The following is a 57,671-nucleotide window of genomic DNA, read 5'->3' on the forward strand; positions in this document are numbered from 1 at the left end:
CGGCCCATGTCACCAATCATGCCATGTGATGCTGTTTTAGTAATCATATCCTGAATTTCTTTCGGATAATTAAAGCTGATTATATTGAAGCCATTAATCTCAAAACCGTCCTTGTTTACCTGCATATCCAAATCTTCTTTGATTCCCTCACCAATTTCAAAGGAATTTGCCTGAAGATTAAACATATCCTTACCTTCTTTGGTAATCCACTTCATCAGTAATTGATCCAGAATCGCTGTGATTCTTAGACGGATATCCTCGACAAGGTAGCTGTCCTTAACTCCTGCAATATTATCAATCAGTTTCACATAATCTTTTACCGTAAATTGAAAGGTTCCGTTGGCTCGGATCGGCATCCCGCCAGGCAGCTGCGGTGAAGGAATATTTATGGCATTTTTTGTACCCCATTTTACAGTAAACTGTTTCGTGTTTACAAACAGCACTTCCACACGCATTCCACTGTTAAATCCAAATTTAAATCCTTTCAATGTAGATAGAAAAGGAATGATATCTGACTCTATTTCGTATTCTCCCTCATCTTTAAAAACACCTTCAATTTTTCCCTGGTTAAAAAAGATAGCATCCTGACCGGGGTGAATAATTAATTTACTCCCTTTTTTAATTTCCCTGTTATTCCATTTCCAGAAAATCATATCATCTCGAAACTCTTCCCATTCTACAACATTTGCTAACTGACCTCTAAAAAAACCCATTATTTAGATCATCCTTTCTATATAGCCTTCTATAAGTTAAAATTTACCGCGTGCTCCAGAATGTGAATGACCTCCTCTTGTCATTCCACCTCCGCCACCTCCGCGGCCACCTCCAGTGTTTTTCTGAATTTTTGTTTTCGTAACGGTTTGACGCAAGTATCTATCTGACTTGTTTTTCACGCGTGAATTATTTGCATCAAGATACGTGCTTGCATTAGTTGTTACACGTCCACCCATATTAAAAATCATTGAGCCGACCACAGCTGCCCCAATTATAACAGCAACCAATAAATGAAACCATGTCTGAAGTAAAAAACCATCTGGATTTACCAATGGGCTAACTCCCATATATTTATCTACTTTTTCAAAATATAATAAGCTCGCATCATAATAATCATTTGCTGATAAATCTGGAATGATCTGATCTACGATTTGCTGTCCACGATCACTATCTATATATTTTTCCCCTTCATAAAAACCCGCTACATATATGTCGCGATTTCCCGGCCCCTTAGAAAAATCGAGGCCTAAAATAACAGTATCTCCATGATTCCCATCATATCCGGGTCCTTGCGCATCATAGAAATCCTCGATATACGGTTCAATATCTATTCCATCCTGCTCGCCCTTCGTCAAAATAAGAATATCAATCTCATTCTCTTCACTATACTCAGCTGCTCTCTGCTCCAGGTCGGTCCTCTCATTATCGGTAAATATATTTGCATCATCGTAAATATACTGCTTCTCTGCAAAAACTCCAGGAATAATAAATAAAGATATTAGTAAAAGAAAACTGGCTGTGATTATATACTTTCTCATAAAATATCACCGCCCAGCATAATAGCTATTGTTTTGAATAAAACAAATGATCCGCCGGCAATGCCAGAAAACCAGAGTGCAGCCTTTGAATAGCTCAGCGGCGGCTTACCGACAATTTTCCCTGTCTGTCCGTTCATCGCAAATGTATGCTCCTGTTTATCAAAATCATAATAAACCATCCAAACCGGTAAGAGCACATAATAGCTGTTTGCTTTCTTTGTACGGATATTCTTCTGTTCATAATTTACAGAGGTGTAGCCCCGTACAGTTGAACCTATATAAGTATCCAAAAATCCTCTGATTTTTGCTTTTACCCGATCAAACAGCTCATCATCGGTATAATTATATTTTTCTGCTAAATAACCAGCTAAATAAGGTGTTTTAAAGCCTTCCAGCTTGTTGTAGTCATAAGGCTCTAATTTATCCATCAGCTCATCATCCATTTTTTCTGATGCATCCACAGGAACCTTTAAATAACTGATATCAATATCCCGGTGTACCCGATAATACTTTGTCTCTGTATAACGGTAATCTCCGCGCCGGTATGTACGCACCTTGGTTCCTGTTGCCTTCACCTCTACATCATTATCCAGGTCATACATCCAAAACGGGACGTACATTCCGGTAATATTTTTGACGCGGTCAGCTGTCATAAAGCCCTTTGGTGTCAGCCTGCCATTTTTACACCATTTTTTAAATGCCTGCATCGCTTCCTCTTTGCTGATGGTAAATGGTATAACTTTAGCAGGGGCCAGCTCACCGGATAATCGATCAGCAAGAACCACTCCTGCACCGCAAAAGCTGCATGATGTCGCTGTTGTATCTGCATCTGTCAAGACAACAGCTCCACAGTTTTCACAATGATATTCTTTCGCCTCATCTTCTTCAAAAGACTGCGTAATATTTACATCATCAAATGTATCAATATGCTCCTCATGACCACAGCTATCGCAAGCCAAGTGACCAGATGCACTGTCAAATCCCATATCCGCCCCACAATTAGGACATTTATAATGTACTAACATCCGTCTTCACCTCATTTTTCTGATCGCAATTCAAGCAGTGCCTCTGCCTCAGCAAGCTCAAACTGAATTTTTTCTTCTTCTTTTGCAGTATATTTTATTATATCCGCTTCATTTTCTTTAGCCGTAGTTTCTCTCTGCATTGCGTCGAGCCGGTCAAAGGTTTCATTAAACGTCTGGCTCATCCGCTCATAGCTTTGCTTGAAAGGAACCATCTGAGCTTCTAAATCATAGTTTTGCTTTTGCAATTTTTCAATCTCTTGGAGTGCCGCTTCTCTTTGTATTTGAAAACGGCTTTTTTCATTAGGTTGTTCTGTTCTTTCTTCATACTTTGCAAATTTATCTGCAAGGCTCTGTTTTTCTATAATTTCTTCATTTATTCTTGTTATATTTACTTGAATTGTATCTATTTTGGCACGCATTTCCCGCATTATCCTATCCATTTCTTTTTTACTTTTCTGTAAGTTTTGCCTGCTTTTCTTTGCTTCTCGTTCAGATGAATAAAAGCCTCTAAAAAAACCCATTCTGAATCATCCCTTTCTTCCGAGCTTATGTATTTGTACGTTTGAATATAATAAAAGGTTTCATCGGTATTTTCATTTTGCAGACCAGTTACCAGCAAATAACTCTTGTAATCTGGCTAATTACCTTAAAGGATACCGTATTTTCTTCAGGATTTCTAATTATCTTTGAAAAAAGAGAGATTTATTTTACAGGATTGTAATAAAAATAGCTTTTCGACATGAAAATGAAATGAAAAAACAGTGAATTTCTCTGAAAATATTGATGTAGACAATATCGAAACGTGTCTAATCCTGTAATATATTTTAATAATTTGTTATCGTTCCTTAAAAATATGGACACCTTCTTGTGATGTCTCTATGTTAACTTGTACATAGTGAAAAAAATAAACGCTCACCTAACAGCTTAATGAGCGGTCAAGATGTTCATGTCCATTACTCTAGTTATCAATCAATTCGTATTTCTCTCTGACTAGTAGCAGGAGTTTTACGGACAAGCACATCATGATGGAATGAAATCTTCTACATAGGTTTCTATTTTTCAACAAAATTATAGTAAAAATTTTAAGGAGGAATTCTTTTGGCACCATCGAATCTTAACGCAAAAAAGTATGTAATTTCTACTGCATTTGCAGCAACTCTAGCTCTTACTCCAGTGGTAGGATCCAGCGTATTAGCTAATGCAGGAGAAGGATCTTCTGAGGGAGATATCACCTACGAAGAAAGTAACCTCCCAAATATTAATGCAGAACAATCTTCTGAGACAGAAACTCCGTCTGCAACAGTTAATTCTTCTCTTATTCAACAAGGTGATTCAGGTTCAGGAGTAGAAGAATTACAAAGTTCATTACAAAATCTTGGTTACTCTTCCAGCAATGTAGATGGTATCTTTGGTGAACTTACTGCACAAGACGTAAGAAATTTCCAATCTGATCAAGGATTGCAGGTAGATGGTATTGTAGGACCAGCTACTTCTGAAGCATTAGGAAATCCTGTTGAGGCAGCTCCAGAAGCGCCAAGCTCTGAAGAAGCTTCTGAACCGGAAGCAGATGAAGGTGAGCTTGTAATTGAGGAAGTAGATAATTCTGACGACTCTAGTGAAACAGAAGCACCTGCTACAGCCAGCGGGGCAAATATTGTAGCTGCAGCAGAAAGTGCACTAGGAATTCCTTATCAATTCGGAGCATACACACCAGGAGACCCAAATCCTTCTGCATTAGACAGCAGTGGATTAATCAACTATACATTTGAACAAGTGGGTATCAGTGTTTCCCGTACACACGCTGGAATGTGGGCAAATGACGGAGTGCATGTAGATTCTCCAAGCCCTGGCGATGTTGTTTTCTTCGAAGGAACTTACGATACAGCCGGTGCATCTCATAGCGGAATCTACATTGGTAATAATCAAATGATTCACGCAAGCAGCGGAAGCGGTCAAATGGTTGTTGCAGATATGAGCATTGATTACTGGCAAGACCATTATCTTGGAGCTAAATCTTTTCAATAATAATTTTTAAAACAGGCGTAAGCAGTTACGCTTGTTTTTTTATGTCCACATTTCTAACCATTTTTTGTTATAATCAATGTAATTCAATCTAAAGGAGCTGATTTAAAATGAAACAGGTTATACAGGTGATTGGAAAGTAAAGATATTTTCCCTTTTCAATCATTTTTCATAGAAAAAATCAAACAAAAATGAAGTGAAAAGGAGATTCATCATTTGATGTATACAGATAATAACCTTACGATTCGCACTATTAAAAAAGAAGATTTACCACGTTTGTGGGAACTGATTTTTAAAAATGAAAAACCGGAATGGAAAAAATGGGACGCCCCTTATTTCCCACATCAGACAAAACCGTTAGAAGCCTTTTTGTCAGAGCAAGAAGTTTGGTTAGCTTCCGAAAATTGCTGGATTGTAGAAGTTGACGGTCAGGTTCGGGGAACAGTTTCTTATTACTGGGAGCACGAGCCTTCATCCTGGCTGGAAATGGGTATTGTATTACATGAAGCAGAATCCTGGGGGAAGAGCATCGGCACACGAGCTTTGAGATTATGGATTAATCATCTCTTTAACCATTTACCCCTCGTACGTGTCGGTTTAACTACCTGGTCCGGCAACCAGCGGATGATTCGAGTAGCGGAAAAACTCGGGATGCAGATGGAAGCACGGATTCGGAAGGTCCGGTATTACAATGGAGAATATTATGATTCTATCCGTATGGGGATGCTGCGTGAGGAATGGGAACAGCAATATTACAGTAATTATTAATCTAAAAAAGACAGGTCTTTTACGAGACTTGTCTTTTTTAGATTAATAATAAACGGTTCTCCAATTCCTTTTTATCATGAAGTTTTATTTTATTTCTATTCCTTTTAATAAGTCCTTCTTGTTCCAGCCATTTTAATTTTCGGGAAACTGTTTCTGGTGTTGTTCCCAAGAAAGAAGCTAATTCTTTCATTTTCATTGGAATTTCTACTTGCGCTGATTCAGTGGTTTTATATAAATCAAGGAGATACGTCATTAAGCGTTCTTCCACTTTTTCCATCATTAAAAATCGGGTTTGCTGTTCTGCCTCCATCATTTTTTGGGCATTGATTTCTAACAGCTTCAAACTTAATTGCGGATACTGCAATAATATTTTTTGAAAATCCTCCTGTGTTAACAAGCAGACTTCTGTTTGTTGCAATGCTTCAGCAAATAGATTTTCATTTCGGGCTCCTAACAGCAAACCTTCCCCTTCATAGCCACTGGGTCCGACAACTCTTAATAATTGCTCGCGGCCAGCTGCTGAAAGTTGATATACCTTCATATTTCCACGTGCAACCACAACTAATTTCGGGTCTCCATCGGGTGTAATAATCTGCTCTCCTTTTTCAAAAATACGATGATTTACCAGCGGATTAATCAACCTTTGATCTTCTAAATTCAAATGATGAAAAAGTGGTACTGCGGCTACACATAAATGCTCTTGGTTCATCGTAAGCCCTCCGTTTCAAAATCCGGCTTTATTTAAGAAATTGAATAAAGCTGAGAATCTATCTTCTTTTCTCAATTATATGCCTGTACTTTTGTATTTTCTACTGTATAACCCAGATTTTCAATAACTCCTGTTAATTTGTCAGCACTTGTTTCCTTATTATCAATTTCCGCTTTTACCTTGCTGGCATTAAATAGTACATTAACCTTTTTAACACCCTGCTGCTTCCGAACAGCACTTTCAATTTTTTGGATACATGATGGACAAGTTAGGCTTTCTAATTGAATTATTACTTTTTCCATGAATAACCCCTTCTTTCTTTTATTTATATTTTTATTGTGCTTCTAATTTTTCATTTAGTACTTGATAGCTATCAAGTTTTTCAAATTTTGTACGATAACGTAATAGACGCATCCCATTGATAACAACTGCTAAGATGCTTAATTCATGTACCAGCATACCGCTGGCCATGTAAATATATCCGAAAACTAATCCGATAAGCAGAAAAATCACTGTACCCACAGCAATAATGATATTTTCTTTCATATTTGCTACTGTTTTCTTTGCTAAACCAAAGGCGTGAATTAATTTTTTAAAATTAGAATGTATTAAAACAATATCAGAGGTGTCCACCGCTACGTCCGTGCCATTTCCCATTGCAATTCCTACATCTGCTAAAGCGATAGAAGGACTATCATTCACACCATCACCGACAAAAGCTACCGTTCTTCCTTTATCTTGAAGCCGTTTCATAAAGCTGGATTTATCTTCTGGAAGGAAGTCACCATGGATCTCCGTTATTCCCAATTCATTTCCCACCATCTCTGCTGTTGTCTGATTATCTCCTGTCAACATTACAAAATACTTTATTCCCATTTGTTTTAATATCCGCAGCGTTCCTTTTGCATCTGGACGAACTTGGTCTTTAACACCAATTAACAATGCCAGCTGATTATTAATTGCTGCAAACACCGTAGAATTTCCTGATTGTTGGAGGCGGAGTAAGTCCTGTTCTGCTTGACTGTTTACTAAAACAGCATGATTCTCCATTAATGTTTGATTACCAATTATTATTTTCTGTGCATCGATTTGTGCAATAATTCCCTGTCCTTTCACAACTTCTGTTTTATTAATTTTTGCATATCTGGTTTCCTTCACATAGTCTAATATTGCTTGTCCCAACGGGTGCTCTGATTCTCTTTCCACACTGGCAGTCAGCCAAAGCGCTTCTTGTATATCATCCGTATATGCTTTCACTTCAGAAACTGCCGGCTTGCCATTGGTTAATGTCCCTGTTTTATCAAATATCATTGTATCTACTTTACTAACTGCGTTCATCAATTCACCGTTCTTTATTAAAATGCCATTCTTTGCTCCATTTCCAATTCCGGCAACGTTAGAAACAGGTACACCAATAACCAATGCTCCTGGACATCCTAAAATCAAAATCGTGATTGCCAAGTGGATATTCTGAAAAAGAAAACCGACGATAAACGCAAGCAGCAATACAATCGGCGTGTAGTACTTTGCAAAACGGTCAATAAATCGTTCCGCTTTAGATTTATTATCCTGTGCTTCTTCAACAAGTTCAATAATTTTTCCAAAAGTCGTGTCTTCCCCTATTTTCTCAGCTTCTATCTTCAACGTACCATTTTCTAAAATTGTACCGGCAAACACTTTCTCTCCGATTGCTTTGCCAGTTACCCTGGATTCTCCTGTCACGCTCGCTTCATTGATATAGCCATCCCCTTCTCGAATAGCACCATCTACAGGGATTTGTGCTCCCGTTTTAACAAGAAGCAAATCTCCTTTATTTACTTCCTCAATAGGAATTTCTTCTATGTCAGCTTTATCGATCCGTAAAGCACTGGCAGGTGCCATTTTTATGAGTTCCTGAATGGCTGAACGTGTTCTCTCTAGTGTCTTTTGTTCCAATAAACCTCCAAATAAAAACAGAAAGATAACAATAGCTGATTCACTGAACTCACCAATGATAAACGCTCCAGATACAGCAATAGATACCAACAATTCAATACTGATTATTTTTACTTTTAGTGCTTGATACGCTTGGATAAATATCGAAGGAATACCAATAACGGAAGCCATTATCATTGCAAGTGAATATCCTAAATCCCAATCAAATGAAAATTTAAAAATAAACCCTAGAACAATCAAAACACCGCCGATAAGTACAAAGGTATACTTATGTTTTATAAATAATTTCTGCAACTTCATTTTCTTTCCCTCCTCTCTGTTCACACTGTTATTTTATAATGAGGGAAAAAGAAAATAATTGATGACTATCAAGATATGAAAAAACACTCTCGAAAATGGTGATTTATTTCAAATAAAAAAAGCACCTCGAAAGGTACTTTTTATTCAATATATTCCAGAATAATTCTTAAACAAAAGCTTGTTCTTCGTTTTTTAATAACAGTTCCTTTTAGCTGATTAATATATACAGAAAAAAGAATTTGTATTAAAACAATACTACATTTTGCGGGAATTTTTGGTGAGATAAATAATCACAAATGTTTCCTGTAAGGCGAGTAATCGCAAAAGTACTTCGATGGGGCAAGTAATCGCAGCTCCAGCCCAACCTACCGAAAGATATCATAAATAGTTCATTAATCATCATATAGCTGCTTTTTGCGCGCCCTCTTATAAAACACCTTTTGTTACTCTTGCTAATACTTTGTTAAGCAAACCTAAACAACAAAATAGTACGGCAACTACAATTACAAAAAATATGGCAGAACGGAGAAAAGTAAATGGGATAAAGCTGACAAGCCAGTTTCCAACATAATAAATAAGTACAAATACAATCGCAACTGTTATCAAATACGAAATAAGCACGCCGAATACTTGAACATAATTAAGTTTTGAATACGTTTCTTTAAGTTCTTTTCTGTTTTTCCAAAAATTAAAAACTAATAAAACAGTACACAAAACAGAAAGTACACCAGCCAAGAATCTCCACCTCTATTTCTATGTTGTAAATCTTCTGCTGCTTATCAAACTATGCTAATAGCATCATTTATTACCGTCTTCTATTTGCCAATATTAGAAACAACAGCAGAATAATTCCAGCATAAATCATAATCCATAAAAATGGAAGATAGGATATACCGGACAAACTTTCTCCCTTCCATTGAATCAGTGGCCGTTGTGTAATTGTTGCTGGGGGTAAAAGCCAGACAATGTATTTAAACGATGCAGGTAAAATATTCTCAATACCGGGTGCAGCAATAGACAAAATAATAGTCAGCACTAAACCTCCATAAGCGTTGATAGCACTTTCCATCATCATCTTACTAAAAAATCCGGCAACACCAATTCCCAGAACAGCTAAGAGAAGATGATTTACAAAGGATATGAAACCAACGGCAGGAGATACAGAATCAGAAAACATATTAAAAATAATGGGATAGAGAAATGCAAATACAGTTAACAGAGCGGCAATCAGTGCAACAGTCAACAATTTTGCCAGATAATACCGATAGCTGCTTCCCAAATGCAAAATCATCAGCTGTCTTTGTACAGGTGAATCCAGGGATAGAACACTCAAACACAGCCAGGCGGAAATCACAAATAAAAATAATGCCGTAATCGCATAACTATCAATAATTGGATTTGGCTTGTATGTATAAAACACCAGGATTAACACAAAAAAAGTGGAAATTGGCGGAAAATATTTATGGGAACGTACATAGTCATGCAAACTATATTGAATTACATCTTTCAAAAAATCTCTCCTTAGTTATTAACATCTGTGCTGTTAACAGATTCGATACTTCCTCCAGATTTAAGAACTCTCATTAAAATTTGATTACTATTTTTAGAGCTTACATATAGTAATAATCTATCTTCTCTTTTTTCACTATATAATACTTCCTTCCATTCCTCTACATCGCTATCTATGAAGCCTTTTGTCTCAATCAGCTTCATACCTTGTTTTTCCGTCAGCATTTCTTCTGCCAGGCGGCCATCTCTTATGTAATAGGTTTGATCCACAATCCCCTCAAATATAGAAGCTTCATGATAGGTCAACAATACCGTTGTCTTCTGCTCCTTCAATTCGCTGATGATAGAAAGTAATTCCTGCTGCGCTGATATATCCAATCCAGATAACGGCTCATCCAGAATTAATAGTTCCGGCTGCTGAAGAATTGCTTGAATAATCCCGACTTTTTGGATATTCCCCTTGGATAACTCATTAATTCTTCGATTACTCCATTTATCTAATTGAAAACGACGCAATAATAATGAAATACGCTGTTCCAGAATAGCTTCTGGGATACCATTTATCTTTCCGATATAGTGCAAATACTCATCCGGTGTAAAACGGAGATATTTGGGAAACCTTTCCGGTACATAACCAGTCCGCATGTTCTTAAAAGCATATAAAATCTTCCCTGAATCCGGCCGTTCTATCCCTGCTGCAATCCGTAAAAAGGTGCTTTTACCGCTTCCATTCTCCCCCAGTATGGCAATAACCTGTTTTTCTTTTATGTGAAGGGAAACATCATATAAAACTTTCTTCTTTCCATATTTCTTGTTAATATTTTTTAGTTCTGCAAGCTGCTTCATGCAATACTCCTTGTTGTGTCATTTCATCATATCTCTGTATAACACTTGGAAAATATATTTTCATATACTAACGGAAGCTGGTTATACTTTTTGCTTCATCAAATAGCTGTTATAATCCTGAAAAGCCACAGCCAGATTTTCAACCTTAAAATCCGGCCAGAATGTTTTATCCGCCCATAAATAGGCATTATGTATCTGCCAAAGCAGGAAATTACTAATTCTGCGTTCTCCGGCAGTACGAATCAAAATATCAATATCAGACTGCTCCTGTGTATGTAAATAATGATTAAAATTTTCTACATTAAGCGACTGAATGATTGTATTATCTTCTTGTGACGCATCGTTAATTCTTTTTATAGCCCGAATAATTTCAGACCTTGCTCCATAATTTAGAGCTATATTACAAACCATACCATCATTATCTTTGGTCAACAAAATAGTTTTGTTTATTTCCTCTATTAATTTTTCCGGTAATCCATTCAAATCACCAATATGAAGGAAACGTATATTATTTTCTATCGCTTCCTGTCTCCACTCAAGCAAAAATTTCACAAATAACTGCATTAAATAATTTATTTCTTTGATTGGGCGCTTCCAATTTTCAGTGGAAAATCCATAGAGAGATAAATATTTTACGCCTGCTTTCTTACATTCAATAGTCATCTCCTTCACAGTATTCACACCTGCAAGATGACCGGCACTGCGCGGCAATCCCCGTTTTTTTGCCCATCGTCCATTTCCATCACAAATCATTGCTACATGCTTTGGTATATAGTCCAAATTCGTCCAATAATCTGTATTCATTGATCCGCATCTCCTTAAGTAAAACATTTATACATCTTTTTAAGCAAAATTATTTTATTTCCATTATAAACGATAGCTGTTAATAATTTCTATCCATTGGGCTGTATTCTCTGTTGACACTTGTTCTGATAACCTCGCTCCGGCAATTATTGGGGTCCACCGCAAAATCTCCTCTTTGGACAATCCGCTCTTCTCACAGTAAATCTGAAGATAGCTGTCAGCCAATTCAGTAAAATGCTGACTATATAAAAGATATGTCCTGCATACATCGGCCCGGATGTCTCCGGCACTGGAGTCAACCCAGTCAATGATATACATCTTTCCGTCTGCTGAAATCAAATTAAACAGATGAAAATCTCCGTGACAAAGTCTGTTTTCAAAAGTCATCGTGTCCAGTCTTCGCAATAGATCGTTTTTATATTTTTCTGTTAAACTGACAGCCGCCTTAATCTGCCGGCAAAGCTTATCATACATTAACTCCGAAGCATCTAAATTGGAAATCACCCGATGTATCTTTTGCTGGATATCCACGGAAACAGCCAGGTAATATTCTGCTTGTTCTTTATTACTTAAATACAAGTCTCCTAGAGTGCTTCCTTTAATATATTCCATCATAATAGCTTGTTTCCCCTGAAACTCACTAACATCGAAGACCTTCGGAACAGGAAGACCTGCTGAATTGGCAAACCTTTGTTTCCCCGCTTCCATCTCAGCTTCTGTATCAGGCAAATAATCATTGAAAACCTTTACAATTTTATTGTTATGAAGATATATTTCAGCAGTATTCCCTTTTGCTATTAGAGCATTTGTACTCATTTCTTTCTTCTCCCTTGCCGATTCTTTTATCGTTCAGTTTCTATGTTTGATGCAGGTCATTTCATCAAGATATCACGTTGTTGTTTTATTAAAATTTAAGTCCATATAATCAAAAAAACCGTAAAGCACGTTGCTAAACGGTTAGGTGACTTATTTATCTTGTTCTCGCCGCCATTTATTAAATTCCAGATATTCTTTAAATTGTTCTTTTGAAACTCCGGATTCCATTGCTTCTTTTACAATTTTCATCCACTCACTATCTAACTCCGTTTCAACTACCGTATTATTATCATTTATTAAATCGTTTACAGAAACATCCAACACTTGACTGATTTTCTCGATAAACTGGATGGAAGGGTTTGATTGAAGGTTTCGCTCAATTGAGCTTAAATAGGATTTCGCTACTCCTGCTTTTTCAGCAAGCTCAGAAAGTGACATCCTCTTTTCTTTTCGCAATTGTTTTATTTTTTCACCAATCAAGTTTTTCACCTCTTTCTCTGCGAATTATATCATAACTTTGGTGAAGAGTTCTATTATTATTTTGAGGATGTATAGAAAGTTAATTCTTAGTGAGGATTTAAGTATAATTATGGTATTTTACGCCTTCATAATTAGAAATAAAAGTATAATAATTAGACTGGAGAGAAATCAATTGTATATTTAAATTGTAATTTTACAAGAAAATGCACCTTGCAAATTGATATTCAATATTGCTTAGGTATCTTTATTTTACCACATTTTGCTAAAGGTGCATTTTTTAAAAGCTCTATAAATAAAATCCAAATCAAACGTTAGATTTTTCTCTTATATGATTCAGAAATTTGCGGACTTCCTCAAGTGACAGGCCTAATTTTTTTGCTTCTTTTATTAATGTAATCCATTCTCGATCAAATACAACATTTTCAATTTTCTTTTTCACAACCCCGCCCCCATCATTAATATAGATAATATGGTTACTACCAGTCATTCATGCTGCTTAAAGATTTTTCTACTTATCAAACAGGGTAAAAATATTAAAAATAATTAAAATGAAATATTCCGAAATTTTATTTTGAGTTATTATCACAAAGGCAACAAAGATATGAATGGTAGTTGCCACCCATATTAATGACTAATTTCAATTATTAATGAAATGATGAAGCATACGTCAAATGAATCTAACATTTCACCTCCCTTCTTCAAGTTGATTAACATACCAGTAGATTTATTTTTAGAACAATGTGTCTGTAAATTTTAATTCTATTTATATCCCCTTATCATGCCATATAACAAGAATTGGACAATTTCCTTAGCAAGTGCTTCCGGTTCTTTTAATCCTGTAAATAATTGCGTTTTTGTCAGATGCTCTATCATACCTACCAGACTTTCCGAAACAAACTTCATATCAAGGTGAAGATGAAAATAGCCGATTTCTTTCTCATAAAGAAGGTTATCTTTTATTTGATTTGCCATTTTTTCTTTGATCTCATCAGCTTCTGTCGACATATAAAAACCAATGATTGTTAAGTACATATTTTCTGCAAAAAATTTTAAAATAGCACTTAATCCTTCTGCAATACGATCTTCTAAAGAATGTTCATCAATTCCAGGACTAAGCCTGCTTTTTGTTGTCAAATCGGTTAGCTTAATTCGAAATGAATCAAGTATTTCCTGGAAAATTGCCTGCTTACTTTGAAAATATAAATAAAAACTTGGCTGTGTTAGACCAGCTTTTTCAACGATTGTGCTTACCTTTGTTTCATGATAACCATTATTGGCAAATTCCTCTTTAGCAATAGTAAGAAATAATTCCCTGCTTTTTGTTCCATCTGCTCCTTTTTTTCTTCCTCTTTGATTCAAGAAAAACACCTGCTTCAGTCAATATTAAATATATTACTCATTAGTAATATTATTCATTAGTATTATAATAGAATGAAATTTATATAGTCAAGGGATAATGATCACAAAAAGCTTTTCATCCCTGTCATTACAAGTCTACAATTTTTTTAACAGATAACATAAAATAATAAGTGATATTGATAACTATATTTCCTCCACTCTTTTTGTTTAAAAGGCGGAATAGAAACTCCCCAAGATTACCTATAAACATAAATACACAAGCCTATTTTACTATATATTTAGCGCGAATCGCTTGACTTGTTTTGTCTTTAGCACACTAGTTTTGTCATATAAGAAAATTCAAATTATGACATGTTTTTCACTTATTCAAACGACTTTTTGTGAAGTAAATGACTATAACCACAGCCCCATTCATCAAATTGGGCTTCATTTTACTATAAATCTGCATTATTCATTGAAACAGAATCTGTGAATAATAAAGAATAAAATCAAAAAGTAAGTCGAATTTCCAGCTGAATTTTTTACAATTAAATCCTTGCTTTATTGCCTATTAGCTGTCCCTTTCAAGATAACAAGATTAATTTCAGGAGTATTAAACAACCGGAATTTCATAAAAGATACCGCACCGCTGCTACCGAGACCTGCACTAACATATTGCTTGGTGTCAGCGTATTCCCATAACCCTTTTATACGATCTTGCGGTGGAAATAAGCTGTTTGGTTCATACCAGGGCTCTGGAATGAAGGGAGCACCAATAAAAGGTAAACGAATCTGTCCCCCATGATAATGTCCTGCCATAATCAAATCATAATCTGTCCATTTTAAATCAGGATTAGCTTGAATATGGTCGATTCGAATATCAGGAATCGGATAATGGTTCAATGCAATAAGAATGTCCGATTCACTTCGGTTATCGAGCACTGTTAACTCTTCCCACAGCTCTTCCTGTTGCAGAAGATAGCTTTCTTCATTAATATAGTCCGGCTTTAAAATTCCTTGTACGCTTCCCATATATTGCGGATCTTTTAAGATAGATAATTCAAAATGAACAAAATGAACATTTTTCCCATTGGTCGAAATCGAGTGGATAGACTCTAATAAATGAACACCTCGTTCTTCCATTCCTTGGGTGAAATCACTCTTTTCTACTTTTCTTCCAACCTGATAATTTGCCGGATCTGTATTCCCTGGTACATATAATGCATTTTCTTTATTATCAATTCCTTCAATTAATGTGTAAAAGCTGTCGTAGTTGGTGCTTTCTACGTCATCAAGCATATCGCCTGTAAAAACAATGACGTCATAGGCTATTGAATTGATTGATTCTATCAGTTTTTTCTGGTTTTCACCAAATTGCTTTTCATGCAGATCACTAACCTGAAGAATACGAAATCCTTCCAGCTGCTTCGGTAGATGGTCAATTATGATTTCCTGTCTTGTGATGATAAACCGATTATTGTCCCAAATAGTATATATAAGAATTACAAGAAATATTAAAAATACGGACAGAAGAATCCTTTTTCTTATTTTTCTCACAGTTTATCGCTCTCCAATATATGGGCTCTCTCTTATCTCATTGCTTCTATCTGATTACTCAAAAGATGACTGAACATACTTTTCTTCTCTTTAGAAAGCTCGATAAAGCCTCCCTGTTGAATAATCTTTCCTTCTTCCAGTACAACGACCTGATCGGCATTTCGAATCGTTGATAGACGATGTGCAATAACGATAATCGTCATCTTACCTTTCAGCCTTTCCAGTGCAGCCTGAATTTTGGACTCATTCGCTGTATCTAAAGCGCTGGTTGCTTCATCTAAAACAAGAATGGATGGTTTTCTTAATATAGCCCGTGCTAATACGAGACGCTGTCGTTCACCGCCAGATAACTTAATTCCTCGATCACCAATAATGGTATCTAGTCCATCAGGAAGTTTCTTTACAAAATCTATAGCCGACGAGAATTCCAAGGCTTCCCATAGTTCTTCCTCTGTCACATTTGTTTTTACTATTTCCAGGTTTTCTCTAATACTTGTATTGAAAAGAAATGGCTCCTGTGGTACATAGCTGATAGATTTTCTCCAGGCTGAGATATTATCGTACGAAAGCGAAACGCCATCAATTAGAATTTTTCCATTCTCCGGCTGGTTCAGTCCCAATAACAAATCAATTAATGTGCTTTTTCCTGCTCCAGAGCGCCCTACAAATGCTGTCATTTTATTGGGCGGGATAACCAGATTAATATTGGTTAAAGCACAATCAGCATTTTCATTATAGCGAAAATAGATTTGATCACATTGAATAGCTTTTTTCATTTTAATTGAGGTATTTTTTAAACTTTCATCCGTATTAAACTCTTTGGCATTTCTACATTCATCCTGTAAAGTAATTACTGCTCTGAAAGAAGGAATTGTTGCTGCGATTTGTTCCATCGATGACTGGATTCCTGCAACTCCCGGCCACAGCCGTGAAAATATAATGATAATCAGCAGAAGCTGTGCAGCCTGTGCATGAAACATCATTATTGCAAAATAGATAAAAACAGCGATTAAAATAGCAGAAGCCATTTTATAATATAATTGTGATGTTGATTTTAATTTTATATACTCCACTTGTTCATTTTCCATTTCTTTTGTGATTAGCCCAAACCAGTCTAATCTTGATTTTTCCAATGTATTACTTTTGATATCTTTTATCCCATTCATATGATCAGTAATCCCGCTGATATATTCCTTAGATAATTCATAATTCCTGTTTCCTAAAGTCAATGACCTTTTTAGAAATTTACGGTTAAAAAGAATAAGAACAGATCCACATAGGAGTACAAATGTTGTAATTACAGGAGAAAGAATAAATGCCAGCCCTATCTGAATAAAAGTGAAGACAATAGATGATATAAATTGTAATACTGAATATACACCTACACTGGAACGTGCAATTTCTGATGTTAAAATATTAATAAAATCGGACTTTCTATTTCTAATGAAAACCTGCCAGTTAGAATACAGTAACAATTTATATGTTTCCACACGCATATATCTTAAAAATCCCTGCTGTAACCTGTTGTTTTTCACATTAAGCTGTCGCTTTACAATATTTTGTCCAACGGCAATCATGATAAAAATGGCTAATATAATCGGCAGACCAGCAGCTGCTGGAATATCTGCCATAAAATCAAATATACTTAATATCGGTATTCTTCCTGCTCCCATATCAACAATGCCGCTCATACTGATCAATGGGACAAGTAATAGAATCGCTGCACTATCTAGTAAACCGATGCCGGCCATTGCAAATAAATTAATATAGACGATCTTCCCCGAATAACGATAGATTTGCTTCAAAAAATATATAATGGATTTCATCTCTATGTCTCCTTATGATAATACATGCTTCTTTCTTTTTCGCCATACCCAGAGAAATGGACGAAGCGGAAAATAGAGAAAATGGAGCGTTTTTGGTAACGGTAAGGTTTTCATATCATCCGGATATGGATACAGCAAACTTAAAGTAAAAAGAATCCTCTGCTCCGTCGACATTAAGCCCGTTAAATACTTTTTATGATACTTCACTACATTTTCAGGTAATGGTAACGTATATATATTAATCATGGATTCCAAATAAAAAATTGATTTTGCTGCTAGTCTTTTCGAACGGCTGTTCACTAAATATTGCTGCATCTCATTAGAAAGCTTTCTATTAAATAATTCAGACACAAGTATCATACCTTGTCCTCCCACCTGAAGATAACCAAAGCGTTTTAGCCGATTATATATCCTGTTCCAGTTTAATTCTTTATCCATTAATTGATGAATATCAAATAACCATCGTAAGCGCGACCATCCATGCTGTGCCCCATGCATATTAAGATATAAATAGAGATCCTCATTGCTTAGCATATAGACCTCATTACCCGGAATTGTGCTCTGCTTTCTTCTTTCCCATAATTCATTAAAATTCGGCTCTTTCGCCGGACCGGTATTCAATCTCCAATGAATTTCTATCGTGATTTTCTTTTGCGGATGATAATAGTTAACATGACGATGTCTCCACTTCCATTCATTTAATTCTTTATTTATTTCATATTCCTTTTCATAGCCTTGAGCTAATAGCAGATGCTCCGCCTCATCAAGTTTTTCTATCGGAATAAGAACATCCAGATCCCTGGACGTACGAAGGGAGATATCACCGTACAACGCTTGAGCAAGTACTGGCCCTTTTAAAAAAAGAAGCCGAATGTGATTGTCTGAAAACAGCTTACTGATCTTTTGCATCTCTGAGCCTAAGAAAAGCATTTTCATTGTATTTCTTCTATAAAGCCAGGAAAACCTTTCTAAAACGAAGGGAGGAACAATACCTTCCTTTACCTTTTTCAATTTCGGATAAAGTACCGGATAAATACGGTGATGAATTGCCAAATCAATGAAAGTTTCCCAATTAATATCTGTGAAAGTTTCCCATTCTTCCAGATGATTATTCCTTAATAATTCGATCATTAGCTGTAATTCTTCAGGTATATTACGAAGGTCCAATTGATTTCTATTTTCCATTTATTTCACCTTTTATCCTTTGTATCTATTTTCTTTGCAAACTTGCTGACAACCGTAAACCGTTCTGCTCCTTCTAATCCCGTTACAAAGAATGGACCACTGCGCAACCATGCATGAGCAATTAATTTTCCATCCTCATCTTTTGCTATTCCTAAGTAAAGTGTACTTTCTATGTCCCGCTTTTCTAACATTTTCAATGCAGCTATGCCCTTGACAAGACACTCACTCTCCCAAAATGTATACTTGCTCATAATATGGATAGCCTGCGATATCCCCATCAATGTCTTTTTATATTCTGGGTTTAAATCTGTTGAGGTTTCTTTCATTTTTTCCCCTAATGAAGGTGCTATTTTCGAAAAGGACATTGCTTTAATAAGACGGGCAAAAGCAAGATAAATATATGCTTCAAATAGAAGGTGCCTCATTTTCTTATTTAAAGATAGAAATAATATCATCCTTCTCATCCCGCTCCCCCTTTTTTAAGCAAACTCTATTTTTACCAAACCTTCTTCTGATAAACGGTCTATAAATCTGAGTACCTGCTCCCTGCATTCATGCTCTCCCACATCATATTCCTTAACTAATGATTGAATCAGGTCTTGTATAGAAATAGGCTTTTTCATACAATCCCAAATCACTCCACCTGTTTCACCAAGATTGTAGTACTTTCCATTTTCAATACTTAACATGACCTTTTCCCCGTCCATATCGCTGACAATAAGTCCCTCTAATTGACTTACAATATCGCTGTTTGAAATCGTTTTATTCATATTACTATCTCTCCCTTTCAATAGATTGTTGCTGCTTTTTCATTATTTACATTCCTATCCTTCGCAATTAAGCTTAAAATGTTATCTACTAATTCATTGACTGTGAATCGGGAGACAGGACGTATGATTCGATAAAAATCAAGGTTGTTCGCCAGATTAGCAGAAAATGCGAAGTGCCAATCCATTAATCCGGAACGATTTATCATAAAATTACGGTAGGTATTATGAAACAGGACAGGGAAACGTGCTAATTTTTGGATGGATACTATTTCAATATCATTTTGATTAGCTTTGCTTAAAACAAAAATTCCGGCTAAAGGTATTGATCTATCAACGAAATGGTCATTAACCGGTATATTAAATTTTGTTTCTCTATTATAGATTGGTTTAAATTGATCTGATTCTATGCCAAATCGATCTAAGCTCTCCTGCCATAACTTTTGCTGTGGATATGAAGGTATAGCGAGCGGAATATTATCTTCAGATAGTGTCACCGCCATGATATCGTCTGTCAGTAAATGAAAGCCGCGGCTTAAAAATGCGGAAGCAAGCGTTGATTTCCCTGCACCAGAATCGCCCACAATAGCATAGGCTTTTCCATTTATGACAATGCAACTTCCATGTATCGGCATTATTTTTCTTTGCATGAGCAGAACGCCTAAACATGTTCCAAGCAAGTAAAGCCTGATTTGATTATTGTTTGAACCCTCAATCGGTGAGACTGAAATAGCTCTTCCATCTTCAATCATATAAATGGCCGCACCTGGAACTTTAATCATACAAAGTTTCTTTTTTATGTAGTAATAAGCATCTGGTTCGGCAAGCTTTGACCATAAGGAAGATAAATTGGTTTCTATTATAGTTAAATCAGCTTCATCAAAATTCTTGCGACTGACAGGTATTAATTCTGGTAATGGGAAATCACTTAAAATATTTAATCCAAATGCTTTATAGGAATGAATTTTTGGGATTTCAAACATCTATTAATCACCCTCTTTTTATAATAAACAGACTATTTCAGACAGGTGGAGTACATGAACTAAGAAAAAATGAGCCCTTATACAAACGGGACGGTATAAGGGCAATAATCTACCGACTTCAACTATTCGAAGAGCACTGCGATTCAGGTTTAAGTATCTATCTTTGGTTGAAGACCATATTGATCTTGTAAAATTCTCTCATTTGGAATGTGCAGCTTAACTTATGTCTTCTCCCGGATTAGGATCCGGTTTGTTATATCTGCCAATAAAAAATCCATCCCAGGAATCGCCTTTAAAGCTTGCCATTGTCTCTTTAATATCCAATAATTCCAATTTGGGCTCTTTCCATTGCTTTTTCATTTGTATCACCTCCTTCAAGGTAAAATGTTTTCAGAAATCGATAAACGATGATACTGCGCATTAGCATCCTCAGCTCAGGCTTAAAAGCAAGATCACCCTTTGGCTTTTCCATAGCAGATGACAGGGCATTTCTAATAGAATCTGTATTCAAATATTGTGCTGTATCCTTGTCTTTTAACAGCTCTTTCACCTCATTAATAAAGTCTGTCCAGCAGGGTATCATGCGGTGAAGCCAATCTGCTGCCTGGACACCGTACTTTGTCTGGTTTAACCGCACTTTATCAGGCAAATATCCTTTTGTTGCATTTCTGATTAATGCCCGATCCATTCCGTTATTAATAAATTGTTCTAACGGCAGGGACATACAATAATTAATCACCCGGATATCATTTGTCGGATCACGCATTAGTGTCCCATATTGCAGGGATAGCTTTGAAAATGCTATTCCATTTGAATTCCATATAAATTCATTATCAATAAGATAGTTTCTTTGATTTAAAATGTTGAGATCAGTAAGTCCATCTGCTCCCATTCCATATCTCTGAAGTTTTTCAAACACATTCATTTTATTAGCAAAATCAGGATTCACAAGCATTGGAAAAGAATTATCATCTTCCCTGTTTAAAAACGGAAATGCCTGTTTACTTATAAGTGATAACAGCTTTTTTCTGCCTATCCCGATGTTTCTGCTATAAGGCTTAAGCTCACGGGCAAAATGAAACCACTTCATTCTCTTTAATAAGTGTCCATAATATTCCATTGCCGGTCCCCAGGATATTGTAAAATTCCCTCTGGCACCGCTTAACAAAACTCCGACATTATCCTTGGCTGCCTGTTCAAAAATCCCCTTCATCCAGAATGAATTCTCAAAGAATTTATAAGGCGATTCGATAATTTCCAGCCATTCATCCATATCATTGTATGGATTCTTACTTTCCAGGCTTAAATAATGATCTTCAATATTCCCTACATAATCAATCGTAGCATGGATGTATGGACGTTCATCCGGGTAATAGTTTCCTGGTGTATAGTCAATAAAATCTGCTGCCGGGATTGAGCTGTAGGTATGTAATTTTTTGTTCTGGCTTTGTAATGTTTTTGCAGCAAAACTGACAACAGAACCTGAATCAAGTCCGCCGCTCAGCTGAGAACCGACAGATTTAAATGTACGTAATCTCGAATCAACCGATTTCTGGAATATATCACGAAAAGCCTCCACATATTCATCATCTTGTTTGAATCTGATTTTGTCATTAAATGACAGCACCTGATATTTAGAAAGCTTCACCTTCCCTTCTATCACAGTAATCATATGTGATGGGGGAACTTGCAGGATATTTCTAACAACCGTTCTTGATACATCAATTGCGTCTATAAAGGTCGAAATCGCTAAATACTCAGCCAGCCATTCCTCATTTAATTGTCTGTTAACATAGGGCAGCTTTAACAGCGGCTCCATAACTGTACAAAATGCAAATCGCTGATCATCAGAAAAATAGTAGAGTGACCTTGAACCGGAAAAATCTCTCGCTCCAAACAGCTTTTGGTTTTTTTCATCCCAAACCATAAAAGCAAAGTCGCCAACCAAATATTTTGGAGACTCCTCGCCCCATTTCGCGTAAGCAATCAATATTAATTGGCTATCCGGCATTCCTTTTCTTTCTTCACGCTGAACTCCTAATTTATCAAATAATTCTTCCCGATTATCGATGATTGCGTCTGATGTAATTGCCAGTTGTCTATCATCATAGAAAGGAAGCTGTTCATTAATTGATTCGGGTGTAACCCACTGTGCATGACAGCCTAAGAACACATTTTTATTGTTCCAGATTTGCACTTGATCAGCCGGAAACTTTCTTAATGCCAGCATCATCTGCCGCCCAAATTGTTGCGGAACAGCACTATTCACGTGATAAATTCCAGCAATTGCACTCATCATATCTTCTCCAATATATAGGATTAGCTTATTGTTCTTATTAAAGAACAATAAAATTTAAAAAAACTAAATCCCACTTTTGAATTAAAGCAGTTTATTTAGTTAGTCATTTAAAAAGGGATAATAAATTTTCGTTCTATATAAAGAACATATACTATTTTACATAATAATTCAATACTTATTTCTAATTTTTTGATAATTAGTTACCTCTAATAGACTTCTTCCTAATAAAGTCCTGTAAAAATGAAGTAGAGGGAATACTCATCTATTGATAAAGTGACTGTATTTTTTTACCTTAACGAGTCCATCACAAACAGAGATAGTATGTGACGGGGGAACTTGTATTATATTTTTATAAATTGTTGACGAAGGATTAATAGAATCACTCCCATCCGGGCTGCCCAGGAAGAAGTCTGCAATCCAAACTTCATTGAAGCTCTTATCTACAAATGGCAATAATAGCAGCGGCTGTATTAATGTGCAAAAGGCAAAATGCTTTTGGTCATGAAAGTAATAAATGGGTCCGGTGCCCGAATAATCTCTCGCGCCAAAAAGTTTTTGTTCTTTACCATCCCAAATCATAAAAGCAAAATCACCAACTAAATATCTCGGTAATTCTTCTCCCCATTTTTGATAGGCAAGCAAGATTAACTCGCTGTCCCGCAGACTTGCTCTCTTGAGACGATTAATTTCTAAGCTGTCAAATAGTTCATTACGATTAGCTACTTCTGTATCTGCAGTAATTGCCAGTAATCTCGCGTTATAACAATTAGGTAAATCTTTTTCAACTGACTCGCAGATCATCCGCGTAGAGTGGCAACCGAGAAAAATATTTTTCTGCTGCCATAGCACAGCATCATCTACAAGGAATTTTTGTAATTCCTTCATCATTATATATATATGATTTCCTTGTACCGATTCATTATTAAACTGATAGATTCCAACGATAGCACCCAGAGAAATCACCTCCCATTCATCAATTTTTTCATTTTATTTTTTGAATGATAAAGCTTGCCGTGAACAGTGGACTCATTAATTTGTAAATGATTTATAAATTTAGAGAACTGGGTAATTAATGGCCGGATGCTTGCTTCCTGGAAATTGGAGTACGCTAATAGTTCTTTTTCTAAATCATCCAAGTCCGCTTTCCGGATGGCTTCTCCCATTAAATAATATTTAGCAACATCCTGAGATTTATGACATGCCAGCATTTGCTTTTTTAGCTTGTACTGAGCACCTGAGAGCTTCATTAGAGTTTCTTCTGTCTCCGTTGATTTACAATTTCTAAAACGAATATCCTCCGTACCAAGAGGCTGCAGCTGATTATATTCCGCCCACTCATAAACATTAGAAAAGTCCAGCTTCTTACAAACTGATTTTACAACATAGCTTGTTATGTCATGATCATTGTGTCCACCCTCCATACAGTGAACATATACTTTTTTAGGCTGATATTTTTCCATTAAAAAAAGAACATCCTTCGCTATTTCATTTAAGTAGCGATGTGTTCCTGCATCGGGAAATCCAAGACAATACACATTTTCTTCTGGGATATTTAATAATGATAACCCCTGTAAACCCTCTCTATATCTTTCCTCCGCTCTATCCTTTGAAAACGCCTCAGGCATCCGCCAGCTTTCACCAATTAACCCGGAACCATTGGTCACATACGTTACGACAGCGTTCTCTCTCTTTTTCTGATGACTATATAAAATTGAAGACAAACCCAAAACCTCATCATCCGGATGCGCAGCAAAAACAAGTATATCTGCTTCCTGTTTTATATTATCCTGGAATTCTCTTCCCAGCATTTTTTTGGGATATCTGTACAGTCCCCGTGTGTATTCGATAAGCTTAATCATTCTTTCTTCGCCAATGGTCCGCTTCATTCCCTGAAAAACCAGGCTCTTCAACCTAACAGCAGCCAAAATAATCTTCATCCTCTCTCTAATCTTTATTGATGTACACCTTATGAATCTGCTCTGATTAAAATCCTTTCAGCGCTTTTCCGTAGATATATATGAAAAAAACGGGATTTATTAATTTGAAACAAGAAAGTGAAAAATCCTGATCTTAAAGTCGTATTTGTGAAGGTGTATTCTACATTATGTTTATTGATCGCCCCCCAATTGTACTTATAGGCTTCTTCCCCTTTTAAAAAATCGAAATACTGACATCCTTCTTTACTTGCATCAAGAATAAGATGATATATTAACAACTGACCTATCGAGTACTTTCCAAATTCCGTATCAAAGCTTGGAATATAAAAATAGAATCTGTTTCCATCGTTCATGCCGAAGTGTACTGCAATAATTTGCTTATTTATTTCTAAATAGGAAAGATGTAATAACTCATTTTGAAAGAGTTTTTTTGCTGTTAACAGTGCATATTCCTTCTCTTTCTGATTATTGTATTTGCTGGGAGTTTTCGTACCATTCCATCTTCTCTTATGCAGCTCAAATAGCGTATTCATCACAGGTTCTACATCTATTTCTCTTAATACTTTCTTATAAAGGTATTCTCCTTTTTGCCTGATTAATTTTCTTTGTTTAAAAAGGATTTTCTTTACGTACTTTTGATTTACCCCGGACTTCGTCTGGTCCATATTACGTTCAAGCATGATGTAAGGGGAATCTACCGTTTTTATTTTTTCTATCATTTTAAAACCATCCGGTAACTGAGTAGAAAAGACTTTATTATAAATAGAATCCCCGGGTAAGTCCGACCATACTATACAATTCCAATTTTTCCTGTCCTCTGTAAGCTTTTTCATCACCAGGTTAGTGATTTCCCTCATATCATATTTGCTAGAAATAATCGGCACTAAATAATCAGCCATTCCTAATCCAATCGGCCGGATTACAGTAAAGCCCCAGGTTGCTTTATAACTGTAAAGAGGGATAATCGCAATAGTATTCATTCCTTCCTTTACTTCTTTAATATAAGGATCTACCATTTGGCAGCTTTTTTTATATCTCCACCAGTTTTTCATCCATGCTCTATCCTGGAAAATATTATATTCATGAATTCCCTCACTAAAATTACTACATGCAGAAAATAATCTTTCAACTGCATCCTCATCTTTATGCAGAATAACATCCACTTTGCTATCCTCCTTCTAAAGGTTCTACGTTACATAATGGATTGGTTCAGCTTATTATTTACTGATACTAATCTGCCATTATTTATCCTGTAGACAATGTCACAATTTTCAATAGTACTTAATCTGTGTGCTATGATAATTAGCGTCTTATTCCCCTTCAGTTTATTAAAAGCACTCATAATTTCTTTCTCCGTTTTGTTGTCTAATGCAGAGGTTGCTTCGTCCATAAACAATATCTCGGGATTATGATATAACGATCTGGCAATGCCAACTCGCTGGCGCTGTCCGCCCGACAGCATGACACCCCTTTCTCCAACCGGTGTATCAAGCTTATTGGGAAGCTCTTCAACAAACTGTTTTAACTGTGCCTGCTCCAAAGCACGCCAAACCTCTTCATCTTTAATCTGATCATCATTTAACCCAAAAGCAACATTCCGGCGGATAGAATCATCGGAAAGAAAAATAGCCTGCGGAATATATCCGATTTTCTTTTGCCATAAAGACCGCTGTTCAAATAAATTTACACCATCAACCAGAATGCTTCCCTTTTCGGGCGGGAACAAGCCTAGTATAATATCAACAATCGTTGTTTTACCGGCTCCTGATTCTCCGACAAAGGCAACTGATTTACCGATGGGAATCGATAAAGTAACATCCTGTACAGCGTATTTATTTTGATTGGGGTACTTGAAAGACACCTCATCCATCTGGATTGAATTGTGAAATATTTTTTCTCCACGTATTATTTCCGTACTGTTCTTACCAGATGCCAAAACGTCTTTATCCATAAATAAATCATCGTAAACGACATGCAAGGCCGGCATACTATACCGCATAATTGTAATCAATGAAACAACACGGTTGATGGAAGGCATCAGCCGAAATGCGGCCATAGCAAATAATGCCATGGTTGAGATAAAATGAGATAGATTCGCTCCCTGGAGAATAATGATTAGTGCTGTGATCAGAACAATCGCGACAAGCATCGTTTCGATAAAATATCTAGGAACCACTTCCAGCATTTTTAAGTACTTCGTATTATTGGCTTGAATTTGACTCTGATTTGTATACTCTCTGATAAAAAAACGCTCTTTCCCGGAAACCTTTACTTCTTTACTGGCACCCAGTCCCTGATTGACCCATTGTATCATTTTCCCGGTTACTTCCTGATGCTCTTCCCCAAGCTGGCTGATTTTTTTCCGGTAGCTTATAAAAAAAAGGCAAACACTCCCGCCTAGTAAAACAGCTGCGGCTAAAGTTGCCAAAGGGGCTGTTACTACTAATAATACTGCAATAAACAGGATGACCAGCACCTCTGTCAGTAATTGAAAGCCAGAAATCATGATTCCATTAAAGATTTTTGCTACTTCTTCATTGACATTTCTCAATAGATCAGCTGTGTTTCTCTGTAAGTGAAAGGTATAGGGCTTTGTTAAATATGCCTGAAATAAATCCCTGGACAACCTTACTTTTTGATTCAATGTCACCTTAATTTGAGTGTAATTAAAAAATAGTAAGTATACATTTTTAATCACAAATACTGCTAATAATATAATTACAGCAAATATGATAAAAGCATTTACCGTCTGGAAGTTAAGCCAGCCGTATACATTTGCAAGGACAGGCTGCTCCTGAATCACATTTGGATTTACTACCATACCGACAAAGGGAACAATTACTCCTATGCTGATTGTTTCAAATACTGCTGCTGCAATCATCATAAAAAGCAGCACAATAAGCTTCTGTTTCTCTTTTCTTGAAAAAAGTCGCAGTAATTTATGGAAGCTATTCACCAATTTACTCACCTTTTATTTTAGAAGTTTTTTTGAGACATATGAAAGAATTTATGGAGCATTCTCCACCATTTTATAGAGCCTTTCCATCTCTTTTGTTGTATCCACTACCTGCTGTGACAGGTTGCTGCTGAATTTTTCTCTTAATCTTTTATCATTTAATAGTCGCAGGATAGTATGATAAATCTCTTCCTTCTCGAAATTTACGATTAACCCTGTTTCTCCTTGGCTTATTTGTTCAGCTGCACCAGTATTTGTTGTAATAATGGGTTTTCGTAATATCCTTGCTTCTGCCACAGTGAGGGCATAGGATTCATGCCGGGATGGTTGTATATAAATATCACAATCCTTTATATACGGATAGGGATTTTTTACCGTACCAAGTAACAGGAGGTTATTTTCTAGTTGGTATTCCTTTATCATTGTCTCGATTTTCTCTCTTAGAATCCCTTCGCCTATTAAGTACCAGCGGACATGATATCCTTTTAACAATAATTTTGATAAAATTTCCGGAATCATATCCTGCCCTTTTTCTACTGACAGCCTGCCCACTGTCAGAAGGCGAATGCCTTTAAACCTATCGCTATAACTTTCTTCCGCTTTTGATAAAGTCTCCAGTTTATCTCTTTCGATAACATTATAAAATGGAAATGTTTTATCTTTCAGATTCGGAAATATATCAATGAATTTCGTCATAGCATATTTAGAAACACAGAAGATACAATCGAACCTACTATAGAACCTCTCTCCCTGTTTTCGCAAAGCTTCTTCAAAATAGGAAACATCACAATGAATCCAGACAGCCTTCTGTTTTGCTTTTATATTATTCATGACATAAACGTCGGGAAATGTTACCGGACTATGGTAAGCTATAGCAATGTCGTACACTGTTTCATCTCTTGGCACCATCCTGGAGTAGTACCTGTTTTGCTTATAATTAGACACTGTGTGCTGTATCAATTTCGTATAAAATCCTGTTTTAACCGCTGTAATAATGTCCCCTTTTTTTGTATATTTCCACATTTTCTCCAATGCTGTTTCCCTTGCTCCAAATATATTTTCTACATGCACAAACTCCGGGATTTCCTCATAAAGCTCACCCTCCTCCGACATCAGCTTTACAGTCACATCGTAATCTTTCAGCTGCATGCTATTCAGCATAGCAATTAAAGCCTTTTCGATTCCACCCATTATCATTCTTTGTGTTACAAATAATACTTTTTTGCGCACTTTTTTTCTCACCTCACTAAAAAGCCTTTTCGAAGGGCTATATGCTAATTTCAATTTTGTTTCTTAATTTTTTGCTCATTACATGAATGATTTCCTGATATATCTCCCATGCATCAGCTTCTACAACAACACCCATTTTCAATCCCTCCATTTGTTCATGAGCACCTGTAAAATTAGTCGTAATAATCGGCTTGTTAAAGACCTTCGCCTCTCCTAAAGTGATACAGAATCCTTCATGTCGGGATGGCTGAACATAAATATCACATTGTTTTAAAAAGGGGTAAGGATTTGGATGTGCTCCTAATAAGATAAATTCTCTTTCAACTTGATACTTTTTAATAAGAAATTCATATGCAGACCTGCTGTTACCTTCTCCAACACAGTACCATCTGACTTTATATCCCTTTTCTCTCAGCTTTGCTAATACTGGAATAACAAGATCCTGTCCTTTTTCTTTACTTAATCGTCCGATAGTTAATATTCTTATGCCATCAAACTCATCATTAAAGCCATCCCCTTCATCCGCCATTTGTAAAATTAACTCAGAAGAGATTTTATTAGGACAGGAATCTATGTTACTTTGTAATTCAGGCAGTATATGAACTAAACGGTCTTTTCCCTCATTTGACACCGTATAGATTCTGTCAAACTCAGGATACAATCTTTTGGCAAATGGCAGATCAAACCCGACCTTCGTCACATCAAAATGAATCCATTGCAGTTTTTTTTCAGCACTTATTTTATGAATAACAAAATAGCTTATGAGATCCATCGGACCTGCATAAGCTATAGCTACATCATATTTATTTTTTATATCCGCAGTATTCCTTAATATATATTTAAAGAAAATACTTTTATTTTTCAGGATTCGGGACAATCCATATGTCAGCGAGAAATTTATTACCCTGATAAGCCGGCCTTTTTTTATAAGATTCCATATAGTCCATCTGGGGGGATTCGTCACCATTCCTTTTATCTCAGGATATTCATGCACGTATTCCACGTTGACATGATCTGGAATTGCATTCAAAAATCCCCCATATTTCTCCAGCATTAGAATCGTAATATCATATTTATGTTCAGGTATTTCTGCTATCCTATTAAGCAGTGCCTTTTCCGTGCCGCCAATATTCATATTGATCAGCATAAATAGCATTTTCTTCTTCATACTGCTACCCTCTTTCTACAGGCGCATATTATGTTATCCAATAAATTGATAGAACTTCTCGATTTCCTCAGTATTCCCCTTCTTTTCCTGCTTCAGATAATGTATGATACTTTGTCTAAGCTCCGGCTCATTGATTAATCTTAATATCCCTTCTGCAACAGCTTCCGGATTCATATCAACAACAAGCCCATTTTTTTCATGAATCATTTGATTATAGACTGCATCAAACCTTGTTGTTACAACAGGCGTATTTAGCATTCTTGCTTCAGCAATAGCAAGACCGAATCCTTCAAATCTGGAGGTCTGCACATACATATCAGCATGCTCAATAAACGGATACGGATTTGCCTCAACCCCTAATAAAATAAAGTGCTGTTCTAGTTGATGTCTTTTTATATCCTCCTTTATTTTTTCTTTTAGAGGTCCTTTTCCTAAAACATACCACTTAAAATGAATTCTTTTTTCTTTCAGTATTTTGCATACCTGAAGAGCAATATCATAACCTTTTTGAGCAGATAATCGACCGATGGTTAAAATCCTGATTCCATGAAAAGAATCCTGATAATTATTTCCTGCCTCCGCCATTTGGAAAATAAGCCGAGGATTATTGATATCGTACATTACCTCTATTTTATCTGCATAATAAGGAAAGCGTTCTAATAAATCTTTTTCAGCTGTTCTTGATACAGCTATCATTTTGTGATAGTGATTATAATATTTCTTTTGGAATGCTATATCTTCCTCATCTATTATGTATGTAGCATTAACCCAGGCAAGCTTTTTCTCTGCTTTCACTTTTTCTGCTACATAATAAGTAGGAACCCCTTGCGCATAGCTGATGGCTACATCGTACTTTTTATTATTGTTTTCGATTACTTTTGATGCGCTTTTCCAGTAAAGAATAGCCCGTTTCGTATTATGATAGTCCTTTTTGTATATTGCGATAGAGTATCTGATTCTTGAAAAAAACATTTGAACTGCTTTTTTTGACAGGACATGTTGCATAGAATGTTTTATAGTTCGATTTGTAAAGGTTGTATAGCTCAATGGTGGAAGTACATTTACTTGTTTTGGCACTATTTTTTCTAAAATATTTCCAAAAGAAAATAGTTGTAAATCTACATTGAAATTTGAATAATCCAGCATGGATAATAGAGATACTAAGCTCTTCTCTGCCCCGGCAATATCTAATGAGTCAATCACAAATAAAATATCCTTTTTCATTATTATTTTCACCCCCTGCTTTGTTTCTGCATGTCACTTCATTTTATCTATTCCCGCTTAACGGCTCTCTCACTTCTCTAGGATGTAAAACATTCTCTAAATACAGTTTAGATTGCGCAATTTTCCCGTTAAGAATGAATTCACTTTCCTTATAGTCTATTGGATTTAATAAATCTTTCATTTTATAATGTGGATGTATTAGCCTTGATTCTAAATTCAAATCCTCCAGAAAATCCCTCATTCTCGTGTTGATAGATTCTTTTCTGTTCACAATGGCAAAATTTTTCTGATACAGTACTGAAAATACTGCCGCATGAAATGAGTTGGAAATAATAAAGGCTGCATCTCTCACAAGTGAAATAAATACCTCCGGGCCCACGTGTCGAAAATATTTATCAGCATAATTTATCTTTCCTGGATTAATGCTGTATATTTTCAAGTTCTTCTCTTTTGAAATCTTTACTGCAATCTCTTTTATCAGCTGATTATTATCAAAATCATAGACCAGTATATACTTATTGTGAAATTGTTTCTTGCCTATTTCATTCCATTCACCCCTGCTTAATAAAAGCACGGGATCAACAACTTTTTTTCCGTTATAAATCCCCATTTTATTCAGGATGTTAACACCGCTTTTTTCCCTGACACTTATTCCGTCCAACCTTTTTATCCATTTTTGGACAACTGGAACCAAATACGGCGCAATCTCTTCTGTAGCAAAGCTGGCAGCAAAAGAAGCTTTTGTCCTTCCTCCTGGTACAAAATCTAAATAAAAGGCTGGGTCTTTTCCATTTTGATAAAGACTATTCCAAATCTGATCACTTCCACATAAATATACATCTCTTTCAGGCAGTTTATTCTTTAATTCCTCATTAGAGCGGTACTGACGTTTTGTTAATGTTAAATAAGTGGTTGTAAATTGATCAAAGGCTCTTTTTCTTTTTAACCCTGGTATTCTTAATGGAACTTTAATTCCTAAATAAACTAGCTTTGTCAGCAAATTCTTCTCCCATTTCGGATTATCGATTCGGAACAATTTATAATGGTTGCTTAAATACGCTGGCTTATAATCAATGATTTCAACATCATGACCACATTGGGTTAAATATCTTAATAATGCAAATGCCTGCAAGGAGGCTCCATGATTGTAGGCATCATGACATGTTATTGTGTAAATTTTCATATTACACCCCGTTTTTTCTATCCGTACGTGTTTCCTTACGCCTCTTTGAATTGTCTTTAACACGACGATATAATTAAATCATACAGCTTACTTAATTCGCGGGTAGAATTATTAAAATTGGACCTGGAACAATGATGAGCTAATTTCTTCCTTAATTTTAAATTATGATACAGTTCCTCTATACCATCCGCTAAACCATCAACAGATAATTCACAAATCATCCCATCATATCCCTCCAGAATTTGACTTTTAGCAGTAGAATAATTTGTTATCAGCACCGGCTTTGCAAGAATTTGCGCTTCACTGACCGTTACTGCCTTACCTTCATAGCGGGAGGGCTGAACATAAAGGTCTGCTTCCTTCATATATGGATATGGATTGATTTTTTTTCCTAACAAATAAAAGTTATCCTGAAGTTTATAATCAGATATAAGACTTCGAATCATTTTCTCGTCTCCACCATAGCCGACAGCATACCAAGCAAGGTTGTTATAGCCTCTTTCTTTTAAAAGTTTCAGTGCCCGGACTGCATTATCAATACCCTTTGCATGAGATAATCTGGCTACGGTAATGATTTTAAAACGATTATCGTAAATCATTGGATTTTCAAGCTTTTCTGCTGCTAATGCTTGGATAAGATCAGGTGAAGTAATATTTTCGATAACAGTAACTTTCTTCTTTAAAATAGGATATTTATTTATAAATGCCCTTTTACATTCTTCGGAAACTGCAATAATGTAATCGAATTTCATCCACATGCTTATATCGACTGTTTCATCGGTTTCCACTACAGAAAAGTCTGTATGTATCCACGCAATTTTCATCTTAGCCTCAACCTTTTCTGCCACAAAATAATGCGGCCATAAATAGCTTATTGCCACATCATATGCTGCATCCAGCTTCGGTAAAAATGGCAATGCATACTTCCACATATATTGCATTTGTTTATAGCCCTTTTCTGAGCCTTGATTCTTTGCAGCTTTATACTTCGCCAGTAAACGGGCAAACCCGATAGTTAAATATCCCGCTTTAAATGTATCCTTGATAGACATCCGAAACGTTTTATAGCTATCTGACTCTTTCAGAAGATTGGGCTGTGCTGGTAATTGATTCATAAAATCGCCAGTATGGCTGTACAGCATAACATCAACGTGATAGTCTGTATAATTAAAATTATTTAACATGCTTATCAGGCTGCGCTCGACTCCTCCTACCTCCAAATCAAAGGAAGCTATCAATATATTTTCCACGTTTATCGACCTCATTATATTGATAAATTTTCTGTAATTGATGAACTGCCTGCTCTATAGAATAACCGTTATTTTCAAATCCATTTCTGATTTCAGTCTGATTCCGTTCTTTTTGCCCTGCTTTTGCAATAATCGTATCTGCCCATACATCCGGTTGATCCGATAGAGGCAATTTGGTAAGCAGACCGATATGAAGATCCGCTTCCGGCTGAATGGCCTCTGAAACAATGCAAGGAACCCCGCTTGCCTGCGCCTCTAGCAGGACCATCCCTAAGCCTTCATAAATAGATGGAAATACAAATACATCCATACTATGCAGCATTGTAGGAATATCTTCTCTTAAGCCGGCAAAGCGGATATTTTTTTCCAGTCCTTCTACTGATACAGTGGCTTCTATCTCACCGCGTAAATCTCCATCTCCTACGAATAATAGTTTCATCTGCTTATCTCTTTGAATGACTTTTTTCATCACCTCTATTAAGAATATGTGATTTTTTGCTTCTATAAATCTGCCGATATGTCCAATGATGATACTCTTCCCCAGCTTCTGTTGGAGCAGAAATTCATTTACTTTGTTTTCTGGCCTTTTCAAATATGGGTAATAGTCGATGGCATTGGGAAAATATGTGTACTTTGAACCTGCACTTCTTTTTTCTCCAAATAAATATTTCCCAGCTGCCTCACTGCATGCCAACAGATCTGTTGAATATTGAGAAATAAAAAAACGCATCGACTTAAGGTAGAGCTTTCTAAGCAGCCCTTCACTGTCATCCAGCGTTGTATGTGCATGGGAAATTCTTACCTTTATACCTGCCAATCGTGCTGCAATCATGGAGAGTCCACAATGAAATAAGGTATGTGCATGAACAGCGTCATAAGGTCCATACTTCTTTATTACATGATAGAGTTCGAGAACGGAATTCGTTTTTTTTAGCCGGATAATCCTCCCTCCCAATTCTCTTATTTCCTGATCATAATGTGCTTCTTCCTGATTGTAGGAGATAAAATCAAATTGGATTTTTTCACTATCTATATTCCGGTATAAATTCATTAACATCGTTTCTGTCCCAGCCCGGTTCATAGCACCAACAATTTGTAATACTTTCATTTTCTCAGGATTTTTCATCTTCATCCCCTGCTTTATCGTTTTTATCCAAATTCTCCTGCTGCCATTTTGCAAATTCAATTACTGTCTTAAACGCTTGTAAGTCATTTGTTTTTACACCTGACTGCTTAAGATCCTTTACAAATTGCAGCCATTTTGTTTCTGGTATTTGTCCTATTCGTGATTCTTCTGAGATGAACGTATTGACCTCCACATTCAATACACCTGCCAGTCTTTCGATAATTTGCAGGGATGGATTTTGGTTTAAATTTCGTTCAATATTACTTAAATAAGATTTTGATATATTTGCACGCTTTGCACATTCTGATAAAGTCAGCCCTCTGGACTTTCGTATTTTTTTGATTTTCTCTCCAATCATGACTTATACCTCATATTCTTGTAATTTCATCTCAACCCTTTTACGAATGGTGCTGTCAAATATATTTCTTATACATCTTATTACCCGGTGCTGTTCCACCTCTGTTAAACTGGAGCCTGATGGAAGGCATATTCCGGTTTCAAACAATTTATCTGAAACAGATCCTCCTTCATCATGCATAAAGTATTTTGCCCTTTTAAAAAGCGGCTGCAAATGGAGCGGCTTCCAAACTGGACGGGCTTCTATATTTTGCTTATTCAGTGCATCTAAAATTTGCTTTGCTGTAATTCCCGCTTTTCTGTCATCAATCGTCAGTGTTGTTAACCAGCGGTTGCTTTGTGTATCTTCCAGCTCTTTCATAAACTTTACTCCCGGCAGATCTGATAAAGCTTGAAAATACATATTAAATACCTTTCTTCTTAACCTCACTCTGTCATCCAAAACCTTCAATTGTGACCTGCCGACACCCGCCAGCAGATTGCTCATACGATAATTAAAGCCAGCTACACTGTGCTGATAGTGTGGAGCAGGATCTTTTGCCTGTGTTGCAAGATACTTTGCTCTTTCCAACGCTTTCATATTATTTGAAATAAGCATTCCGCCGCCGGAGGTTGTAATAATCTTATTGCCATTAAAGGAGTAGATACCATAATCACCAAATGTACCGCTGGCCTTTCCTTTATAAAGTGAACCTAATGATTCCGCTGCATCCTCAATAATGGGAATGCCATATTCATTACATAAGTAGACAATTTCGTTCATTCTTGCACTTTGTCCATATAAATCAACAACAATGACTGCTTTCGGGAGTTTACCTTCAAAAGCCGACACTCTCAATGCCTTTTCTAAAGCATTTGGAGACATATTCCAGGATTCTGGATCAGAATCAATAAAAACTGGATTTGCTCCCTGGTACAAAATAGGATTTGCGCTTGCAACAAAGGTTAATGTAGAGCAGAATACTGTATCGCCTTCTGTTACACCTAATAAAGAAAGAGCCAAATGGATTGCTGCAGTCCCTGAGCTTACTGCAACAGCTCCTTTTGCCCCTGTTTTTTCCGCTATTTCCTTTTCAAATGCGTCTACATTCGGCCCTAATGGCGCAATCCAATTTGATTCGAAGGCGCTTTTTATATATTGAAGTTCGTTTCCGCTCATATGCGGCGGGGACAAATAGATTCTAGATTGGGTCAATAAAAACAGCTCCCTTTAAAAAAAATAAAAAAGTATAGATATAAGATGAAGAATAGCCGCTCCAACGGTTTTGATGGGGTGAGTAATCGCAACCCCAGAAATATACTACGCTTTCCGTGGGCTTGAGCTCAGCCTCCTCGAAAAAAAGAAGTACACTTTGGAGGCATACAGGATGTATGTCAGTTCGGTGCCTGAGACAGGACGTCGCTACGAACTTAACCGAACTTCCTTTTCCGTTTTGCGCACTCCCACAGGAGTCTCCGTATATTTCTTCTGGGACTGCGATTACTCGTCCCATCAAAAACCTTCGCTAGAATCAGCTTCTTTTCTTTGAAAGAAAGCAAATGAAACATATTTCTTCATAGATGGGAGCGAAGGGAAGTCGACTCCTGCGGGAAAAGCAACAGGTGAAGACCCCGCAGGAAGTGGTCTTCTTCCGAGGAGACTGAGGCGTTGCCCGCGGAAAGCGACTTCCTGGGACTGCGATTACTCGTCCCATCGAAAACCGTCGTAGCGGACATCTCCTTGGCAAGAACACCAATGTTTTAAAGATCAAGTGATTTTCTTGGTTTTTCTTACAACCTTTATTAATTCTTTACAAGATTTCTTTCGGAAGTTACAACATTTGCGGTGCTATCTTTGTTCATTAGCTGTTTCAGGATAAAATCGTTAATTAACGTATATTTTTTTCCTTCTACTTCAATAAAGGCACCATTGTATGGCGGGAACCAAAAGGCTCTGATTTTTAAATCTATATCATCCTTGATTAAATCAATTTCTTTCATTTCCTCCATTTCAACTCTGGTAATATATCTTCCCTGTTTAGCATTCTGTTTGACTGAGGCCAGCCGTCCTTGGGATATAACATCTAAAAGTACACTTTTATATAGTTCTACCTGAATTTCCTGTGTCTTCTTTTCTAAGCTTGCTGCTGTCTCCATTCGATAATCAAAATTAAATTTAAAAGTACGTATAATACTGCCAGTATCTATTCCACTATCTACGTAATGTGCAGTAGCACCCCACCTTGGAAGTTTATTTAAGATTGCCATATTATACCCGGCTGTTCCCCGCCATTCAGGTAATAAAGCTGGATGAAAATTAATGCAGCCATATGACGGCCCGCTGATTAACGGTTCCTTTATCTTTTTCCAAAACAGATAAGAAATAATCAAATCAATTTGGTGATCTGGCTCATATAGGATATTTTCTGCCTCTTCCATTGAAATAATAGGAATTCTTAATTCAGAAGCTTTTTGAGCAGTTGGTGAATTAGGAAAATGTGAATCGGTAACAACTGCTGCAATTTCCACCCCTTGGCTTAACGTCCACTCTATGAGCTCTGCTGCATATTTTTTTCTTCCCATAAAAATTATTTTCATTTATACATCCTCCGGATCTCCTGTGAAATATTGAACAGTTGCTTGTTCTTCCTGATGAATACCTTCTTTTATGAGGATTTTATTTATCGTTATCAGAATAATTTTCCAATCCCCTAAAAAGCTGATATTCTCTATATACTCCACATCGAGTTGAAATTTATCCTCCCAGCTGATTGCATTTCTTCCATTGATTTGAGCCAAGCCGGACAATCCCGGCCGTACTTCATGGCGTCGTTTCTGGTGTGGGTTATACAAAGGTAAATACTGCACCAATAAAGGCCTTGGACCGATAATCGACATATCGCCTTTTACGATATTAAAAAGCTCCGGCAGTTCATCAAGAGATGTAGATCTGAGTAATCTGCCAAACCTGGGCAGTCTGTCATGATCAGGAAGCAGATTCCCATTTCCATCCTTCTCCTCCGTCATCGTTCTGAACTTATACATCCAAAAGATTTCTTCATGAAGTCCAGGTCTTTTTTGCTTAAACAAAACTGGACTGCCAAGTTTCGCTTTAACTAGAACAGCTATTATTAATAACAGCGGACTGAGAATAATAATAGCTATTGAAGCTAATATGACATCCATCGGTCTCTTTACATATTTTCTGTACATACCATCCCTGCGAATTTTCATTTTATTCACCATAATCTATCCATAAAAAACACCGATGTCTGCCTCCACCGGTGTTTTATGATTACTTATAAAGCTGTATCCATCAGGATTATTTTTCTGCCATCGCCATGTATCTGCACACATTTTTTCTATTCCCCTCATCGCCACCCAATTTAAATGATTCTGTGCTTTCGCCGGATCCGCATAACAGGTACTGATATCACCCGGTCTGCGATGTACAAATTTATAAGGAATCCGGATTCCAGAAACTTTTTCAAAAGCTTTTATTACCTCAAGAACACTGTGTCCTTTCCCTGTTCCTAAATTATAAGCTTCTGCTCCTATTCCTTTTTGAACTTGTTCTAATGCCCGTAAATGCCCGACTGCCAGATCAACTACGTGAATATAATCTCTGATACCTGTGCCATCTTCTGTAGAATAGTTATTTCCGAATACTTCGAGCTGCTCTCTTTTCCCGACTGCAATTTGTGAAATATACGGCATCAGATTATTGGGCACCCCACCCGGATCCTCACCAATAAGACCGCTGGCATGTGCTCCAATCGGATTAAAGTATCGCAATAAGGCAATACTCCAGAGCGGATCGGAATAAGCCATATCTTTTAATATTTCTTCTATCATTTGTTTTGTTCGGCCGTATGGATTTGTTGCTTCCAGTTTCGTATCCTCCGTTACAGGAACTTTTTCAGGGTTACCATACACTGTTGCCGAGGAGCTGAATACAAGATTTTTCACGGAAAATTGCTGCATCACTTCAAATAATAGGAGACTGCCCAGGACATTATTTTGATAATATTGCAATGGAACAGATATGGATTCCCCTACCGCTTTTAAACCTGCAAGATGAATAACAGCATCTATTTGATTCTCAGAGAATACCTTTCCCACATTCTCTTTATCCAAAAGGTCTATTTGATATATTTTAAGCTCTCTTCCTGTTATTTCTTTTATTCTTTGTAATGCTATTGGGCTGCTATTTGAGAAATTATCCAGAACAATAACGTCATAACCTTCGTTTATCAGCTCTACACATGTATGGCTTCCAATATAACCGGCACCGCCAGTCACAAGAACTTCCATTTGTTTCCCTCCCTCGTCACAAGGTTAAAAAATCGCTTACATAATTTATTTTTAACGTAATGACAGCTTCATAATAGTAGAATGCAAAATAACTGATGATCAGAATCAAATAAATAATTTTCTGATCCTTCTCTCTAAATAGCTTAGGCAGCCAGGAAATAAGAATAAGCTGATAAAGCTGAAAATAGATTGATACCCTGGCAAAAATCCACTCTTGTGTTGAAAAAACCATAAACACCAATCCGACCAGAGACATATTTACAATAAAATCACTATCAGAAAAGATCTTTTGAAGCTTCTTTCTTCCTAAAAACGCAACAAAAAGAGGGCTTGCTTCCACTACAACCCTGATAATATTAGCCCCGCCTTCCGCAAATTCATCGTAGGCGCTATACTGTGAATCCTCCAATGCTGTAAATAATAAAGCCGTAAATTGTTCATATCCAAGTACCACAATTACTGAAAATGAAATAAAGACAATTGCCGTTTTAGACCAAGCTTTAAATCTTACCAGAAAGTACATTGGAAGCAGTATTAACGCACTTTGGTGAAAGAATGAAGCAAAAATAACAATAAGTGCATACCTAAAAAAACTGCCGTCGATTAAAAATTTAATTGCCGTAAATGCAATTGCTGCGGCCAGCAGTTGTCTCATACCATTCATCGAAACTAAAAATAGTCCTCCTGTTATATATACATATAAACTTAATTCCACCAGCCTGGAATATTTGTATAAAACAAGGACAATAAGAAGATTGGTTATCAGCGCTGTAATCAAAATCAGCATCTGTGAATCAGCTGATATATAGTTTTTTATAATCATTTGCAGGATACCAAACCCAATATCTTTTTCAGAGGTAATATACTCCCAGGTAAAATCGTTCTTTTCAAATATATTTCGATAATTAAATGTATCCCCTATTCCGGCACGAAGGCCTGAAACCAGTATAAGTGACAGGAGAGCTCCAAATACGAGCAGTTTATTGGGTTTTATATGAATAGTTAAACCTGAATTTGTTATCGGCACGAGTTTTGCAAAATATCTTGCAGATAAAGCACAGAGAAAAACAATAGCAAGATTGATCCAGAGTAAAGTCATTTGCTATATCCTTTCCGCTAAAATTACACGTTCACTCTCCTGTTTTTTGATAAAACATATAAATATAATAAAAATCCTAAAGGAAAAGCCAAGGCTGTAAGTATTTTTTCCGGCGTTTCTTTGATAAATGCTCCGTTTTTGCTGATTAAATTACTGGATACATAATGGATTGCCTGTCTGAATTTAAATGCTGTATCAGCAAAGGGCAGCTTCATCAGCTCCTTACGGTAGAAGGAAAAGCCTAGCGGGTTATTATGATATTGTTTCAGCATATTTCTCGATGAGCCATCTGCAAGATACTCCACATGACAGATGACTTCATTCATTAATAGCAATTCATAATCTTTATCGAGCATATAGTATTTATATGCCAGTCCTACATATTTCTCACTTTCAAAAATAGGGTACGGATATTTTTTAGTTAATGCTGTGCGGTAAACCAGCTTTTTATCTCCTGTTACTCCATGCTTATAATATAAATCAAATAAGGTAGCCTGCTTGAGATGCTTTGGAAGTGTTGTTCCAAGGATTTGATTATCCTTATCAGCATCTAGTCCGACCAGTCCACTGATTTTTTCATTACCATGAGCCGCCCAAAAGGCGAGGATTTTTTCTACTGCATCGTCTGGCATATAATCATCGGAATCAATACACACATTTAATTCTGTATCTATTTTTTCATATGCTGTATTATGCGCTCCGTGCATTCCCTGATTTTTCTGCCAGCAATAATTTATTTCCACTTTCTCTTCCTCCTGCCATGTCTCAATCAGTTCCTTCGTATTATCTGTTGAGCCGTCATCGATCACTAACCAGATAAAATCTTTACACGTTTGTCTTTTTAAACTCTCATAGCAATGATGCAGACAGTAGGCTCTGTTAAAAGCAGGAGTAAAAATAGTAAGCTTCTTCATATTACCTCCCTCCCACCGATAAATACTTTGCTTGGAGGTCTGCAGCTGTATACTTGATATCATACCCTTTCGTTACCAGGTGTTCCTTTACAATTTCTCTGGAAGGAGGTTCTTTTTTTAATTCCTTGACCTTTCGTATCCACAAATCTTTATCGGATATGGATAATCGATGGATCAGCCCTAAGTTCATATCCACTTCCTCTGTAATAGAATCAGATATAATACATGGCAGTCCGGAGGCTTGAGCCTCAACAAGTGTAACTGGTAATCCTTCAAAAAAAGATGGAAATATAAAGAGATCGAACATCTGCAGCAAGTCGGAAATATCATCTCTTACCCCGAGAAATTTTATTTTTTTATCCAGTTTCAGCTCTTTAACTTTTCTCTCCATTTCCTTTCTGGAAGGGCCGTCCCCAACGAATACAAGATGCAAATTTTCCATTTCTTTATTTAAAATATAAAATAGATTGATGATAAATTTATGATTCTTTTGTTCATGAAATCTGCCAACATGACCAAGAACGAATGCCTCTTCCGTAATATTGAATGCATCCCTTAATAAGCTTCCTTTTATATTTGAATATTTAAATTTATCTATCTCAATACCATTGTTCAAAATAAATGTCTGCTTCGCTTCAGATATAAACATCCATTCTGCTGCTGCTTGTGAACATGCATATAGGTGTGTCGCATTTGGTCTGATAAATGTTCCGGCATACCACTTATACATTTTTATAAATAAATGCCCTTCACTTTGTGTGTTATGACTATGTGCAATCCGAACTGGAATACCGGCTTTTTTTGCTGCCCGTATAACAAATCCGCTCATTTTATCCATATGGGAATGAATAATCTTATACGTTTTATGCTCCGTAAAGAATGTATTTAATGCCTGCAGATAACCGAAGTGTCCTGCTTCTGTAAGATAGGGGATTCGATAAATTTTTCCGCCCATCGCTTCAATTTCTTTATCAAACAGTCCCGCTTTACAGGTAAGGAAATCAAATTGAACTTTTTCTCTGTTTATATTTCTGTACAGATTCATAATGAGGGTTTCTGCACCGCCATGATTCATGTTAACCACTGCATGTAATACTCTTAATGGACTGCCCAATGAACTTCCCCCCATTTCTCCATATGTTTTTCATAAATTTTTCTTTTTTCCATAAGTATTTTATCTACTGTATAGGATGATACAATCTTTTCCCTGGCGCACTTTCCAAGCGTAAGTCCAGGTTCAGCCATATTGGAGACTTGTATTAATTTGTTGGCAAACTTAACAGCATTTGGATTTGAGATAATCCAGCCATGCTTTTCATTTTCGATAAGTTCCCGGTGCCCCCGGTTATCTACTGCTACAACCGGTAAACCACAAGCCATTGCCTCCATCATATTAACTGGCAATCCTTCCCTTAAGCTGGATGCCACTCCTATATCACACATCGGGAGAATTTGCTCAATATCTTTTCGAAATCCGAGAAAATCAACCATCCCACTGACGCCCAATTGATGTGCCAGCTGCTGACAGCTTTTTAATAATGCCCCTTTCCCGGCAAGTAAAAGCTTTGTATTTGGAACTTTATCCTTTAACAAAGCTAAAGCATGCAATAGTAATTGCTGGTTTTTATTTTTATTAAATTCTGCTGCATAAAATAATAAAAAGTCATCGGCTTTATAACCAAATGACTTTCTTAATTCTCTCTTTTTCTGTTCATGTACAGGCTTATATTTCTCTATATCTATGCCGACCCCGTGTACATGTTCAATAGACCCCGCTTTAAAATTATGTGTTCTTGCTAAATGATAATCCTCCTGATTAATCAGTATCAGTGTATCCGTATACCTTGACAGCATCCTTTCTATTGGATAATAAAACAGCCAATTTTGTAAGGGTGCCCCTTTGCAAAAATGAAAGCCATGCGCTGTATAGATAACCTTTGTTCCCCTTTTCCTTGTTTCCTTGGCAGCCAGCCTGGCAAGTACCCCTCCAAATGGTGTGTGACAGTGAATTATTGAATAGCTATTTTGATTAATGATTCTTTTTAGTTGTTTATATGCTTTCATATTTGATGGATGAAAAGGGGAACGCTGAATCAAAATTTTAAATTGTTTATCTGTATATGGTAAATTAATATTTCCCGCTGCAGCCACATGAACTTCCCAGCCCTGTTTTTGAAACCAATTCATATATGGTAAATGGAAAGCTTTAAAATGATAATCTACTGTAGCACAAAATAGTATCTTCTTAGACAATTAAAGCTCACCCCTTTCGTTTTTTAGCCCATCTTCTTCTATGTTCAAACAAATATCCTCTTAATACTTTATTTTTTATATACTCACTGCCTGCAGTTCCTTCATGACTACATTATTTGCTACGTTCAATAACCGCTCTCTCAGTGCATCAGAATCTATGTCTTCAAATATTGTAATAATCTCATCGATTTCATTTATATAGATATTTGTTGGCTTACCTACATATATTTTGGGGTATACCTGGTTGTTATGCACTTCATTCTCCTGAAGTAATTCTTCATAAAGCTTTTCACCAGGACGAATCCCCGTGTATTTAATCTCTATATCATCTAGAGAATAGCCGGACAGCTTGATAAGATTTTTGGCAAGATCGATTATTTTTATCGGATCTCCCATATCCAGAACGAATATCTCTCCGCCATTTGCTAAAGCTCCTGCTTGAATAACAAGTCGGGATGCTTCTGGAATCGTCATAAAATAACGGACCATTTCCGGGTGTGTTACCGTCACTGGTCCAGCATTTTTGATTTGCTTTTTAAATAAGGGGATCACACTTCCACGGCTGCCCAGAACATTTCCAAACCGGACTGCTGCGAACTTTGTATTACTCTGCCTGTCCATAGCTTGAACAATCATTTCAGCTAATCGTTTGGATGCGCCCATTACGCTGGTCGGGTTTACTGCTTTATCCGTCGATATCATGACAAAAATACCAACATTGTTTTTACTAGCTGCTTCAGCAACATTTCTTGTCCCGATAATATTATTTTTCACAGCCTCTTCCGGATTACGCTCCATTAACGGCACATGTTTATGAGCAGCAGCATGATAGACAACATCAGGCTTATACTTGTGCATAATATACAGCATTTTTTTTGCGTCTTGGATATCTGCTATTTCCGTTATAAACTCCATTTCACTACCGTGATATACATCCCTGAGCTCCATTTCTATAGAGTAAATACTATTTTCACCATGTCCCAGTAAAATTAACTGAGCTGGTTTGAAATTTGCAACCTGTCTCGAAATTTCAGAGCCAATCGATCCTCCTGCACCAGTAACCAGGACAATCTTATTTGAAATATAATCTGAAATACTTTCCATGTCCATTTCTACCTGGTCTCTGCCAAGTAAATCCTTTACTTGAACATCTCTGAATTCATTAATAGAAATTTTCCCGGTGATTAAGTCTTCCAAGTGAGGCAAAGCCTGTGTTTTTGCCTGTGTTTTTGCACATTCCTGGAATATTGTATTTAATTCTTTCCTGCTTAAAGACGGTATAGAGATAATAATATGTTCAATTTTATATTTCTCCACGATACTTTCTATTTGATTTACACCGCCGACAACAGGCAGCCCTAAAATATCAAGATGTTGTTTTTTGGGGCTATCATCAATAAAAGCAACTGCCCGTAAACTTCCTTCATTCTTCTTTAACAGCTGTCTGGCAACCATTGTTCCAGCTGAACCGGCTCCAACTATCAATGTACGGATTTTGTTTTCTGATTTATTCAGGATAGTATCGCGGTATATCCTCCAGACTAAACGGGAGCCGCCAATGAAGAATAGATGAAGAAGCCCGGCTACAACAAATAATTTCCAGGACAGTTCCTGTATAAATATATAATGAACAAGGATTGCCGTCAGTATAGAATAAGTAACTATTTTTAAAATAATTAATAACTCCTGAATACTCGTATATTCCCAATGCTTTTTATAAAGTTTATATTTTATTGAGAACAAGTGATGTGATAATAATATAGCAAGACTGCCTATTAACATTGAGATATTTAGCTGAGGAGTTGAAGAACTTAATAGAGACATACCAAAGTAAATTGCTGATAGCACAATGCAGGAATCAACAATAATAAATAAGGATATTCGCTGTCGATGTGTCATTATCTGCTCCTCCTTTCTTTTGTATATACATGATGACTATTTATCACGAAAAACGGATGTAAAACTCCCACTAAATCATGTTTCATTATATGTATATATTTGGGCATCTAACCCGCCCTCACACTATACTATTGACAACGAACGCGTCTAAGGTTGATTCAACCCACAGCATAGCCGAGTGCCTACATTGATAACGGTAAGTATGACATCACCGATATAATTCTCATCAATATATTCTTTATAACGAACAAAGTAATAAAAAAATATAATTAGTTTAAAATAGCACCAATTAAATTTGCGTTTGCCAAATCGAGTACCCGTTTTGTTTTTACAGCTTTTTCAGTTTCTGTTTTTCCCCGTTTTAATACGAGAACAACCCCTTCACACTGGTTGGCAATTACCCTTGTTTCGGTTGTTTGTAATACAGAAGGCGAATCAATCAGAACCATATCATATTGGCTGTCCAGTTTACTTAATAATTTTTTCATAGCGTTGCTTTCAAGAACTTCTGCTGGATTGAAAACTTCAGGACCTGCTGTGATGATATCTAAATGTGGAACGTCAGTACGGTAAATGGTTTCTTCTAATTTTGACAGTCCTTTAAGAATATTGGATAAACCATTTGAATTTGGCATTCTAAAAGTTGTGTGCAAAATAGGACTTCTTAAATTTGCATCAATGAGCAGAACTTTTTCATTCTGCCTGGCCATCGACACTGCTAAATTAGCAGTAGCTGTTGATTTCCCTTCTCCATCCTCGGGCGAGGTAATTAGTAAAATAGAATTTTTCTTTTTCTCCCGCAAAAATTGTATATTTGATCGTATTGCCCGGAATTGATCCGATATGGTGGAATCTGGATTGGAATAAGCCAGTAAATGCAGTTTATTTATGTTATGGTTATGTATTTTGTTTAACACCAACTTTTCTCCCCTTTATCAGCTTTATTTTCCGACTTTTTTTCTTGGCTGCAAATTTTCTTTTATTCATATTGGATATCGTACCTAAAACTGGAACTCCTAATAACGCCTCGACATCGCTTTCCTTTCTTATTTTTACATCCAGTGAATCTAAGAGAAAAACAAATCCGGTTCCAATGATAAGTCCGAATACAAAAGTGATGATTGTTAAATTGCTGGATGTTTGATTAATTGGAGCGGCACCGGGTTTTGCCTCTGATAACAGCTGTACTTCATTAAACCCTAATATATTCCCTATTTCCTTTTTATACGTTGTGGCTGTTGCATTTGCAATTTGAGCTGCTATCTCTGGATTCGAATCCGTTACGGTTATTTGTACTACCTGTGATTCATCCACTTGAGAAACGGTAATTTGATCTGCCATTGCATTAACTGATCTTTCTAATTGTAATTGTTCGCCAACTCCTTCCATGACAATCGGGTCCTTTATCATAACCATGAGTGTATTCATATCCTCACTGCCGGACCCCAGAATCATTCTGGTAGATGTCTCGTAAATAGGTGCTTTATCATGGTTACTGAAATAGTAGCCGGTCAGTGTGCTGATAATCGTAATAATGATAATAATCCAAAATCTTTTTTTAATTAAAATAAAATACTGTTTCAGATCAATCTCTTTTATATTTTTTTGTTCATCATAGCTATGAAAATTATTATTCATTGGAATCACCCCTAACCTTTTTTTCATATTATAATTTAACGTTCTTTATAAAGAACGTAATGTCCAAAAAAATTTATCTGCTTGTATAATTTATATATTAGTTCTTTATAAAGAACATGTCAACAGGAAATACAAATAAATTATCTTTTTTAGCTCATACTAATCAAAAAGGAGGTATTTTAATGAGTGTAGATAAAGGTAAAAAGAAAAAGAAGAAAAGTAAAGAAGAATTAAATGCCATGAAGGGCGGCAAAGAAAGACATCGCAGAAATCGTTCTTAGGTTCGGTTATAAATCACTGATATAGCTGTTGACGCCCGGCGGTTAAAAGTGAAAACCCCGGGCGTTTCACATTATTATAGTTAGATTTCCAGCATTAAAAATATAAAGACAGGTTCTGAAAAGGCAGCAAATTATTGTTCACTTAAAATGAACGCTACAACTAAGAGGAAATATTTTTAATCCATTTATAAAGAAGTTTCATATGCCTGGCGACAAGGTGAAACCCTTTATCAGCTTCACTCGCTCACATTACCCCCTCTGATTCTCTCTGATAAATTTCAAAATATACTCAGAAACAGGCTCCGGTTGCTCTTCTGGAACATAGTGTCCGCAATTTCCGAGCTGCTTTCCCTGAACATCAAGAGCTGCTTCTTTCCATATATCAAGCACTGGCTGGCCGGCAAGGTTGCCATTTTCTCCCCATAATAAAAAGGTGGGTGTTTTTAATAGCTTGCCAGCGGCATTCTCTGCTCTATATTGCGGTAAATCAACCTCGTGTGTGGCCCGGTAATCACTCAGTGCAGCCCGGTACGTTTCTGGCTGTTTCCATACACGCAGGTAATCTTCCCACGAACCATCTGATTTAAGAAGGGATAGGAGCCCTGGAGCACGTCTGAACAGAAATTCAAGATATATTTCCTCTTTTCCCTGTATAAGTGCTTCCGGCAGATCAGGAACAAGGTGAAATGTCCAGTGCCAATATTTCTTAGCCGCTTCTGAGGCTGTTAATTTATCATAAAGATATTCCATTGGAAGAATATCAATGAGTCCGATACCAGCAACCTTATCAGGATAGTCTAACGCAAATCTCCTCGCAACCCTGGCACCACGATCATGCCCCACTAAAGTTACATTTTCCAGGTTAAGATGTTTGATTAATTCATGGATATCAGAAGCCATTGTTGACTTATCATAGCCTTTTGTTCCAGCCGGCTTATCTGAGTCACCATAACCGCGCAAATCAACAGCTATAACGAGATGTTCCTTCATAAGATGGGGTATCACATAACGCCAGGTTAACCAGCTTTGAGGAAACCCATGCAATAAAATAACAGGCTTGGACGAATTTGTTCCTGCCTCTACATAATGCAGATTGATATTATTAACCTTTGCCCATCCATGTTTGAATTCTGATGAATTAAGTTCTGATTTATCACCCATTATTTAGCCTCCTGTTTAGAACTTAGTACGTATATGATAAAAGCAACAGTATGTTTTTATCCTTTTTTATCAATCTTTTTCAGCTCGTTAATAATTTCATCTGTAACTTCTTTTGTGCTATGCTTCCCGCCAAGGTCAGCTGTTAAGAAGCCATCACCTGTTACACTTTCAATTACATCTAATAATGTATTTCCAAGCTCTTCTTCTCCAAAATGATCTAACATCATTTTGGCAGTCCATATTTGACCAATTGGGTTAGCGATTCCTTTTCCGACAATATCTGGTGCTGAACCATGAACCGGTTCAAACATCGATGGATATTTCCCATTCACATTAATATTTGCGGATGGTGCGATGCCAATACTGCCCATAATTCCAGCGCCCAGATCCGACAAAATATCTCCAAATAAATTGCTTGCTACAATAACGTCAAACCTTTCAGGGTGTGTCACAAAGAATGCCGATAATGCATCAATATGCTGCGAATCAGTACTAATTTCAGGATGCCCCTTTGATACATCTTCAAATACACTATCCCAAAATGGCATAGAATAAGTAATTCCGTTTGATTTTGTCGCACTTGTTACACGTTTTTTCCGTTTAGAGGCCAAATGAAAGGCATGCTGCATTGCTCTTTCCGTCCCTTTTCTTGAAAAAACAGCATTTTGGATTGCTAATTCATCTTCTCCTCTGTAAATTTTTCCTCCAATCTCGCTATATTCCCCTTCACTATTCTCACGAACGATAATCAAATCAAAGTCTTTCGCGTTCGCAAGTGGAGATTTTACTCCTTTCATGACTTTTGCAGGACGAATATTAATCACTTGTTCAAATTCACGACGGATTTTAATAAGAAGTCCCCATAAAGACACATGGTCAGGAACAAGTTTTATATTTCCAACAGCCCCCAGAAAAATGCCGTCAAAATCCTGCAGTCTTTCCATACCGTCATCAGGCATCATTTGATTATGTTCCAGGTAATATTCACAGCTCCAGGGGAATTCGGTAAATTCAAATTTTAATCCGCCATGAATAGCGGCTATCGTGTTCAAGACCTCTGTTGCTGCAGGGACAACTTCCTTCCCAATGCCGTCTCCGGGTATATTGGCAATCGTTATCTTTTTCATCATGAATCTCCTCACAATTACAAATTTTTATTTAACGCTGCAGGTTGCACATCTTAAAAACACTTATTTTAGTAAAAATCGCACCCACTCGTCTTTTGAATGAATGCGTTTTTTTAAGTGTTCCTTAAACTGTCAGCTCCTAAGGATATTTCCAACTTATTTTACTGAATTTCTTTTTCTTATCTACTTCATCTACTTAAATTCTCCGGGAAGAATAGATAAATTAATTCCCCAAACTATTGGAACAAGGTAATAGACAGCTAATACAATAATCATTGTTGCTACCACATTGATCCAGAACCCAGCTTTAACCATCTCGATAATCTTCAGCTTACCTGTACCAAAAATAATGGCATTTGGTGGTGTTCCGACCGGGAGCATAAATGCACAATTTGCTGCCATTGCACAAGGAATCATCAATGCAAATGGATGAATATTTAAAGCAACTGCTAATGCACCTACTACCGGTAAAATCATCGTCGCTGTTGCCGTATTTGATGTAATTTCAGTTAATGCCATAATCAGCAGGGTAGCTGCCGAAATAATGATAAGTAAATGTAATCCATCCAGAACGGTCAGCTGCTGCCCCAGCCAGTCAGATAAACCTGTCTGTGTAAATCCTACCGCAATCGCCAGACCGCCTCCAAAAAGTAATAGTACACCCCAGGGTATATCACGCGAATCTTTCCATGACAGGACACGGGGTTCTCTTTTAGCTGGAATACCAAATAACATTACTGCCGCAATTACTGCAATCATTCCGTCCGAAATTCCTGGAATATAAAAAATTAAACCGTCTTCTGACCAAAAAAATTCTCTGGAAATCCACATAAATGCTGCAAAAAGAAAGACAAATGCTACTATTTTCTCTTCATAAGCCACCTTACCCAGCTTATGTCTCTCATTCTGAATTAACTCTTTCCCGCCGGGCAGCTCCTTGATCGTTGTCTTAAACGCAATTCTTCCTAAGTATAACCAAGTAAAGAAAAGCATAAATATAACCACAGGAACTGCAAAAAGCATCCATGTTGCAAAAGAAAGATTCACGTCAAATAATGTCTTAAGCTGTCCTGCCAGAATAATATTTGGAGGTGTACCAATCAATGTCCCTAAACCGCCAATGGTTCCAGCATATCCAATACCAAAAATAAGGGACTTTTCAAACTTTGGCAATTCCTTTTCCTCTGGTGTTCCCTTTAAAACACTTGCTACCTGAGCAATAATTGCTAATCCCATTGGTATCATCATCATAACTGCAGCTGTATTTGACACCCACATGGAGATAAAGCCGGTCGCTAACATAAATCCAAGTAAAATTCGCTGTACACTTGTTCCAATTACTGAAATAATAAAAAGGGCCACACGCTTATGCAAGTTCCATTTTTCCATAGCTGTTGCAATAAAAAAACCGCCTAAGAATAGAAAAATGATATCATCACCATATGCTGAAGCTACATCTCCACCTTCCAATGCGCCTGTCATTGGCAGCAGTATCAACGGCAGAAGTGAAGTAGCCGGAATCGGCAGCGCTTCTGTAACCCACCATGTTGCAATCCATAATGTCGAAGCAAGAACAGCTTTTCCTTCAGGTGACAGTCCCTCCGGATGGAAAAAAAACATTGTCAACACAAATAATAATGGTCCTAAAATCAAACCTATAAGCTGTGGTTTCGCATAAGGCGCTTTAGGCGGCTCGTTTCCTGATTTTCCAGATTGTCCCTGGCCTGCGCTATTTGTTGCAGAAGCTTGCCTACGTTTATCCACATCTTTTTCTTTTTCAGCAACATTTTTATGAATGGCAAAAATGTTTAATAAATTCTTTGTACGTTTATGCTGCTTCCAAAGTTCCTGCCATGCCGAAGTTACATAGTTCATGAATCAAACTCCCTCCCGTTTTGAAAACGCTTACTAAAAACTCACTCCTATTTTCGACTATTTTATTTTGTTTGTATATATTTTTTAACTAATCGAAACTAAAATTGTTGGAGATTGTCTTTTCCTGCCCGGGAGAGTTTATATTGCTGCAGCGGACGTCCGAAACTATGATACATCACATTTTTTTCAAGCAGCTTCTTTTCCTCAAAAAAACGTAAATATTTACGTAAAGAAACATGTGAAATTTTTGCATAGGAGCTCAAATCTGCCGCCGACAGCCAATCCTCATGCTCCACCATTACCGCTAGAATATTTCGGCATGTTTCTTTTGTAATTCCTTTTGGCAAGTCCTCCGGCTTTAAAACAGGCTTTTCACGCGGATGAAATAAACGATCTACCTCTGCCTGATGGACCTTTCCTTCTGCCAATCGTACTGTTTGCTTATAACGTAAGAGGGATTCTTGGAAACGCTCAAAGGTAAATGGTTTCAAAAGATAGTCCACCACACCATATCGATAGCCTGTTTTTAATGATTGCTGGTCATTGGCGGAGGTGATTAAAATAACATCTACATTTATTTCTTCCAAGCGGATTTGCTTTAATAAATCCAGCCCATTTTTTTGCTGTAAGTAGACATCAAGTAAAATTAAATCAATATCGGGCTGTCTCGCCAGCCTAATACCTTCTTCAATTGTTTCCACACTTCCAACACAGCAAAAACCATCTATTTTTTCAATATACTTCTGATGAAATTTAGAAATAAGCGGCTCATCTTCAATAATAGCTATACGTATCATTTTGAATTATTCCTCTCTTCATCATTATGTTCATATGGCACCTTAATTTGTAAACATGTACCTGCACCGATTTTAGATTGAATATGATAGGTTCCATTTCCTGCTTTAATCGCATTAATCATAATCGTCATCCCATATCCACGATTCAATCCTTTTGTCGAATAACCTTTCTCTAGTATAGAGGGTAAGTTCTCAACATTAAAACCCGCTCCATTATCACGAATTTCATAGAATAACGCTTCACCAAAAACATCAAAAACCAGCGTAATCTTTTTTTCCTTCTGTCCAACCATTGCATCGACTGCGTTTTCCAGACTGTTTCCTATAATCGTAATCCAACGGTCAACAGCAGTTGGATCAGAAAGACTTGGCCATTTGTTCTCCCCCTGGATATCTACATCAATTTGAAGCTGTTCTAGCCGTTCTAATTTAGTTAAAAGATACCCGGCAATAGCAACATCATCGATATGAGCGGAAATCATTCCAGTCTCCCGCTGATAAATCTGCGAAAGGCTGTCCACATATTCCGCAAGCTCCTCATAGGACTCTGTATAAACCATTGCACCGATAATATGAAGCTTATTCATAAACTCATGCGTCTGCATCCGCAGCGTATGTGCATAGGACTCCACTCCGGACAGCTTCTTCATAATGGCATCCAGTTCATTTCGATCTCTAAAAGTAACAAGCGCGCCGACACCATTTTTATCCACTTTAAAGGAAACACTATTCGTAATCATTTCTGCATTACCAAAGCGGACAGATTTATCATAGACTGCTTTTTCACCGTTTAATAATACCTCCAGCGAAAGCTCCGGCCAGACATTTATTATCTTTTCACCAATAATATTTCCATGATAGCCTGCCCGTTCCAGCATAAATCCTGACGATGGATTAGCAATAATAATTTGATGATCTGCATTAATGGCAATAACTCCTTCACTCACGCTGTCCAGCATTGCTTCCCGTTCTTCTATCATATAGGCAATTTCCTGAGGCTCCAGGTCAAACAATGTTTTCTTCAGCCTTCTTGCTAGAAAATAGGAACCTGTCAAACCGAGACCAAGGCTTAAAACAGTTCCTAAAATAGTGATTTTCAAGCTATCCCACACAGCCTGATTAATTACCTTGGTTGAAATTCCTACAGAAATCGCACCAATCTGCGTTCCCTCTTGATTATAAACTGGTTCAAAAGCCCGCATGGATGGGCCCAGCGTACCAACAGCCTCAGAGGTATAGCGCTGTCCTTCAAGCACCGCGTCTACATCTCCTCCAACAAAATGTTCTCCAATCCGTTCAGGAACAGGGTGCATCAGGCGGATTCCTTTCATATCCATCAGCACAATATATTGTAAATCATTACTCTCACGTACTTCAGCGGCGATGGAACGGAGACTCTCACCAGCTTCCCCTTTTTCAAGTGCATCAACAACAATAGGCATACGGGCAAAATGACTTGCACTTAAACTCGCTTTATCCGCAAGCGCTTCCTTTGTTTCTGACGCCTGATTATATCCAATAAGTATTCCTGTAACAAGCAGCGTAAAGCAGATTAATCCACTGGTGAACAGCATCATTTGGAGCATTAGTGGCAGGTCTTTTTTTCGCATGTCTGTTCACCCTCCTCCCAGTCAGACAAAAGCTGCTCCCTTGCAGAAATTCTATCCATATTAAAGAGCCAAACCTTCAAATCACTCTTAAATAACTGTTCGTAATATTTAGTATGTATGGAAAAATAATAACATAGAATCGCAGGGTAATGCATAAACTGCTGAAGTTTGCTGTTCTTTTTGGTAAAATTTCATACTCTATCAAAGATTGAGTAAGGTATAATTCTTTTTTATGTTAATATAGCAGCGAAACTGTCATTATTATATTTTCATCGTTTGCATCTGCTAGTAGTTTATCTCATATACATACCATGAGATTTCTGCTTCATTCGTACCTTTTGATCCCGTTGAAAGTTTTCTGGTTTCTTCTTCCCTTATAATAATTCGCAGGTCATAATCCACAAAAAGATCTCCATAGCTCTCTTTATCAGAGCCTTCTATTTCTTGTGTCTCGCTAATCTCAATACTTACCATTTCAGCAAAATTCTTTCCCAGCTCCTCAATTTCTTCTATAGAATCAGCCCGTTCTACTACAAAATGTAAGGTAATCCGCTTCGGCTTCTCTTCTATTTTAATAACCGCATATTCGACCACATCATATACTGCTGCAAATTCCTGTTCAACAGGATAGACCTCTGCTTCAGATACTTCCACCTCTTTATGGAATAGCTCTTCCGAATATTCCAGGATAAGTGCTGCCGAAAACATGACGATAAATGCTAATACGCTTTCTATTTTCTTATTATTAATAAATATTTCGATTAATCTCATGATAATTAAACTAAAAGCAAAAATCATCGTGACATAGATATCTTGAATTAAATAGTGCATCCCAGCTATAAATAGGAGAAATAAGATCGGGTTCACCCATGCATTTGATAAAAATTTGCTTAACAGCTTACCGGCTGCAACTATCCCAGCAATCAGCAGAAAATATTTCCATCCTCCTATTAATATAAATCCCACAAGTAAAATCAGTACTATTGGGATGACTGTTCCATATAAAGAAATTTTCCCCATCATTACTTTTTTCTCCTTACTGCTTGTTCGAAATGATTTAAAAAGATAACTATTTGATTGTGTATGTAATTTAATTTTTCTTATTGTTTAAATTCTACTGATTCCATAATTTCCAGTACTTCTTTCTCTAACGCATCTAAGTCAAGATTATTTTCATAGTCTGTAACAATGTTATAATTATAAGTAACGGCTTGAACTGCGTTATTTGATTGAATAATCCCTATATAACTATACGCTATTCCTTCTCCATCTCGTGTAACATATTCTGTTGTGGCATAATGAATGGTTTTATCTTCGTATTCCATCACTTCATATTTACCATCGTAGTGCGTATGACCTCTCATAATATTTTTGAATCTATTTACATCTCCGCCTAAATCTCCATAATCATAGATTAAACGTACATGATATAAATATTCTTTCTCCTTAGAATCTCCTCCATAACTAATCCTTTCAATAGCTCCTATATCTGTGGTTGTCATATCATACCGTATTTTACTTAACTCTGCATCCTCTGGATATAACATCTTATATTCTCCTGTTTTTGACTGCATTAAATAATACCCTTCCTTTACCGGTTCCGTCTATACCATAAATTCCCGAGTAAATTCATCCTGAAATGACGTTACATCTGGTAAATCTTTTGGATTCATTTCAGAAATTTCTTTTTTATTACAGCCTGCCAATACCAGACTAGTAAAGAACAAAAATATCTGTGACAGCATAGTCCCTGCTTCTCGAAGCTGGAGAGTTTAATTCCATACTCATATATTTTGCTATCTAAATCATAATTGTTCAAAATGGATTGCTCTAACCCATATCCCTCTCTTCTTTTCTAAATAAGATATTATCCCGAATTCTCAATGGGAAGCACTACTGAATCTTAAAAATTCAAGTAATGATTATATATAATAGTTTTATCTCTATATTTCCTTGTTTCAGATGAATGCATTACTTATAATTAAAGAGAGGCTAATCAACGGCATTTCTTATAAGGGGGTAAATTTACATATGACAAGTAAATTAAGCAAGACAGTAATCATTTTATTTGGGCTTATTCTATTAGCAAGCTGTAAACCATCAGATAAGTACGCCGGTGATTGGTATGCGCTTTCTGATACAGGCGAAAATGTAATGCTTCACTTTTCCGAAGAAAAAATCTTAACAATTACTGATGAAAGCGGCAATGAAGAAACATTTGAAATCAATCAAAATGTAGCTGGAGTTATGAATTCTACCAGATACTATCGAGTGGAAGTTGATGGAGCCAACCATTATGTTATTTTTGAGGATAAAGATGATGAAAGCAACGCTAATTTTGTTAAACAAACTAACTATGCAGACGATTTTGAAGATATGGCAGGAGAAATCATATATACAATGAATCGTGATGACTACCCAAGGGAATTTGGCTTGTAATGAAATTTAGACTGGTAAGGAGAGATTGAACATCTTTACCAGTCTATAAAAATACCAATTATTAAATGTACTAGTGATAAGTATAAAACAGAATGTGATATTTAACCGGATTTACTTAAACTATCAAAATCAATGATCACGTAATATCAAATAGTCTAACAGCTGATAAAAGAAGGGAATGCCCGGAAGCTTTGCTAATTCTTTTCTCGCTTCCAGGTAGTGTTTCCACATTTCCTTCTGCGCCTCTTCTTTTCCCAAAATAGAAACAAAGGTCGAGCTATTGTTCCGTTGATCCTGGCCTGGATGTTTACCTAACAGCCTCGCATCACCTGTTATATCCAATAAATCATCCTTAATTTGAAAGGCAATCCCCGCGTGATAAGCTAACTCCTTAACGGCCTGCTTACGCTCATCGGACTCTCCGGCAATAATAAGCGGCATCATCAGCGCTGCTTCAAATCCGAGGCTGGTCTTATAAACCGATAATTGCCTTAACTCGCTGAGTGCTAAGGAGCTTCCTTTAGCATGCAGATCAAAGAATTGGCCCTGACACATTTTTTGCGTTGTCCGGGTGGAGTAAGCAATAAGCTCCAAAAGCCGATTGGGATCTTGATGCTTGATAACAGCCTGTTCCTCTACTGCACGCTGTGTTAACCAGAGCCCGGTCAGTTCAGCTGTTGCATGGTTATACTTTTCATGTAATGTCTGCTTGCCCCTTCTTGCAGAAGCATTATCCTGGGATGGCAAATCATCAAAAATTAGGGAGGCTGTATGCATAAATTCTACTGATTTTGCTAATGGCAAGATTAAATTATCGGGAAGCTGAAGCCCTTCTTTTGCCATGATCCATGTCATAATCGGGCGTAAACGCTTGGCATTGCCTGACAGGCTGTAGTTTGCTGCTTCTTTTAATGCATTTCCCTTCGATTCAAAGGTAAGGTGCTCTTCAAGTTGTTCTTTTATATCTTTCATTTTAGATACGAACTGTATCTTTAATTGCTTATTTTGTTTTAATGTATCTAAAAATTGATCGCGAATCCATTTATCAAAGAATGCCACATTGTGACTGCGGTTTACTATTTTTTCTAAAGCTTTGTCAAAATCCGCATCAAAGGAAAATTGCTCTTTGAAAGCCTGATAACGTTCTTTTCCT

Annotated in this window: 57 protein-coding genes (2 of these 57 running past the window's edge); 3 read left to right on the plus strand and 54 right to left on the minus strand. The window is 36.7% G+C overall.

Annotation, left to right across the window (positions count from 1 at the left end; genetic code table 11):
• The 4 genes in view from MHH51_RS16595 to MHH51_RS16610 are tightly spaced (at most 36 nt apart) and all read right to left on the minus strand, a layout consistent with a single transcriptional unit that may run on beyond the window.
• Nucleotides 1-713, minus strand: partial view of an SPFH domain-containing protein gene (locus MHH51_RS16595; protein ID WP_339282545.1) — the 5' portion only. Its footprint begins 334 nt before the window's first position; the window shows 713 of its 1,047 coding nt (coding positions 1-713); the start codon lies at nt 711-713; the stop codon falls past the left edge of the window.
• A gap of 36 nt (nt 714-749) precedes the next feature.
• The gene (locus tag MHH51_RS16600) at nt 750-1,532 is read right to left on the minus strand and encodes a TPM domain-containing protein (RefSeq protein WP_339282546.1); all 783 of its coding nucleotides are present in this window, start codon (nt 1,530-1,532) and stop codon (nt 750-752) included.
• On the minus strand, nt 1,529-2,557 hold the full coding sequence (locus MHH51_RS16605) for a TFIIB-type zinc ribbon-containing protein (protein ID WP_147211634.1): 1,029 nt from the start codon (nt 2,555-2,557) through the stop codon (nt 1,529-1,531). Before MHH51_RS16605 ends, MHH51_RS16600 begins: the two co-directional genes overlap by 4 nt.
• An 11-nt stretch (nt 2,558-2,568) precedes the next feature.
• On the minus strand, nt 2,569-3,078 hold the full coding sequence (locus MHH51_RS16610) for a hypothetical protein (RefSeq protein WP_147211635.1): 510 nt from the start codon (nt 3,076-3,078) through the stop codon (nt 2,569-2,571).
• A 577-nt stretch (nt 3,079-3,655) separates the two neighbouring features.
• Between MHH51_RS16610 and MHH51_RS16615 the strand changes: the two genes are divergently transcribed.
• Together MHH51_RS16615 and MHH51_RS16620 are read left to right on the plus strand one after the other, a co-directional pair.
• Nucleotides 3,656-4,582, plus strand: a complete 927-nt coding sequence (locus tag MHH51_RS16615; RefSeq protein ID WP_147211636.1) for an NlpC/P60 family protein — start codon at nt 3,656-3,658, stop codon at nt 4,580-4,582.
• Nucleotides 4,583-4,798: 216 nt separating this feature from the next.
• The gene (locus MHH51_RS16620; RefSeq protein ID WP_156988608.1) at nt 4,799-5,347 is read left to right on the plus strand and encodes a GNAT family protein; all 549 of its coding nucleotides are present in this window, start codon (nt 4,799-4,801) and stop codon (nt 5,345-5,347) included.
• Nucleotides 5,348-5,384: 37 nt separating this feature from the next.
• On the opposite strand, the gene MHH51_RS16625 is transcribed toward MHH51_RS16620, so the two are convergent.
• The 49 genes from MHH51_RS16625 to MHH51_RS16865 form a co-directional block, all read right to left on the minus strand.
• Nucleotides 5,385-6,056 (minus strand): Crp/Fnr family transcriptional regulator, encoded by a 672-nt coding sequence (locus tag MHH51_RS16625; RefSeq protein WP_339282547.1) that lies wholly within the window; start codon nt 6,054-6,056, stop codon nt 5,385-5,387.
• 71 nt (nt 6,057-6,127) lie between these two features.
• Nucleotides 6,128-6,358 carry a cation transporter gene (locus tag MHH51_RS16630; RefSeq protein ID WP_147211638.1) on the minus strand — a complete coding sequence of 77 codons (231 nt, stop codon included), beginning with the start codon at nt 6,356-6,358 and terminating at the stop codon, nt 6,128-6,130.
• Nucleotides 6,359-6,389: 31 nt separating this feature from the next.
• Nucleotides 6,390-8,291, minus strand: coding sequence for a heavy metal translocating P-type ATPase (locus MHH51_RS16635; RefSeq protein ID WP_339282548.1), 1,902 nt, complete (start codon nt 8,289-8,291; stop codon nt 6,390-6,392).
• 426 nt (nt 8,292-8,717) lie between these two features.
• The gene (locus MHH51_RS16640; RefSeq protein WP_156988537.1) at nt 8,718-9,026 is read right to left on the minus strand and encodes a hypothetical protein; all 309 of its coding nucleotides are present in this window, start codon (nt 9,024-9,026) and stop codon (nt 8,718-8,720) included.
• Nucleotides 9,027-9,096: 70 nt separating this feature from the next.
• Nucleotides 9,097-9,801, minus strand: coding sequence for a hypothetical protein (locus tag MHH51_RS16645; protein WP_147211641.1), 705 nt, complete (start codon nt 9,799-9,801; stop codon nt 9,097-9,099).
• 11 nt (nt 9,802-9,812) lie between these two features.
• The gene (locus MHH51_RS16650) at nt 9,813-10,646 is read right to left on the minus strand and encodes an ABC transporter ATP-binding protein (protein ID WP_147211642.1); all 834 of its coding nucleotides are present in this window, start codon (nt 10,644-10,646) and stop codon (nt 9,813-9,815) included.
• Between the two features lie 81 nt (nt 10,647-10,727).
• Entirely contained in the window at nt 10,728-11,450 is a 723-nt protein-coding gene (uppS, locus tag MHH51_RS16655) for a polyprenyl diphosphate synthase (protein WP_339282549.1), read from the minus strand.
• A 63-nt stretch (nt 11,451-11,513) separates the two neighbouring features.
• Nucleotides 11,514-12,266, minus strand: coding sequence for an aminoglycoside phosphotransferase family protein (locus tag MHH51_RS16660; RefSeq protein WP_147211644.1), 753 nt, complete (start codon nt 12,264-12,266; stop codon nt 11,514-11,516).
• Between the two features lie 150 nt (nt 12,267-12,416).
• On the minus strand, nt 12,417-12,746 hold the full coding sequence (locus MHH51_RS16665; protein WP_147211645.1) for a helix-turn-helix domain-containing protein: 330 nt from the start codon (nt 12,744-12,746) through the stop codon (nt 12,417-12,419).
• A 304-nt stretch (nt 12,747-13,050) separates the two neighbouring features.
• Entirely contained in the window at nt 13,051-13,233 is a 183-nt protein-coding gene (locus MHH51_RS16670; RefSeq protein WP_186813690.1) for an anti-repressor SinI family protein, read from the minus strand.
• Nucleotides 13,234-13,505: 272 nt separating this feature from the next.
• A complete protein-coding gene (locus MHH51_RS16675; protein WP_339282550.1) occupies nt 13,506-14,105 on the minus strand; it encodes a TetR/AcrR family transcriptional regulator in 600 nt (199 codons plus the stop codon).
• Nucleotides 14,106-14,645: 540 nt separating this feature from the next.
• The gene (locus tag MHH51_RS16680; protein ID WP_339282551.1) at nt 14,646-15,641 is read right to left on the minus strand and encodes a metallophosphoesterase; all 996 of its coding nucleotides are present in this window, start codon (nt 15,639-15,641) and stop codon (nt 14,646-14,648) included.
• Nucleotides 15,642-15,673: 32 nt separating this feature from the next.
• On the minus strand, nt 15,674-17,467 hold the full coding sequence (locus tag MHH51_RS16685; protein WP_339282552.1) for an ABC transporter ATP-binding protein: 1,794 nt from the start codon (nt 17,465-17,467) through the stop codon (nt 15,674-15,676).
• A 12-nt stretch (nt 17,468-17,479) separates the two neighbouring features.
• Nucleotides 17,480-18,652 (minus strand): nucleotidyltransferase family protein, encoded by a 1,173-nt coding sequence (locus MHH51_RS16690; protein ID WP_339282553.1) that lies wholly within the window; start codon nt 18,650-18,652, stop codon nt 17,480-17,482.
• 5 nt (nt 18,653-18,657) lie between these two features.
• On the minus strand, nt 18,658-19,116 hold the full coding sequence (locus tag MHH51_RS16695) for a lasso peptide biosynthesis B2 protein (protein ID WP_147211650.1): 459 nt from the start codon (nt 19,114-19,116) through the stop codon (nt 18,658-18,660).
• Between the two features lie 15 nt (nt 19,117-19,131).
• The gene (locus tag MHH51_RS16700) at nt 19,132-19,422 is read right to left on the minus strand and encodes a lasso peptide biosynthesis PqqD family chaperone (protein ID WP_147211651.1); all 291 of its coding nucleotides are present in this window, start codon (nt 19,420-19,422) and stop codon (nt 19,132-19,134) included.
• A 17-nt stretch (nt 19,423-19,439) separates the two neighbouring features.
• Nucleotides 19,440-20,402 (minus strand): aldolase, encoded by a 963-nt coding sequence (locus MHH51_RS16705; protein ID WP_147211652.1) that lies wholly within the window; start codon nt 20,400-20,402, stop codon nt 19,440-19,442.
• 216 nt (nt 20,403-20,618) lie between these two features.
• A complete protein-coding gene (locus MHH51_RS16710; RefSeq protein ID WP_147211653.1) occupies nt 20,619-20,762 on the minus strand; it encodes a paeninodin family lasso peptide in 144 nt (47 codons plus the stop codon).
• A complete protein-coding gene (locus MHH51_RS16715; protein WP_339282554.1) occupies nt 20,716-22,698 on the minus strand; it encodes an asparagine synthase-related protein in 1,983 nt (660 codons plus the stop codon). The genes MHH51_RS16710 and MHH51_RS16715 overlap by 47 nt, the downstream gene beginning before the upstream one ends.
• Nucleotides 22,699-22,959: 261 nt before the next feature.
• Nucleotides 22,960-23,589, minus strand: a complete 630-nt coding sequence (locus MHH51_RS16720; RefSeq protein WP_339282555.1) for a hypothetical protein — start codon at nt 23,587-23,589, stop codon at nt 22,960-22,962.
• 71 nt (nt 23,590-23,660) lie between these two features.
• Nucleotides 23,661-24,626, minus strand: coding sequence for a PIG-L family deacetylase (locus tag MHH51_RS16725; protein WP_339282556.1), 966 nt, complete (start codon nt 24,624-24,626; stop codon nt 23,661-23,663).
• Nucleotides 24,627-24,667: 41 nt separating this feature from the next.
• Nucleotides 24,668-25,801 carry a GNAT family N-acetyltransferase gene (locus tag MHH51_RS16730; RefSeq protein ID WP_339282557.1) on the minus strand — a complete coding sequence of 378 codons (1,134 nt, stop codon included), beginning with the start codon at nt 25,799-25,801 and terminating at the stop codon, nt 24,668-24,670.
• Nucleotides 25,802-25,830: 29 nt separating this feature from the next.
• Nucleotides 25,831-27,594: an ABC transporter ATP-binding protein gene (locus tag MHH51_RS16735; protein ID WP_339282558.1), complete on the minus strand. Its 1,764-nt coding sequence runs from the start codon at nt 27,592-27,594 to the stop codon at nt 25,831-25,833.
• 51 nt (nt 27,595-27,645) lie between these two features.
• A complete protein-coding gene (locus tag MHH51_RS16740) occupies nt 27,646-28,824 on the minus strand; it encodes a glycosyltransferase (protein ID WP_339282559.1) in 1,179 nt (392 codons plus the stop codon).
• 37 nt (nt 28,825-28,861) lie between these two features.
• On the minus strand, nt 28,862-29,992 hold the full coding sequence (locus tag MHH51_RS16745) for a glycosyltransferase (protein WP_147211660.1): 1,131 nt from the start codon (nt 29,990-29,992) through the stop codon (nt 28,862-28,864).
• 33 nt (nt 29,993-30,025) lie between these two features.
• The gene (locus MHH51_RS16750; protein WP_339282560.1) at nt 30,026-31,216 is read right to left on the minus strand and encodes a glycosyltransferase; all 1,191 of its coding nucleotides are present in this window, start codon (nt 31,214-31,216) and stop codon (nt 30,026-30,028) included.
• Nucleotides 31,217-31,259: 43 nt separating this feature from the next.
• Nucleotides 31,260-32,399 (minus strand): polysaccharide pyruvyl transferase family protein, encoded by a 1,140-nt coding sequence (locus tag MHH51_RS16755; protein ID WP_147211662.1) that lies wholly within the window; start codon nt 32,397-32,399, stop codon nt 31,260-31,262.
• Nucleotides 32,400-32,455: 56 nt separating this feature from the next.
• A complete protein-coding gene (locus MHH51_RS16760; protein ID WP_339282561.1) occupies nt 32,456-33,649 on the minus strand; it encodes a glycosyltransferase in 1,194 nt (397 codons plus the stop codon).
• Nucleotides 33,621-34,775, minus strand: a complete 1,155-nt coding sequence (locus MHH51_RS16765; protein ID WP_339282562.1) for a glycosyltransferase family 1 protein — start codon at nt 34,773-34,775, stop codon at nt 33,621-33,623. Before MHH51_RS16765 ends, MHH51_RS16760 begins: the two co-directional genes overlap by 29 nt.
• The gene (locus MHH51_RS16770; protein WP_147211665.1) at nt 34,762-35,133 is read right to left on the minus strand and encodes a helix-turn-helix transcriptional regulator; all 372 of its coding nucleotides are present in this window, start codon (nt 35,131-35,133) and stop codon (nt 34,762-34,764) included. Before MHH51_RS16770 ends, MHH51_RS16765 begins: the two co-directional genes overlap by 14 nt.
• A 3-nt stretch (nt 35,134-35,136) precedes the next feature.
• Nucleotides 35,137-36,291 carry an aminotransferase class I/II-fold pyridoxal phosphate-dependent enzyme gene (locus MHH51_RS16775; RefSeq protein WP_339286314.1) on the minus strand — a complete coding sequence of 385 codons (1,155 nt, stop codon included), beginning with the start codon at nt 36,289-36,291 and terminating at the stop codon, nt 35,137-35,139.
• 623 nt (nt 36,292-36,914) lie between these two features.
• Nucleotides 36,915-37,709: a formyltransferase family protein gene (locus MHH51_RS16780; protein ID WP_339282563.1), complete on the minus strand. Its 795-nt coding sequence runs from the start codon at nt 37,707-37,709 to the stop codon at nt 36,915-36,917.
• Entirely contained in the window at nt 37,710-38,345 is a 636-nt protein-coding gene (locus MHH51_RS16785) for a sugar transferase (RefSeq protein WP_339286315.1), read from the minus strand.
• Between the two features lie 15 nt (nt 38,346-38,360).
• Entirely contained in the window at nt 38,361-39,425 is a 1,065-nt protein-coding gene (gene galE / locus MHH51_RS16790) for a UDP-glucose 4-epimerase GalE (RefSeq protein WP_339282564.1), read from the minus strand.
• Between the two features lie 16 nt (nt 39,426-39,441).
• Nucleotides 39,442-40,524 carry an EpsG family protein gene (locus MHH51_RS16795; protein ID WP_147211668.1) on the minus strand — a complete coding sequence of 361 codons (1,083 nt, stop codon included), beginning with the start codon at nt 40,522-40,524 and terminating at the stop codon, nt 39,442-39,444.
• Nucleotides 40,525-40,547: 23 nt separating this feature from the next.
• The gene (locus MHH51_RS16800; RefSeq protein WP_156988509.1) at nt 40,548-41,438 is read right to left on the minus strand and encodes a glycosyltransferase family 2 protein; all 891 of its coding nucleotides are present in this window, start codon (nt 41,436-41,438) and stop codon (nt 40,548-40,550) included.
• 1 nt (nt 41,439) lies between these two features.
• Nucleotides 41,440-42,552, minus strand: coding sequence for a glycosyltransferase family 1 protein (locus MHH51_RS16805; protein ID WP_147211670.1), 1,113 nt, complete (start codon nt 42,550-42,552; stop codon nt 41,440-41,442).
• Complete coding sequence (locus MHH51_RS16810; RefSeq protein WP_339282565.1) at nt 42,537-43,691, minus strand: glycosyltransferase family 4 protein; 1,155 nt, start codon at nt 43,689-43,691, stop codon at nt 42,537-42,539. Before MHH51_RS16810 ends, MHH51_RS16805 begins: the two co-directional genes overlap by 16 nt.
• Before the next feature lie 75 nt (nt 43,692-43,766).
• Entirely contained in the window at nt 43,767-45,590 is a 1,824-nt protein-coding gene (locus tag MHH51_RS16815) for a nucleoside-diphosphate sugar epimerase/dehydratase (protein ID WP_339282566.1), read from the minus strand.
• Nucleotides 45,591-45,859: 269 nt separating this feature from the next.
• Nucleotides 45,860-46,507, minus strand: a complete 648-nt coding sequence (locus MHH51_RS16820; protein ID WP_246145198.1) for a CpsD/CapB family tyrosine-protein kinase — start codon at nt 46,505-46,507, stop codon at nt 45,860-45,862.
• The gene (locus MHH51_RS16825) at nt 46,488-47,228 is read right to left on the minus strand and encodes a Wzz/FepE/Etk N-terminal domain-containing protein (protein WP_339282567.1); all 741 of its coding nucleotides are present in this window, start codon (nt 47,226-47,228) and stop codon (nt 46,488-46,490) included. Before MHH51_RS16825 ends, MHH51_RS16820 begins: the two co-directional genes overlap by 20 nt.
• A gap of 530 nt (nt 47,229-47,758) precedes the next feature.
• A complete protein-coding gene (locus tag MHH51_RS16830) occupies nt 47,759-48,670 on the minus strand; it encodes an alpha/beta hydrolase (RefSeq protein ID WP_147211675.1) in 912 nt (303 codons plus the stop codon).
• Nucleotides 48,671-48,726: 56 nt separating this feature from the next.
• On the minus strand, nt 48,727-49,797 hold the full coding sequence (locus MHH51_RS16835; protein WP_147211697.1) for a tartrate dehydrogenase: 1,071 nt from the start codon (nt 49,795-49,797) through the stop codon (nt 48,727-48,729).
• Between the two features lie 192 nt (nt 49,798-49,989).
• Nucleotides 49,990-51,672: an SLC13 family permease gene (locus tag MHH51_RS16840; RefSeq protein WP_147211676.1), complete on the minus strand. Its 1,683-nt coding sequence runs from the start codon at nt 51,670-51,672 to the stop codon at nt 49,990-49,992.
• 98 nt (nt 51,673-51,770) lie between these two features.
• Complete coding sequence (locus MHH51_RS16845; RefSeq protein WP_156988501.1) at nt 51,771-52,469, minus strand: response regulator; 699 nt, start codon at nt 52,467-52,469, stop codon at nt 51,771-51,773.
• Nucleotides 52,466-54,079: an ATP-binding protein gene (locus tag MHH51_RS16850; RefSeq protein WP_156988499.1), complete on the minus strand. Its 1,614-nt coding sequence runs from the start codon at nt 54,077-54,079 to the stop codon at nt 52,466-52,468. Before MHH51_RS16850 ends, MHH51_RS16845 begins: the two co-directional genes overlap by 4 nt.
• A gap of 285 nt (nt 54,080-54,364) precedes the next feature.
• Nucleotides 54,365-55,102 (minus strand): hypothetical protein, encoded by a 738-nt coding sequence (locus MHH51_RS16855; RefSeq protein ID WP_339282568.1) that lies wholly within the window; start codon nt 55,100-55,102, stop codon nt 54,365-54,367.
• Nucleotides 55,103-55,179: 77 nt separating this feature from the next.
• Complete coding sequence (locus MHH51_RS16860; RefSeq protein ID WP_339282569.1) at nt 55,180-55,626, minus strand: hypothetical protein; 447 nt, start codon at nt 55,624-55,626, stop codon at nt 55,180-55,182.
• 57 nt (nt 55,627-55,683) lie between these two features.
• Complete coding sequence (locus MHH51_RS16865; RefSeq protein WP_156988494.1) at nt 55,684-55,824, minus strand: hypothetical protein; 141 nt, start codon at nt 55,822-55,824, stop codon at nt 55,684-55,686.
• Between the two features lie 286 nt (nt 55,825-56,110).
• Here MHH51_RS16865 and MHH51_RS16870 point away from each other — a divergent pair, with 286 nt between their 5' ends.
• On the plus strand, nt 56,111-56,518 hold the full coding sequence (locus tag MHH51_RS16870; RefSeq protein ID WP_147211681.1) for a hypothetical protein: 408 nt from the start codon (nt 56,111-56,113) through the stop codon (nt 56,516-56,518).
• 129 nt (nt 56,519-56,647) lie between these two features.
• Here MHH51_RS16870 and MHH51_RS16875 read toward each other — a convergent pair whose 3' ends face one another.
• Nucleotides 56,648-57,671, minus strand: partial view of a polyprenyl synthetase family protein gene (locus MHH51_RS16875; RefSeq protein WP_339282570.1) — the 3' end only. Its footprint extends 1,289 nt past the window's final position; only the last 1,024 of its 2,313 coding nucleotides appear in the window; its start codon lies off the right edge, out of view; its stop codon occupies nt 56,648-56,650.

The sequence above is a fragment of the Oceanobacillus sp. FSL K6-3682 genome (assembly GCF_037976165.1).
Taxonomy (GTDB): domain Bacteria; phylum Bacillota; class Bacilli; order Bacillales; family Amphibacillaceae; genus Oceanobacillus; species Oceanobacillus sojae.

Bases quoted from the DNA above. Each gene is read 5' to 3' on its own strand.
- MHH51_RS16815 (WP_339282566.1), bottom strand. From the start codon at position 45,590: ATGACACATCGACAGCGAATATCCTTATTTATTATTGTTGATTCCTGC.
- MHH51_RS16685 (WP_339282552.1), bottom strand. From the start codon at position 17,467: ATGAAATCCATTATATATTTTTTGAAGCAAATCTATCGTTATTCGGGG.
- MHH51_RS16605 (WP_147211634.1), bottom strand. From the start codon at position 2,557: ATGTTAGTACATTATAAATGTCCTAATTGTGGGGCGGATATGGGATTT.
- galE (WP_339282564.1), bottom strand. From the start codon at position 39,425: ATGGAAGTTCTTGTGACTGGCGGTGCCGGTTATATTGGAAGCCATACA.
- MHH51_RS16850 (WP_156988499.1), bottom strand. From the start codon at position 54,079: ATGCGAAAAAAAGACCTGCCACTAATGCTCCAAATGATGCTGTTCACC.
- MHH51_RS16840 (WP_147211676.1), bottom strand. From the start codon at position 51,672: ATGAACTATGTAACTTCGGCATGGCAGGAACTTTGGAAGCAGCATAAA.
- MHH51_RS16855 (WP_339282568.1), bottom strand. From the start codon at position 55,102: ATGATGGGGAAAATTTCTTTATATGGAACAGTCATCCCAATAGTACTG.
- MHH51_RS16750 (WP_339282560.1), bottom strand. From the start codon at position 31,216: ATGAAAAAGGATATTTTATTTGTGATTGACTCATTAGATATTGCCGGG.
- MHH51_RS16745 (WP_147211660.1), bottom strand. From the start codon at position 29,992: ATGAAGAAGAAAATGCTATTTATGCTGATCAATATGAATATTGGCGGC.
- MHH51_RS16755 (WP_147211662.1), bottom strand. From the start codon at position 32,399: ATGAAAATTTACACAATAACATGTCATGATGCCTACAATCATGGAGCC.
- MHH51_RS16780 (WP_339282563.1), bottom strand. From the start codon at position 37,709: ATGAAAATAATTTTTATGGGAAGAAAAAAATATGCAGCAGAGCTCATA.
- MHH51_RS16785 (WP_339286315.1), bottom strand. From the start codon at position 38,345: ATGAAAATTCGCAGGGATGGTATGTACAGAAAATATGTAAAGAGACCG.
- MHH51_RS16720 (WP_339282555.1), bottom strand. From the start codon at position 23,589: ATGATGAAGGAATTACAAAAATTCCTTGTAGATGATGCTGTGCTATGG.
- MHH51_RS16800 (WP_156988509.1), bottom strand. From the start codon at position 41,438: ATGAAGAAGCTTACTATTTTTACTCCTGCTTTTAACAGAGCCTACTGT.
- MHH51_RS16690 (WP_339282553.1), bottom strand. From the start codon at position 18,652: ATGGAAAATAGAAATCAATTGGACCTTCGTAATATACCTGAAGAATTA.
- MHH51_RS16620 (WP_156988608.1), top strand. From the start codon at position 4,799: ATGTATACAGATAATAACCTTACGATTCGCACTATTAAAAAAGAAGAT.
- MHH51_RS16775 (WP_339286314.1), bottom strand. From the start codon at position 36,291: ATGAGCGGAAACGAACTTCAATATATAAAAAGCGCCTTCGAATCAAAT.
- MHH51_RS16845 (WP_156988501.1), bottom strand. From the start codon at position 52,469: ATGATACGTATAGCTATTATTGAAGATGAGCCGCTTATTTCTAAATTT.
- MHH51_RS16830 (WP_147211675.1), bottom strand. From the start codon at position 48,670: ATGGGTGATAAATCAGAACTTAATTCATCAGAATTCAAACATGGATGG.
- MHH51_RS16695 (WP_147211650.1), bottom strand. From the start codon at position 19,116: ATGAGAAGGATGATATTATTTCTATCTTTAAATAAGAAAATGAGGCAC.
- MHH51_RS16625 (WP_339282547.1), bottom strand. From the start codon at position 6,056: ATGAACCAAGAGCATTTATGTGTAGCCGCAGTACCACTTTTTCATCAT.
- MHH51_RS16610 (WP_147211635.1), bottom strand. From the start codon at position 3,078: ATGGGTTTTTTTAGAGGCTTTTATTCATCTGAACGAGAAGCAAAGAAA.
- MHH51_RS16660 (WP_147211644.1), bottom strand. From the start codon at position 12,266: ATGAGTACAAATGCTCTAATAGCAAAAGGGAATACTGCTGAAATATAT.
- MHH51_RS16635 (WP_339282548.1), bottom strand. From the start codon at position 8,291: ATGAAGTTGCAGAAATTATTTATAAAACATAAGTATACCTTTGTACTT.
- MHH51_RS16705 (WP_147211652.1), bottom strand. From the start codon at position 20,402: ATGTTTGAAATCCCAAAAATTCATTCCTATAAAGCATTTGGATTAAAT.
- MHH51_RS16865 (WP_156988494.1), bottom strand. From the start codon at position 55,824: ATGCTGTCACAGATATTTTTGTTCTTTACTAGTCTGGTATTGGCAGGC.
- MHH51_RS16860 (WP_339282569.1), bottom strand. From the start codon at position 55,626: ATGTTATATCCAGAGGATGCAGAGTTAAGTAAAATACGGTATGATATG.
- MHH51_RS16715 (WP_339282554.1), bottom strand. From the start codon at position 22,698: ATGAGTGCAATTGCTGGAATTTATCACGTGAATAGTGCTGTTCCGCAA.
- MHH51_RS16630 (WP_147211638.1), bottom strand. From the start codon at position 6,358: ATGGAAAAAGTAATAATTCAATTAGAAAGCCTAACTTGTCCATCATGT.
- MHH51_RS16795 (WP_147211668.1), bottom strand. From the start codon at position 40,524: ATGACTTTACTCTGGATCAATCTTGCTATTGTTTTTCTCTGTGCTTTA.
- MHH51_RS16765 (WP_339282562.1), bottom strand. From the start codon at position 34,775: ATGAAAAATCCTGAGAAAATGAAAGTATTACAAATTGTTGGTGCTATG.
- MHH51_RS16670 (WP_186813690.1), bottom strand. From the start codon at position 13,233: ATGACTGGTAGTAACCATATTATCTATATTAATGATGGGGGCGGGGTT.
- MHH51_RS16825 (WP_339282567.1), bottom strand. From the start codon at position 47,228: ATGAATAATAATTTTCATAGCTATGATGAACAAAAAAATATAAAAGAG.
- MHH51_RS16650 (WP_147211642.1), bottom strand. From the start codon at position 10,646: ATGAAGCAGCTTGCAGAACTAAAAAATATTAACAAGAAATATGGAAAG.
- MHH51_RS16600 (WP_339282546.1), bottom strand. From the start codon at position 1,532: ATGAGAAAGTATATAATCACAGCCAGTTTTCTTTTACTAATATCTTTA.
- MHH51_RS16710 (WP_147211653.1), bottom strand. From the start codon at position 20,762: ATGAAAAAGCAATGGAAAGAGCCCAAATTGGAATTATTGGATATTAAA.
- MHH51_RS16835 (WP_147211697.1), bottom strand. From the start codon at position 49,797: ATGAAAAAGATAACGATTGCCAATATACCCGGAGACGGCATTGGGAAG.
- uppS (WP_339282549.1), bottom strand. From the start codon at position 11,450: ATGAATACAGATTATTGGACGAATTTGGACTATATACCAAAGCATGTA.
- MHH51_RS16770 (WP_147211665.1), bottom strand. From the start codon at position 35,133: ATGATTGGAGAGAAAATCAAAAAAATACGAAAGTCCAGAGGGCTGACT.
- MHH51_RS16700 (WP_147211651.1), bottom strand. From the start codon at position 19,422: ATGAATAAAACGATTTCAAACAGCGATATTGTAAGTCAATTAGAGGGA.
- MHH51_RS16870 (WP_147211681.1), top strand. From the start codon at position 56,111: ATGACAAGTAAATTAAGCAAGACAGTAATCATTTTATTTGGGCTTATT.